This is a genomic window from Arthrobacter sp. zg-Y844, from assembly GCF_024385465.1.
In the GTDB taxonomy this organism is placed as follows: domain Bacteria; phylum Actinomycetota; class Actinomycetes; order Actinomycetales; family Micrococcaceae; genus Arthrobacter_B.
Genome location: NZ_JANFLS010000005.1, coordinates 113,879 through 170,237 on the forward strand (window position 1 = coordinate 113,879; position 56,359 = coordinate 170,237).

Sequence of the window (56,359 nt, forward strand, 5' to 3'; positions counted from 1 at the left end):
TTTGTGGGCAACGAGGGGATGATCCACTACAAGTACGCGCATGCTTCAAAACTACCATTGCGCCCTGCCTCTCTCCGCGTTCGCCCGTACGCGCGCGGATGGGAGACGATGGCAGGCATGGAGTCCCTTTCCCGAACACACGAAACCTGGATGGACCTCGCCCTGGCCGAAGCCCGCAAGGCGCTGGAGACAGGCGACGTGCCGATCGGCGCCGTCGTACTGGGCCCCGACGGCGAGGTGCTGGGTACCGGGCGCAACGAGCGTGAGGCAACCGGGGACCCGACAGGCCACGCCGAGGTGCTGGCCATCCGGAAGGCGGCTGCCGCCGTCGGGGAATGGCGGCTGGAAGGCTGCACCCTGGTGGTGACGCTCGAACCGTGTGCCATGTGTGCCGGGGCGATTGTCCTGGCGCGGGTGCCGAAGGTGGTGTTCGGCGCCTGGGATGAGAAGGCCGGGGCCTCCGGTTCTGTGTTCGACATCCTGCGGGAGCGTCGCCTGAATCACTGGGTGGAGGTGTTTCCCGGTGTGCGCGAGGAGGAATCGGCGCGCCTGCTGCGGGACTTCTTCGGCTCAAAGCGCAACTCCTAGCGTTCCGCCCGCTTCCGTTTGTACGTAGGCTTACTAATTCCGGAACGCGACAACTAAAGGAGTTTCCGTTATGGGATCAGAGCAGGATGGACGGGACACCGTCGTCAAGATTCTTGAAAAGGCTCGAATCGCCACGCTGACCACGGTGGACCTGCAGGGAAACCTGGTCAGCCGGCCGCTGCAGCTTCAGGAGGCGGACTCGGACGGCAACCTGTGGTTCTTTACTCCGGACCCCTCCCCCAAGGCCGACGAGGTCCGTGCGAACCCGCACGTGAACGTGGCCATCAGTGATTCCGAGGGCTTCCTGTCCATCAGCGGCACGGCCACGCTGACAAAGGATCAGGGCAAGATTTCCTCCCTGTGGAAGACCTCGGTGGAGGGCTGGTTCGAGCAGGGCCGCGAAGACCCGTCGGTGGCGCTGCTCAAGGTGGACTCGCATACCGCCGAATACTGGGCATCGGACGAGCCGAAGATCGCCAGCCTGTTCAAGATCGGCAAGGCAGCAGCAACCGGCGGCACTCCCGATATCGGTAAGAACGACGTCGTCGACCTCTAGTTCCAATTGGGCGCCCAGCCCCTGGCGGGACTGCTTTTGGGTGTTGGGCCTTCCACCCGGTAAGGTTGACGCGTTGGTGACGTGTCCGAGCGGCCGAAGGTGCAACACTCGAAATGTTGTTTGGTGTAAAAGCCAACGTGGGTTCAAATCCCACCGTCACCGCCAGCGAAAACCCCCGGGAAACCGGGGGTTTTCTGCATTCTACGAGTCTTCGTGGTGCGTGTTTCAGGTGTACAGGAATCGCACGGCGTGAAAGAAGACCGGTGCCGCAAAGCAGAGCGAGTCCAAGCGGTCCATGATGCCGCCGTGGCCGGGGATGGTGGAGCCGAAGTCCTTGATGCCGCGGTCGCGCTTGATGGCAGACATCACCAGCCCTCCGGCGAAACCCATCACACAGGAGATGAATGCCAGGAGAGCGGCCATCAACGGGGTGAACGGTGTGACCCACCATAGGGCCGCCCCCAGCGCGGTAGCCGAAAGCACTCCCCCGATGAACCCTTCCCAGGTCTTGTTGGGACTCACGCTCGGCGCGATCGGGTGCTTCCCGAGCGTCTTGCCCCACACATACTGCAGCACATCGGAGCCCTGCACCACGATCAGCAGGAACAGGAGCAGATGCGCGCCGGTAGCCCCACCAGTCCCAGGCGCCGAGCCTTCGGCCGCATCCCGGCCTGCCTCCATGGCCAGCGGAAGCTGCAGGAGCGCCGGGGCGTAACTGATGGCGTAGACGCATACCATCAACGCCCACTGAATGGCTGCGGTTCGCTGCAGGAACCCGGTGGTCTGCCCGGCGAGTGCATTGCGCGCCGGCAGGAAGAGGAAGGCGTACACCGGGATGAACACACTGAACATGCCGTACCAGTGCTCCCACAGGAACCAGTAGTGCGCCGCGGGGATGATGAACACCAGCCACACGAGCACTTTGTGATCTCCGCGGCCGGTTGGGGAGATGGTGATGAACTCGCGCAGTGCCAGAAGTGACAGCAGCAGAAACAGCACAATCGTCACCGTCTCGCCGGCTGCCAGGACACCGCCTATCAGTGCGACCATCAACCACCAGGCGTTGATGCGCTGCTTCAGGTTCACGATGGGGCTCGTGGTGCCCAACCGGCGGCCCAGGAGCCACGCGATCACGGTGGCTAAAACCAGAACAAGGACGACGCCGCCGAGGAGTTTCAACGACGTCGAGTCCAGCAAACCCAGTTCCCAGTCGTTCACGGGTTGTCCTTTCGGGCCTGGCTACGAGGCTCCGAGCCGCCGTCGTCCTGTTTAGGGGTATCTGTGGATTGCGGCCCTTGGTGCTTAGCCAGGCCTTCCACGAGAACCTGCCGGGCGCGGGTCAGGAACGTCTGCCTGTCCTCATTGGGATCCAGGTGGAGGGGCTCGCAGAAGATGACAGTCGAGAGGTGCGGCACCGGGATCACCGCACCTTTGGGGAGGATCCGTCCGAGGTTGGCGAGCGTCACGGGGACCACGGGCACCTCGGGGTGGAGACGGGCCAGTTTGTACAGTCCGCCGTGGAACTGGGCGATCGTATCGCCGTCGCCGCGGGTGCCTTCAGGGAAGATAATCAGCGAACCACCGGCGGCCAGCACCTCAGCCATGCCCTCCACCTGGCCCTTGGGGCTGACCCCCGAGTCCGACGTGCGCTGCCGGCGGCTGCTGGAGCCGTGGCGTTCGACCAAATAGGCGTTGAAGATCTGTTCGGCAAAAGCCTTACGCACCCCGGAGCCCCAGTAGTCCTTGGCTGCCACCGGGCGGGCGCGTTGCTGCAGCTCTGCCGGCAGTGCGGCCCAAATGGTGAGGAAGTCCAGGTGGCTTGAGTGGTTCGCGTAGTAGATGGCCTGCTCGGGCAGATCGAGCTCTCCGGCTGCAGCCACTACGCGCGCACCGGCGAAGGCACTGATAAGTTTCGCGAGGCTGCGCCGGGAGGCCCTGCCGACGTTCATGATGGCAATTCCTGGCTGCGGGCACGCAGCGCAGCGCTGACACGGCGCAATCGGCGAATACAGGTGAGCAGGGAGCCTAACGCGATGAGCGCCAGCGTGCCGAACAGTGCCCATCCTTCCGACCAGGGAAGCCATGGTTCGGCGATGCCCACCAGGACGCCGATCATCAGCAGCCACATGCGGTGCGGTTTGGCCAAGGGCCCGTCAAAGAAGTTTCCCGTGCCGAGGGCTGCTCCGAGGCAGCGGATGTAGGCGGTGAGTACGGCGAGTATCGCCGCAAGGAATCCCAGCGTCACCCCGAAATCAACTCGGTCGGCGATCACCAGCCCGGCGGTGGCGATGCCGGCTGCCCCCAGGAACAGCACATCGGAGATCCGATCAGGCAGTTCATTGTAGATATCACCCACCGGTGAGCTCATACCCTTTTCCACGGCCAGCATTCCGTCGAGCATGTTCAACAACAAACGCAGCGGTATACAGGCAGCAGCCGCGGCCAGAAGGACAGCACGAATTATGGCGTCGTCGGTATGTGCCGACCAGATCAACGCAGCGGCGCCCACTGCGGCGAATACCACTGAACCGACGGAGATCTGATTGGGGGTGAGTTTCGCCGCCGCAAGAATATCCGCAGATTTAGCCGCCCATCGGCTGCTGCGCTGCGGAATTTCCCGCCTGTCCGTTCCTTGGCTCATGTAAAGTGTCCGTTCATTTGGCCCTTTGTCGTAGCTCATACGCTAATGCGAGCCGAGCGGCGGAAATGGCAGCAACCCGCAATCAATCCCGTGGTTCCACTTCACCATTCATTAGAGTGTAAGCATGAGGCGCAAATCACCCTCCAGGAACGCCCTGCGGGACCACGCAATCGCCGGCGCCTGGGGCTTCGCAGAAGCAACGTTCTTCTTTGTGGTACCCGATGTGTGGACATCCTGGGTGGGGCTGCGCCGACCGAAACGCGCGCTCGGCACCACGGTCTCAGCCCTCGGCGGCGCAATGGCCGGAGGGGCAGCAACATACTGGTGGGGCCGCAAGATAGCCGCAACCACCTCGCGTAAGGCGTTGGTGAAAGTTCCGGCGGTCACGGATGCCATGATCAGCGAGGTGGAGCAGGAGATCGCCGAGTCCGGGGCCGCTTCCCTGCTGCGGGGCCCCACCCGCGGAGTCCCGTACAAGCTCTACGCGCGGGCAGCAGGGCTGCAGCGGACCTCGCTCGCGGCGTTTCTTGCCTGGAGCGTGCCCGGCCGAATGGTCCGGTTCATGGTGGTGACAGCGGCAGTATCCGGGATTGCCGCCCTGGGCCGCCGCAGGCTCCCCGGACTCTCTGAACGGAGCATCTCAACCGTCTTCTGGATCTGCTGGGGTGCGTTCTACGCGGTATTCATTCCGTTGAAGGCCCGTCGCGGGTCATCCGGCAATTTGCCGGGAATTGATATTCAGCGGTCCGGCGGGTGATTCATTTCTTTGTCCCCAGTCTATTTCTTCAAAGACTTCATTCGTCAAATGCAGACGAAGCCAGGGGAAGTTTTAGGAACCAGCACCAACTTCAAAGGTTAAGCGCCCGCCCGGTGTCAGCTCTGCTGCCACCGCTTCACTGTTGGACTCTGAATGCCGACCATCAGCCTCCGTTGGCCGCAGTCGGAATTTCGGCTGGTCATGCCCCGAGCTGACCGGCATCCCAGGCAGTGGCCGCTGGAGGGCCACCAACGGCTGGCAGGCCCGGAAGAACACCACCGAGCAGCACCGTCCGGAGACTTCCCCGTTCCTCACGAGCCCCTGCCCTGCCCGAACTTGCCTTCATCCGGATCCGCCGTTTACCCTAAATTTCGAGGCCCAGCAGTGCGCCCCGGAACTCCTATTTTTTTGGAATCCTGTGGACCACAAACTGCGCCTATCCGTTCGGCTCGATGCCGACCCTTCCTCCGCTGTCCATGAAGCAACGGACTGCCTCCCGTCCGCCGGAGCGGCGAAGCCATGACTCTTTTCCGCTCCCGGCACGCTTCTGCCTTGTCCCTGTTGGACCTGCCGGCAGATCCCTTGGATGTCCAGGCGCTGGCCGCGCTGCCCCAGGGGACTTTGGAAGGCCTGACAGACCGTGTCTACCGGCAACTGGATTCCGAGCAACCTTCTGCCTACGCGCTGGAGTGGTACAGCGCATTGACCCATGAATGGGCGAGGCGGATGAGGTCCGGCGCCCGCCTGGAGGCTCCGGCCCACCATGGCGGGGCGGGGGATCACGAGGAACCGTGAGGCTCCTTGCCGGGCGTCCCCTGCGCTGCGTCACCGAACAAGCCGCGAGGACTAGCACCGCCTCGGCTTGGGTATCCGGCCTGCAAATTGTGTCCCGGAGAGCCTTTGTAGGATGAAGCATGGACACCAACGAACCACAGCCCACTATTGCCCAGCTGCGTGCACGCCAGACCGACCTCGTGCTCGCCCTGGCGACTGAGTCCCGCACCGACCGCCTGCAGCAGTACAGCGACGAACTGGAGTTCCTCGTGAAGTACATCAAGGAGCGCGAAGAAGCCGAGGCCGCCGAAGCGGAAGCGCCCGCCGGTGCCTCGGCAGCCTCCCCCGCCGCTGACACCGCTCCCCGGGCCGACGGCGTCGAGCAGCGTGAAGACGGTGTGGTGATTGAACCGGGCTCCGATCTTGAGGCCGACGTCGACCGCGACAACCGCTAGCCGCTAGCCGCTAGCCGCTAGCCCTCCAGGAGGGCTACCCCTCCCAGAAGCGCCGGACGACGTCGGCCATCTCCTTCGCCTGCCGCCGGCCAGCCGCCACGGAGGGACGGCGGGTGGAATCCAGCAGCATGTTGGTACCGAAAGCCTGCAAAGCCAGCGCGTCGGCTTCGATCAACAACGGCTTTCCGTCTTTCCGGATCGTTTTCAGCGCCTGCGGCAGGGTGGGGCCGAAGGGACTCTGCGGCGCCTCGAGGCCGCAGGAAACCACGAGTACCTTTCCAAAGCCGGCGGCGACGTCGGCATTGGTACCCGACCGCATACCGCCGTCCATGTAGACCCGCCCGTTGATGTGCACGGGCGGCCACACCGTCGGGACAGTGCAGCTGGCGGTGACCGCCAGGCCAAGGTCCACGCCGGAATCGCCGTCGAACACCTTGAAGCTGCCGTCTTCAGCGTCCACCGCCGTGACGCCCAGTGCCTTCTCCGGCCAGGCCGGGAAGGGAACCAGTGAACGGATGCTGTTCACCCACGCTTCCTCGGTCAGCTGCGTGTCCGCTTTCAGTGCCAGCTGGCCCAGCCGTGCGCGGGCGGCCTTCTCTCCGCCGCCGCCGAAACCGGCCGCGCCCATGAGGTTCATGAACCGCTCGCCGTCGAATGCGTCCGGCTCCTGGTAATCCGGAGCACTGGCACCTTCCTCAGCCGTCTCCTGGGCGAGCGCCGCGGCCGGCACCTGCCCGAAGCGAAGCGCCGTTCCCACCACGGATCCGGCCGATGTACCGACAACGAGGTCCGCCTCGTTCAGGTCGATGCCTTGGTCCAGCAGTTCCGCCAGCAGGCCGATCTCCCAGGCGATCCCGGCAACTCCGCCGCCGCCCAACACCACCGCACGCGATTCCAACACGTTGTAACCTCCTGGCCTGCGCCGTCGAAGTGCCCTTCCATGTCCCCGCAGTGTAAGCCCGGCGCCCGCCCGGTTACCGGACCTCGGCGGTTCCGGGCTTGAATGGTTGCATGGCATTAAAAGTTCTGATGGTGGGCCGCAAGCACGAGGACTGGGTGGTTGACGGGATCCGCCGGTATGAAAAGCGGTTGAAGAAACCCTTCGACCTGACCTGGGTTCCCATTCCGCATTCGGCCCGCGAAGGCGACGCCGCCCGCAAGGAGGAGTCCGAGCGGCTGCTGGCGAAGGTCGGATCCGACTACGTGATCCTGCTGGACGAGCGGGGCAAGGCCATCACCTCGCCGGCGCTGGCCCAGACGTTGCAGAGGCCGCTGGATTCCTCGCGCAACGTCACCCTGATCATCGGCGGGGCCTACGGCGTGGACCAGAGCGTCCACGACCGCGCCGACTTTGTCTGGTCCCTCTCACCCCTGGTGTTCCCCCACCAACTGGTCCGGCTGATCCTCGCGGAGCAGGTGTACCGGGCCCAGGAGATCGCCGGCGGACGCCCCTACCACCACGAATAGGACAGGGGACGACGGCGCCTGCCGCCCTGGCTCCGCGTGCGCCGGTTCTGCGGCTGCACGGTAAAGTAGGAGCAGTTTTTCAGCAGTCCGGCAGGCTCCGAGCCGCGGCCGGCGGGACCGGAAGGGAAGCATGCCCCAGCGCACCGATCCTTTCCGGCTGCTCCGCGCCGGCGTCGCCACCGCAGTCATTTTCGCGCTGGCCACGGGTGCGCATCTGGCCGGCGGCGGGATGCTCCCCGAACCGGTCCTCCTCTTTGCCCTGGCGGCCTTCACCCTGGCCGGAGTCAGTATTACCGCCGGGCGACGGTTCCGGCCCGGCAGCCTCTTCCTGGTCCTCGGCGCCGCGCAGCTCGGGCTGCACGAAGCCTTTGGCCTCCTGACCTCCGGGGTCCAATGCCTGCCCGGCGCTTCCTCCCACCACGGGGTTGCCGTTGTCTGTCCGGAGGCGGCGCCGCTGCCCGGGACCCAGGACGCCCTCTCCGGTCTCCACGCGATCCAGCACGACGCCGGCCCCGCACTGTTCCTCGCGCACCTCGCCGCCGTGGCGCTGTCCGCGCTGGTGCTCGCGCGGGGCGAGGACGCCCTGCACGCCACGGCGGCCTGGCTGCGGCCGCTGTTCACGCCGCCGGCCCCGGTGACGTTCCGGCCCGTCCGGCCGCCGGCGATTTCCGGTCCCGCCGCCGGAACCCCGCGCGCCCGGTACTGCTCCGCGCGCCCGTTGCGCGGGCCGCCGTCGTACGCATTGGCCTAATTCCTTTTCCAGTATTTCCCGCCTCCAGTGCGGTTTTTTGGCAATGCGCCACCGAAAGGCTTTTCCATGCGTACCTCCTCCTCTGTCCTCCTTGCCGCCGGCGGCACCGCCGCTCTGATGGCGCTTGGCCTGGGCCCCGCGGCCGCCCATGTGCATGTCACCCCCGACACCACCGGCGCCAGCGAGTCCGCCCTGCTGACCTTCGACCTCTCGCACGGCTGCGAGGGCTCCCCGACCACGGCCCTGACCTTCACTCTCCCGGACGAACTGGCGGACGCCACCCCCACGGCCCACCCCGGCTGGGACATCAGGAAGGTCACCGAGGAGCTCGCGGAGCCGCGGACCCTGCCCAACGGCTCACAGGTCAGCTCGCGCACCAGCGAAATTATCTACACGGCCAGGGAACCGTTGGCCGACGGCATCCGGGACACGATTACCCTCGGCGTCGACCTGCCGGACGTCGAAGACACCACCCTGGCCTTCCCCGTGCTGCAAAGCTGTGAAAAGGGGGAAACGGACTGGTCCCAGGTTCCGGTCGACGGCCAGTCCAGCCACGACCTCGACTCCCCGGCGCCTACGGTCACCATCACCGAAGCGGACGACGACGATGATCACGCCGCCGGCGATGAGCACGGCAGCACCTCCGGCACACCGGAAAGCGCCGATGACCGGGATGACGACGCCGAGGCCGCCGAAGTTGCCGGCTACGTTGGCCTGGGTGCCGGGTTGCTGGGCCTTGCGGCAGGTGTCACCGCCCTGATCCGCACGCGCGGCCGCAGCCGGGCCTAGCCCGCGGACCTGAGCGGGCGCCGGGCAGCTTGCTTCCGGCGCCCGTAACGGTTTTGCGTCATTCCGTTCCGCCGGGCGGGGCGGATTGACGCGCCCCCGCCCGACGGGAAAGGTGAGAGCATGATCACCTTGGCACCTGCCTCCCCCGTCAAAAAGTCCTCCCCGTCCCGCAAGGCACTAGCCCTGGTGGCTTTGCTGACTCTCTCCGGTTCCGCGCTGGCCGGCTGCGGCGGCTCAGGGGACGACGGCGACGCGTCGGTGTCCCCGTCTGCGTCAGCCAGCGAGACCACGCCCGCTCCGTCCCCATCGACCGAATCTGCTTCTGCTCCGGCGTCCTCACCGGCCACCGGAGGCGGGGCAGCGGCCGTTGGCCCCGTTCCCTGCACTGCCGACATGCTTGCCGGCGTTGTGGAGAACGTTCCCGGCGGCGCCGGTGCGGACGGTATCTCCCGCGTCCTGGTGCTGACCAACATCTCCGCTGACGGTACCTGCACCGTGGCCGGCTATCCGGGTGTCTCCTACCTCGACGCCGCCGGACAGCAGGTGGGCGCACCGGCCGCCCGGAGCGAGGGCGCGGCCGCCGTTCCCGTCACGCTGGCACCCGGCCAGGCTGCGGCCGCCGAGCTGCGGGAAACCGTGGCGCAGAAGTACGGAAACTGCCAGGTGCAGGAGACTGCGTCCCTGCTGGTCTACCCGCCGGAGGACACCGCTTCCCTGACCGTCCCCTACCCCTCCACGGGTTGCACCAACGCGGATATCGAGCTGATGCAAGTGGGTATCCTGCAGGCACGTTGATTTTCGGCCCGCAGCCGAACCCCCGGTGGCAGCAGCCAAACTGTCACCGGGGTGGGGAAGAATAGTGCCATGACATCGGCATCTTCGGTGCTAGCCAAGTTCACCCCCGCCACCCGGGAATGGTTCGAGGGTGCCTTCACTGCGCCCACCCCGGCGCAGGTGGGAGCTTGGGATGCGATCTCGGAGCGGGCCAATGCGCTGGTGGTCGCCCCCACCGGGTCAGGCAAAACCCTGGCCGCGTTCCTCTGGGCGCTGGACAGCTTTATCGCCTCTGCCGCCGCTGCCGGCCCCGAAGGCCTGCCGCCCGCCGAACTGCCGCTTCCGGAACTGCCGGAAGCCGCTCCCAAACCCGCGGGACGGAAGCGCACCCGGGAACCCAAACGCAAAACCAAGGTCCTGTACATCTCCCCGTTGAAGGCCCTCGGCGTCGACGTGGAACGCAACCTCCGCTCGCCGTTGATCGGCATTACCCAGACGGCCAACCGGCTGGGGCTGCCGGCGCCGTCCATCACCGTGGGCGTCCGGTCCGGGGACACCCCGCAGAATGAGCGGCGCGCCCTGCTGACGCGGCCGCCGGACATCCTCATCACCACGCCCGAATCCCTGTTCCTGATGCTCACATCCTCCGCCCGGGAAACCCTGACCGAAGTGGAAACCGTGATCGTGGATGAGGTGCACGCCGTGGCAGGCACCAAACGCGGTGCCCACCTGGCCGTGACGCTGGCGCGGCTGGACGCCATGCTGGAAAAGCCCGTGCAGCGGATCGGGCTCTCCGCCACGGTGGAGCCGCACGAAACCGTGGCGCGTTTCCTTGGCGGCAACGCTCCGGTGCGGATCGTGGCGCCGCAGTCCCGGAAGAATTGGAACCTCACCGTCACCGTTCCGGTGGAGGACATGACGGATCTGGGCAACGCACCTACCACTGAGGACACCGTTGAGGGCGGTTACGCTCCGCAGGCGAGCATCTGGCCGCATGTGGAGGAGAAGATTGTCGACCTCATCGAGGCCAACCGCTCCACCATCGTGTTCGCCAACTCCCGGCGCCTCGCCGAGCGCATCACCGCCCGCCTGAACGAGATCCATGCCTTCCGGCTGGAGGCTGCGCAGGCGGCCACAGGAACGGACGGGATCCCGGCCCCGGCAGCACCTGCACGTCCGCCGGCCCAGATCATGGCACAGGCCGGGGTGTCCGTGCTGCGGCGCGAGGACCTCGCCGTCGAAGACGACACCCCCGTGCTCGCACGGGCGCACCACGGCTCGGTGTCCCGGGACCAGCGGGCCCTGATCGAAGACGACCTGAAATCCGGCCGGCTGCGCTGTGTGGTGGCCACCAGCTCGCTGGAGCTCGGCATCGACATGGGGGCCGTGGATCTGGTGGTGCAGGTCGAATCGCCGCCGTCGGTGGCCAGCGGCCTGCAGCGGGTGGGCCGGGCCGGGCACCAGGTGGGCGAAATCTCCCAGGGCGTGATGTTCCCCAAACACCGCGGCGACCTGCTGAACTCGGCCGTCACCGCCGAACGGATGCTCGCGGGCCAGATCGAACCTCTGACCATACCGGCCAACCCGCTGGACATCCTCGCCCAGCAGACCGTGGCCGCCGCCGCCCTGGGCTCCATCGACGTGGAGGAATGGTTCGACGTCGTCCGCCAGTCCGCACCCTTTGCCGGCCTGCCGCGCTCCGCGTTCGACGCCACCCTGGACCTGCTTTCCGGCCGCTACCCCTCGGACGAGTTCGCCGAGCTGCGGCCGCGGATTGTCTGGGACCGCACCGAAGGCACCATTACCGGCAGGCCCGGCGCGCAGCGCCTCGCCGTCACCTCCGGCGGCACCATCCCCGACCGCGGCCTCTTCGGTGTCTACCTGGTCGGCGATTCCGAAGGAAAGAACAGCCGCCGGGTCGGTGAACTTGACGAGGAAATGGTCTACGAATCCCGGGTCGGGGACATTTTCGCCCTGGGTGCCACGAGCTGGCGGATCGAAGACATCACCCATGACCGGGTGCTGGTCTCCCCCGCCTTCGGCCAGCCCGGCAAACTGCCGTTCTGGCGCGGGGATACCCTCGGCCGGCCGGTGGAGCTGGGCCGTGCCCTGGGCGCCTTCGTCCGCGAGATGGCCGCCGCTGATGACGCAGCGGCCCGGGAACGCCTGACCGCCGTCGGGCTGGATGACTGGGCCGCCGGCAACCTGATCAATTACCTGCACGAACAGCAGCAGGCCACCGATGTGGTGCCCAACGACCGGTCGCTGGTGGTGGAACGCTTCCATGACGAACTCGGCGATTGGCGGGTAGTCCTGCACAGCCCGTACGGCATGCCGGTCCATGCGCCCTGGGCACTCGCTGTCGGGGCGCGGCTGCACGCCCGGTACGGGCTGGATGGATCTGCCATGGCATCCGACGACGGCATTGTGCTGCGCGTGCCGCTGATGGAGGACGAACCGCCCGGCGCCGAGCTGTTCCTGTTCGACCCCGAGGAACTCGACTCCATTGTCACCGCCGAGGTGGGCGGCTCGGCGTTGTTCGCCTCACGGTTCCGGGAGTGCGCGGCGCGCGCGCTGCTGCTGCCGCGGCAGAACCCCTCCAAACGCACCCCGCTCTGGCAGCAGCGGCAGCGGTCGGCGCAGCTGCTGGATGTCGCCAAAAAGTACCCCACGTTCCCGATCCTGCTCGAAACGGTCCGCGAATGCCTGCAGGATGTCTATGATCTGCCGGCCCTGAAAGACATTGCGTCCGGCATAGAGCGGCGCGAGATCCGTTTGGTGGAAACCACCACCCCCTCGCCGTCGCCGTTCGCCCGCTCCATGCTCTTCGGCTACGTGGGTGCGTTCCTGTATGAAGGCGATTCGCCGCTGGCCGAACGCAAAGCCGCCGCCCTGTCCCTGGATCCCACGCTGCTCAATGAGCTGCTGGGCCGGGCCGAACTGCGCGAACTGCTGGACGCGCGGATCATCGCCCGGATCGAAAGCGAACTCCAGCGCCTGGCTCCGGACCGCCATGCCCGCGGCTTGGAAGGCGTGGCGGACCTGCTGCGGCTGCTCGGCCCGCTCTCCGTTCCGGAGGTCGCCGCCCGCCTGCAGCCGGTGGAGCTTCCCGCCGACGACACCGGGACGGCGGTGGAACCGGCTCCGGCCGCCGCCGCCCCGGAGGATGCCGAAGAGCTGCTGGAGCAGCTGGTCCGCGCCAACCGGGCCCTGAAAATCGGCATGGCCGGCAGCACCCGGTATGCAGCCATCGAAGACGCCGCCCGGCTGCGGGACGCCCTGGGTGTTCCGTTGCCGATGGGCGTGCCGCTGGCGTTTATCGAACCCGTTGCGGATCCGCTCGGTGACCTGGTGGGCCGGTATGCACGAACCCACGGGCCTTTCACCGCAGCCGAAGCCGCCGCCCGGCTGGGCCTCGGCGTCGCCGTCGTCACAGGCACCCTGCAGCGCCTGGCCGGCGAGGGACGCGTCGCGGAGGGCGAATTCCGCCCGGCCGAAACGCTGCTGCTGGACGCGGCCGACGGCGTCGACTCCACTCCCCCCGCCACCGTCACCGTTCCCGGCTCTCCCGCCGGAACCGAATGGTGCGACGTCGAGGTGCTGCGGCGGCTGCGCCGCAGTTCGCTGGCGGCCCTGCGTTCCGAGGTGGAGCCGGTGGACCCGGCCACCTACGGGCGGTTCCTGCCGGTCTGGCAGAACGTGGGTTCGTCACTGCGCGGGCTCGACGGCGTGGCCACCGTGATTGACCAGCTTTCCGGCGTGCCGATTCCGGCATCGGCCTGGGAACCGCTGATCCTGGGCTCCCGGGTGCGCGACTACGCCCCGGCCATGCTGGACGAGCTGACCGCCACGGGCGAAGTGGTGTGGTCCGGCAGCGGTTCCCTGCCGGGCAACGACGGCTGGATAGCCCTGCACCTGGCCGAAAACGCGCCGCTGACGCTCAACCCCTCCCCCGATTTCGAGCCGGGCGGCCTGCACCAGCGGCTGCTGGAACTGCTGGGCAACGGCGGCGCGTACTTCTTCCGCCAGCTCGGCGACGGCCTCGCCGCAGACGGCATGGCCGAAACGGATGCGAACATCATTTCCGCCCTCTGGGAACTCGTCTGGGCCGGGCGGATCAGCAATGACACCTTCACCCCGGTGCGGTCCCTGCTCTCCGGCGGGAAAACCGCCCATAAGCAACGGGCCGCCACCCCGCGTGCCCGCACCGCACGGATGGGACGGCTGGGCCGGGCACCCGGGGCGTCGCTGACGGGCAGCTCCATGCGGCTGGCGGCCGGCGGCGCGTCCGCTCCGGCACTCCGCAACGCTCCGCCCCTGGTCGCGGGGCGGTGGAGCATGCTCCCCGCAGTGGAAACCGACGCCACCCTGCATGCCCACGCCACGGCCGAGCTGATGCTGGACCGCTACGGTGTGGTCACCCGCGGCTCCGTGGCCAGCGAAGGCACCCCGGGCGGTTTCGCCCTGCTGTACCGGGTGCTGGCCCGGCTGGAGGAAATGGGCAGGTGCCGGCGCGGCTACTTCATCGAGCAGCTCGGCGCCGCCCAGTTTGCCGTGCCCGCCACCGTGGACCGGCTGCGTTCCTTCTCCGAAGACGCGCAGTTGAAGCAGCCCGAACCGTCCGCCGTCGCCCTGGCTGCCACCGATCCGGCGAACCCCTACGGCGCCGCCCTGCCCTGGCCCACGCTGGAGGGCGGACACCGGCCCGGCCGCAAGGCCGGGGCACTGGTGGTCCTGGTCGACGGCGAGCTTGCACTGTACGCCGAACGCGGCGGCAAGACACTCCTGACCTTCACCGAGGAGCCGGCCGCCTTGGAGCTTTCCGCTGCCGCCCTGGTGCGGATTATCCAACGGGGTGCGGCGGAGAAAATGGCCATCGAGAAGGTCAACGGGACGGATATCCTCGATACGGACGCTGCACGGGCACTGACCGCTGCCGGTTTCTACACCACGCCGAAAGGGCTGCGCTACCGTGTCTGACGTGCTGGCCCAGTGCGGAGTCGAACCGGGGAGGAACCGTGCCTGAGGGCGATACCATCTGGCGGGCGGCGAGGGACCTCAACGCCGTCCTGGCCGGCAAAGAGCTCACCCGGTGCGATATCCGCGTCCCGAAATTCGCCACCACCGATTTCACCGGCTCCGCCGTGCAGGACGTCGTGTCCCGCGGCAAGCATCTGCTGATCCGCGGCGGCGATCCCGTGGACGGCTGGATCCTCCACTCCCACCTGAAAATGGAGGGGCTTTGGCACGTTTACGCGCGCGGCGAGAAGTGGCGCCGGCCCGCGTTCAAGGCCCGCTGCATCCTCGAAACGGACACCCACCAGGTGGTCGGCTTCGACCTCGGGTTCCTTCGTGTCCTGCCCCGCTCGGACGAGGACGACGCCGTCGGCTACCTTGGCCCGGACCTGCTGGGGCCTGACTGGGACGCCGAAGAAGCGCTGCGCCGCCTCTCCGCCCAGCCGGACCGGCCCATCGGCCTTGCCCTGCTGGACCAGCGGAACCTCGCCGGGATCGGCAACATCTACCGGTGCGAGCTGTGCTTCCTGGCCGGCATCCACCCGCTGACCCCGGTCTCGGACGTCCCGGATCTGCCCCGCCTGGTGGACCTGTCCAAGCGCCTTTTGGAGGTCAATAAGGCCCGCTCCCGCCGGATCACCACCGGCGCCATGGGCCGGGACCAGCTCTGGGTCTATCGCCGGGAACGGCGGGGCTGCCTGCGCTGCGGCACCAAGGTGGCGCATGAGCTGCTCGGCGACAACGAGATGGAAATGCGGGACCTGTACTACTGCCCGCACTGCCAGCCGTTTCCGAGTTAGCCGGGGACGGGCTTCCTTACCTGAGCTGCCGGCCGGCCCGCCGGATTGAGTCACCGATGCGGTGCAGCCGTTCCGAGTCCAGCTTCCAGGCCTGCCAGTACAGCAGGACGTCCCGGTGCGCACGCTCATCGAGCAGCACCAACGTCCCGTCCTTGAGCCCGTTACCCAACTGCAGTTCCGGCAGCATGCCCCAGCCGAGTCCTGCACGGACCGCCGCCACGAAGGCCTCCGAGGACGGGATCGTGTGCCGGGGCGGTCGTCCGTCAACGCCGCGTGCCTGCAGGAACCGGCGCTGCAGATCGTCCTTGGCATTGAATTGAACCACCGGCATGGCTGCCCAATCGACACCGTCTTCGCGCGTGAAGCGCTGCTGCAGGTCCGGCGTCGACACCGGGAGGTAACGCATGGCGCCCAAGGCCTCGACCCTGCAGCCGTTGACCGGTGTCGGATCGGCAGTGACGGCGCCGATCACGTCCCCTTGGCGCAACAGCTGCGCACTGTGGTCCTGGTCTTCGACGTGCAGGTCCAGGGTGCTGTCCGTCCACTCGGCTGCTTCAGAGAGGACGGGGACGAACCATGTGGCGAGGGAGTCCGCGTTGACGGCCACCGGCGTCGGCGTCCGCGGTGACGTGCCACCTGAGAGCGCGGAACGGGTTTCCCCCTCCAGCAGCTGCACCTGCCGTGCCATGCGCAGCAGAACCATGCCCGCATCCGTCGGCGTGCAGGGTGTCCCCCGGCGAATGACGATCTGGCCCACGGAGCTTTCCAGTGCCTTGATGCGCTGGCTTACCGCGGACGGACTGATATGCAGCCGATCCGCCGCCGCTTCGAACGTGCCCTCGTCTACGACGGCGGACAGTGCGCGGAGATGCTCAAAGTTCATGAAGCAAACCTAATGCATCCTTCAAATCATTCGTTTGTCTGAACCACTGCAGCTGGTTACCGTCGAGGAATGCTAAGTATTTGGGCAACCGGAATGGTCACCGGTTTCGGACTGATTGTGGCCATCGGAGCGCAGAATGCCTTCGTCCTGCGGCAGGGGCTGCGGCGGGAACACATCGGCGCGGTAGTGGCCCTGTGCATCATCAGCGATGCCCTGTTGATCTTCGGCGGCACCGCCGGAATCGGGGCATTGGTGTCCCGTTTCCCGGCGGTCCTGGACATCCTGCGCTGGGCCGGCGCCGCCTATCTCGCCTGGTGGGGTATCCGCTCGCTGATCTCCGCCGCCAGGCCCTCGGCACTGGAAGCACAGGCACCGCGGGCCAAGGGCACCGTCATCCTGACCACCCTTGCCCTGACCTTCCTGAACCCGCACGTGTATCTGGACACCGTGGTGCTGCTGGGCAGCCTGGCGAACCAGTACGGTTCCGACACGCGCTGGATTTTCGCCGCCGGCGCCGCCGTCGGCAGCGTCATCTGGTTCACCGCGCTGGGTTACGGTGCCCGCAGCTTATCTGGGGTGCTGAACCGGCCGCGCACCTGGCAGATTGTGGACCTGCTGATCGGCGTCGTTATGCTGTTCCTCGCCGTCCGGCTGGTCTTGGACTGATCCGGACGACGGCGGTGGTCCGGCCGTGCGTGCTCGCCAGCTAGGCCCGCGGGACGTGCGTGGCCGTGACCCAGCGCAGCAGCGAGTACAGCAGCTGGGAAGCACCGGGCATAAAGCCGGATCCGTGGTGGTAGACCGGGTCCATGGTGGTCACCAGCAGGCGGGCAGGCTGGTTCACCTCATCCACATACAGCAGCGTGCCGGATTCGGCGCCGTCCTCTTCCATCACCACCAGCGAGCGGGCACCGGGGTGCGGATGCAACAGCCCGTGATGATGCCAGGACACCGACCAGGGGGTGAAGAACTCCCACATCGGATCCTCGGGCAGCCGAAGCCGGGTGCCGTTGTCCTCGCCGGTGCGCCACATCCAGAACACCGTGGGGCGGAAACTGTAGCCGACGCCCGGCAGCCACTGTTCAACCTTGTTCTCACCAAGCACGATCACGGTTTTCCCCGGGTCGGACAAAGCGGCCAGGATGGCCGGAACAAAGCGCCCAAGCTGGCCCTGATGCAGCCGGTCGCTGACAATCACCACGTCCAGGTCCGCGAGTACGGCCGGATCGGCGTCCGGAAGATAAACGGACTCCAGCCGGTACGGCGCCAGGGCCGGGTCGGCCAGGGTCCGCAGGGGCTGGAAGGTGCCGCAGTGCAGCAGCCCGATCCGCGGGGCGGCTGATCCCTCGGTGCGTGAAACGGCGGAGGGCCGGGGTCCGACGGCGGCAGGAGCGGGGGCGGACGCCGGCTCGGCCGCGGTGCGTTCCCCGGCTTCCAGCCACTGCACCAGGTTCGGGCCCAGCACGCGGGTGGAATACTGATCGTCGCTGAAGCTCTCCAGGTCATTGCCGCCGTGCACCAGCACTTCGCCGGAGCCGATCCTGTAGCTGTAGTCCAGCGGGAGCCGGTACTGGCCGATGCCGGTGACCACGGTCGCGTTCTCGGGCAGGTCCAGGTGATAGCCGCGGCCGTAGAAACCGGCGACGCCGATCTCCTCCAACCGCTCGTAGCTGTGGGTTCCGGGCACCCCGGTGCGGTAGTGCAGGTCCCGGTAGTCAATGCCTGTCCAGACCGGGTGTGGAGAGACCGGATGCGGCCGGACGTCCTGCGCGCCGCGGAATTCCAGCTTGCGCCAGACCGCCAGCCCGTCGATGAAAGGCTTAACCACCTGGCCGTTGACCAGTACCCGGCCGCCGGCACGGATGAAGCCGGTGAGCGCTTCGCGGTGCTTTCCCAGCAGGAGATGGTCCACGCCGCCGCCGATCACCAGCCCGTCGGCCGAGAGGATCCGGGCGCGGGCGGCGTCGTCGTCGAGGTCGTAGGCGTCGACATCCTCGAAGGCGCCGCGCCAGGTGGTGTCGGTCTGGCCGCGCATCGGCGTGCCGCCGATCAAGCGGATAATCACGGGTGTTCCTTTCCAAGGGGTGTTCGTATTTCCACCGGAGTCGGCCCTGGCGCCGGTGCCCCGACTGCGCCGGGCACCGGGCAGGCACGGCAGGACGGGCCGAAATCCGGAACGGCGATTACGCGTTCGCCGGATACCGTGCCCACGGTGGGGGTGCAGATCGGCAGGCCGTAGACCTCGGAGAGGGCGGGGCCGGTAAGCAGCTCCTCGGTAGGTCCCCAGCGGACGTCGTGGCTGCCGACAAACAGCAGTGCGTTGCGGGACACGTGGAGTGCGTGGTCAGGATGATGGGTGGTCATGATGACGCCCATCCCCTCCGCGGCCAGTCCGGTGAGCACGCTCAGCACGCGGGACTGGTTGTTCAGGTCCAGTGCCGACGCCGGTTCGTCCAGGACGAGCAGTTCGCAGCCCGAGGCCACGGCCCGGGCAATCAGCACCAGCTGCCGCTGCCCGCCGGAGAGGGTGGAATAGTCGCGTCCGGCCCAGCCTGCCACGCCTACCCGTTCCATGGCCGCATCGGCGGCGGCATGGTCCTCCGGGCGCGGAGTCTGATAGGCGCGCAGGTGCCGGGTGCAGCCCATCAGCACCATGTCGGCGACCGTGAAGGACGGACCCGCGCCGTGGTCCTGGGGCACGTATCCGATGCCCGGCGCACCGTGAACCGTGCCCTCACGCGGGGCAAGCAGCCCGGAGAGGCACTTGAGCAGCGTGGTTTTGCCGCGGGCGTTGGGCCCCAGGATGGACAGGACCTCCCCGCGTTCCAAGGAAAATTCCAGGTTCCGGAAGAGCCACGGACGCAGCCGGGAATAACGGAAACCGAGGCCGGTGGCCTGCAGCAGCGGCGCGGAGTCAGCCACCGGGCTGCCCGTTAGGGGATCCCCGGGAACCGGGCGGGGCAGGGAAACGAGGGTCATGAGAGCTCGGCTTTCTTCTGCGAACGGGCCAGCAGCAGCACGAAGACCGGGGCGCCGATAATGGCGGTGAGGATGCCGAGCGGAAGTTCGCTGCTGCTGATGGAACGGCTAAGGGTGTCGATGAGCATCAGGTAGGTACCACCCAAGAGCAACGACGCCGGCAGCAGGATCCGGTGGTCCGGTCCCACCCAGAGCCGGGCGAGGTGCGGAACCACGAGCCCCACCCAGCCGACGGCACCCGCCACGGCGACGGTGCCCGCAGTCATCAGGGCAACGGCACACAACAGCACCACCCGGGAGCGCTGCGGGTTCACGCCCAGCGCGGCGGCGTCGTCGTCCCCCAGGGACATCACATTCAGGCGCCAGCGCAGGGCCAGGACTATCACCGCGCCGATGGCCACCGGGACTAGTGCGGTGAGCACCTTGTCATAGCTGGCCGCGGCGATGGAACCGAGCAGCCAGTGCACGATCGAGGGCAGTTCGGAGTACGGGTCGGCCAGGTAGGTCATGAAGGAGACCAGCGCGTTGAAGAACGCCGCCACCACAATTCCGCCCAGGACGATCATCAGCATGGCGTTGTCCCGTCCGCCCAGCCGGCCCAGCAGCAGGACGCCGGCGAGTGCGGCCAGTCCGAACCCGAAGGCACCGCCGACCATCCAGCCGCCGGACAGGCCGAGGGTGAGCACCAGTACCCCGCCGAAGGACGCCCCGGCAGTGACGCCGATAATGTCCGGGCTGACCAGCGGATTGCGGAACAGCGCCTGCAGGCAGGCGCCGCCGAGCGAGAGCGCTCCGCCCACCAGGAAGGCCAGCAGCACGCGCGGCAGCCGTACATCCAGGACCACGGTGGCTTCCTGGTCGGTCCAGGTCCGGCGGAGCATCCCCTCGCCGCCGAAGAGTGCGGTGAGTTCGTTGAACAGGATGCGCAGGATTTCGTTCGGCGGCACCCAGTACCGGCCGGCGGCCATGGAAACCAGGGCCACCGCGCACAGGATCAGGACGCAGAGCGGCAGGATCAACCGGCGGCGGGCCGACGACGGCGGGGCACCGGCCGACGACGGCGATGTCGAGCCATCACGGGCAGATGCAGGTGCGCCGGAGCTATGCGGAGCCGCCATCTCAGCCGCGGAAGACGTCGTAGCCAACGCTGGCACCGTTCAGGTCCAGCCGCAGTGCGGCATCAATCTGGGCTTCGCTCACTTCGTACCCGTAGAGGTACGCAATCTTTTCCTTCATGGCCGCGCGCAGGGGGTTGCTGGTGCGGCCGGGATGGAACACCTCGGCTGCCCACTGCCACATCAGCGGGGACTCGGCGCAGGGAACCTCCCAGCGGTACCCACCCAGCGGGGCCTTGTAGACCCGGCGGTTTTTCACGGCGGACACGGAGGCGAGGGAGGGATCCGCGTAGACCTCGGCCGGGGTGCGGGTATCGAAGCCGCCCAGCGTGATGACCTCGGGATCCCACTCGATCAGCTGCTCGGCGCTGACCACGTTCTCGGCGGAAAGGTTCTCTGCCGCCATATTCTGCCCGCCGGCCAGCTCCATCCAGTAGTGCATGTAGGAGGACTTGTTGGAGGCCGAATAGCCGTCGCCGGACTGGCCCAGGTGGACCACCCGCACGGGCGTGGAAACCGTGGTGAGTTCATCCTCCAGCCGGGCGATTTCGGCGTGCATCCAGTCCACGATTTCGGTGCCGCGCTCAGGCTTGCCGAGGATGGTGGCGAACAGGGACACCCAGGTTTCCAGGTATTCCTGCGTTCCGTAGAGCAGGCAGACCGTTTTGAAGCCGGCGTTTTCCAGCGGCTCCACAAGTCCGTCGCCCTGGTCCGCCCACTGGAACACAACGTCGGGCTCCAGTTTGGTGATGGTCTCGATGTTGGGGGTGAAGCTCGACGGGGCGATGGTGGTGGTGGTTTTCGAATCGGGGAACATCTCGCCGAACAGGCCCTGCCGGTTGGCCTGCAGCGTGGATTCATTGATGCCCACGATCTTGGCGTACCCGCCGTCCACGGCAGCCAGCATGGAGGGAGAGGGAATGACGGTGGTGGCGATTTTCTGCACCGGCCCGTCGAAGGAAACCTCGACCCCGCGCATATCAGTCACGGTGAAACCGCCGGATCCTGCTGCATTCCCTGCCGCCGCCACAGTGTCGCGGGTGGAGCAGGCCCCTAGCGCCAAGGCCAGGAAACCGAGCCCGGCTCCGCCCAGGATATTTCGGCGCGAGGGTCCGGTTTTGGGACCGGACGGGGAGATTTCGGGTGCAGTCAAGGACGTTCCTATCGCAGGCGAGAGGTAAGGATTACCTAAGGGGACACCTAACATCTGACCACAGCCGAAGAGATTACATCACGTTTTTATGCCCTAATTGTAGTGTGAAATGCATCGCATTAATTCCTAGGCGTCCTACCTTCCAGCGAGGCTAGGATTGGTCGAATGGACACCCCGAAACAGCTCCCGGAGCAGGACGGCTACTGGTACGGCCCCGATCCGGAGCACCCAAAAGCCCGCGCCGTGCTGGATGCAGTGCGCAGCTACCGCGCCGCCGAGACCCTGGTCCGCCGTCGCACTCAGGATGCCATGGGGATGAACGAAAACGACCTTTTGGCCATGCGCTGCCTGATGCAGGCCCGGCAGGCCGGTGGAAGCCTCGGCCCCAAGGACCTGAGCCGGCTCCTTGGGATCTCTACCGCCTCCACCACTGCACTTATCGACCGGCTGGAACGCGGCGGATACGTCCGACGGCGTGCCCGGCCCAATGACCGCCGCGCCTGGGAGATTGTCCCCACCGACGCATCGGACGCCGATGTTCGCCAGACCGTGGGTGATATGCACCAGCGCATGATGCAGGCCGCGGCAGAGCTGTCGCCGGAGGAAGCCGGGATTGTCATTTCCTTTATGGACCGCCTGCGTTCTGCGCTGGAGGAACCGAAGCCGGATCCGGGGAAGCCGCAGCACTGATCCCGCCCGGGATTTGTCGTCGCACCGGGAATCCAGACCCGAAAGCTGGACTCAACTGCGCACCCATCCTATCGTTAGCCGGATTAGTAAATAGACAAGCTAGCTAATACTCCGGGGGCGGCATGGACAGGTATCCAGCATCAAGAACCGCAGCATCCCCTGTTTCCGACGCCTCGGGCTTTAGCGCCCACGTGCTCATCGGCGGCCGGTTCTGCCTGGACGAACCTATCGGGCGGGGCACTGCCGGCTACGTCTGGCGGGCTACCGATCTGGCGTCCCTGGAGAAGGTGGCGGTAAAGATCTTTTCCGCGCCGCTTGGGCACAGGCCGGAGGGGCATGAAGCCATCCGGGAAGCGGCCGCGCTGCGGGCCGTCGAGAATCCGCACGTGGTTCGGATGATTTCCACGGGCACCATCAGCCACCCCGGCACCGGCGTGCAGACGCCGTACCTGGTCCTGGAACTGGTGCAGGGCACCGACCTCCGGCAGAACCTCTCCGGCGGGCTGCCGCCCAGCGACGCTGCGCGGCTCGGCGTCGAGCTCGCCGCCGGACTTGGCGGCGTGCATGCTGCGGGGTACATCCACCGGGACGTGAAGCCCTCGAACATCCTGGTGGATCCGGCAACCGGCCACGCCAAAATCACTGATCTGGGCATCGCCGTCAGCAGCCAGGGGGTCGGGGATAAGGAACCGTCCTACGGGAGCCTGCCCTACATGAGTCCCGAGCAGGTGCGGCGCGCACCCCTGACCTCCGCCACGGATATTTACTCGCTGGGACTTGTCCTGCTCGAATGCCTGACGGGGGTCCGCACCTTCGACCTGCCGCAGGTCGAATCCATGGTGGCCCGGACGGTCCGCGGACCGGTGATCCCGCCCGCACTCCCCGCCGGATGGCGGTCGCTGCTGTCCGCCATGACCTCGCTCTCGCCGCGCGAACGCCCCAGCGCAGAGCAGTGCCGGGTGGAGCTGGCCTCCCTGCAGCAGCACGCACACGCCGCCGCGGCCTGAACCCGGGCAACCGCACGGACGCGGCCGGCAGCTAGGGCAGCTTGCCGGCCATCCGTTCGCGCATCTGGCCGCTGGCCTCATTCAGTCCGGTGATCCGCACCTCGGTTCCGCGCCGCCGGTACTTCTCCGTCACGGCGTCGAGCGCAGCCACGGTTGACGCGTCCCAGACGTGGGAGCCACTCAGGTCAATGACCACATTCGCCGGATCCAGGACGTACTCGAACTGGGAATACAAATCATTCGAGGAAGCGAAGAACAGCTCGCCGTTCACCGTATAGACGGCGGTGGCATCGGCGTCGTTCCCGGTGACCGTACGATCCACGGTGACGAAGTGCGCCACCCGGCGCGCGAACAGCACCATGGCCACCAGCACCCCGACGCCGACGCCGCTGGCCAGGTTGTGGGTCCAGACGGTCACGGCCACGGTGGCCAGCATGACCGCGGTTTCACTCTTGGGCATCATCTTCAGCGTGGACGGGCGGATGCTGTGCCAGTCGAAGCTGGTGACCGCCACGAAGATCATCACGGCCACCAGGGCTGCCATCGGAATCAGGGCCACAACGTCTCCGAGGACAACCACCAGGAGGAGCAGGAATACCCCGGCCAGGAACGTGGAAATCCGGGTTCGGGCACCGGAGCCCTTCACATTGATCATGGTCTGGCCGATCATCGCGCATCCGCCCATGCCGCCGAAGAATCCGGTGATGAGGTTGGCTGCACCCTGGCCCCAGGCTTCGCGGGTCTTGTTGGAGCGGGTGTCGGTGACGTCATCCACCAGCTTGGCCGTCATCAGCGATTCCAGCAGCCCCACAAATGCCACGGCCAGTGCGTAGGGGAAGACCACCTGCAGGGTGTCGAGGCTGAAGGGCACATCGGGCAGCAGCAGCGACGGCAGGCTGTCCGGCAGTTCGCCTTTGTCCCCGACGGTCGGGACGGAAAGGGACGCGAACACCGTGATGGCCGTGAGGACCACGATGGCCACCAACGACGCCGGCACCGCAACCGTGAGCCGGGGCAGGCCGAAGACGATCAACAGCCCAAGCGCCACGAGCGGATAGACAAGCCAGGGCACCCCCAGCAGTTCGGGCACCTGGGCAATGAAGATCAGGATGGCCAGTGCATTGACGAAGCCGACCATCACCTGGCGCGGAATGAAGCGCAGGAGTTTCGCCACGCCAAGCAGTGCCAGCAGCACCTGGAAAACCCCGGCCAGCAGCACGGCGGCAATCATGTACTCCACGCCGTGGGAGGCCACCAGCGGTGCAATCACCAGGGCCACAGCGCCGGTGGCGGCGGAAATCATGGCCGGACGGCCGCCGAGGAACGCGATGGAGACAGCCATCGTGAAGGCCGAAAACAGGCCGATCCTCGGGTCCACCCCGGCAATGACCGAGAAGGCCAGGGCCTCGGGGATGAGCGCAAGGGCCACCACCAGTCCGGCCAGGACCTCCGTCTTGAGCAGTTTCGGCGAACGTTGCGTACGCATGACCGACTGGCGCTCTTCCGGCGTCAGGGCCGGCGTCGTCGTTGGAGGCGGCGCTGTCCGCGTCGGCTCCTTCTGGTCAACAGGAGGAAGAACTGGTTCGGTGGCCACCGGGCTCCGTTTCGGATGGGGTTTCTGCGGCAGGATCTGCCTGGATTGCGAGGAGGGCGGGCCTGTTCTACCCAGAACAGCCAAGCCCAATTTAAGCCCGCACGCGCGATATCCTGAAACCGTGATGCAGTCCCCGCTTCCCGTGCGCAACGGAGTCAACGCCACCCGCCTGCGCCTTCCCGGTGAAGGACCGTGGGACACCGCCATGGACTACGTGCTTGAACGGTTCGGCCATGTGGATCCGGACGGAATCATAGAGCGGTTCGAACGCGGTGAAGTAGTGGGCCTGGGCGGCATTCCGCTGACCGCGGCCACTCCCCTGACCGAGCACACCTTCATCTGGTACTACCGCGAGCTTCCGCCCGAAGAGCGGATCCCGGTGGAGATCGGCATCCTGCACCAGGATGAGGACCTGCTTGTGGTGGACAAGCCGCATTTCCTGCCGACGACGCCGGGCGGCATGTACGTGGCCGAGTCGGCCCTGGTGCGGCTGCGGGTCCAATTGGGGATTCCGGACCTGATTCCCATGCACCGCCTGGACCGCATGACCGCCGGCGTGCTGCTGTTCTCCACCAACCCCGAGACCCGGGGCAAGTACCAGACCCTCTTCGAGAAGCGCCGGATCAGCAAGGAGTACGAAGCGGTGGCTCCGGTGCGGGAGGACCTCGACCTGCCGCGGATTGTCCGCAGCCGGATGATCAAATCCCGCACCTACCTGCTGGCCCAGGAGGTCGAGGGCGAACCCAATGCGGAGACCCGGATCGAGCTGATGGAGACCAGCGGCGGGCTGGGCCGGTACCGGCTGCTGCCGCATACGGGGAAGACCCATCAGCTGCGGGTGCACATGGCATCGCAGGGCATCGGCATCCTGAATGATTCGTTCTACCCGGAGCTGCTGCCCCAGGCGCCGGACGACTATTCCCGGCCGCTGCAGCTGCTGGCGCGGTCCGTGCAGTTCACCGATCCGCTGACCCGCCTGCCGGTGGAGTACCGCAGCCGGCTTTCCTTGGACGCTTTCCCCGGCGCCTAGGGCCGTCCTTTTACAGCAGGTCCTCCTACAACACCGTCCAGCGTCCGCGCATCCGCCGGAGCACACGCAGGTCCTGCCCGTTCGCTACTTCTTCCACTGCGGCACGCATGTTGATGGCGGCGCGGCGGGCCCGTGAGTTTTCCACGGACCATTCATCGTCCGGGACGGTGAAACGCAGCGTGATCCGCGGAACCCCGGAGACGATATCCAGCTGGTTTGCCTCCACGTGGTGGGCGGCCCCCAGGGCGGCGACGGCCGTTTCCATGACGGCCTCGGGCGGATTGCCCGGCTTCAGTCCGAGAATATTCAACTGGACGCGGAAAGAAGGCATGGATCCAGCCTAGTGCGGATGCCGGGGGTGCCTGCGACGCCGTCCATCACCGGACCAGCACCCCGTCCGTTACGGGCAGGAGCCGGGCACAGGCATGGGGCCCGGCGGGCAGTCCGTAGACCACTATCGCCGGACCCCATGAACGTTTGCGCGGTTGGCTAGGGCGTCGTCGGCTTAGACATCGTCCGGGTTGAAATCGGCAAGCGGGTCGCCGCCGCGGTGTGCGGGGTCATCGCTGGCGTCTTCGTCGCCTACCGTCGGATCGCCGAAGTCGACGTCATTGGCGGCCTCGCCGATGGTCGGTGCTTCCGGCGGAATCTGCGTGTCCCCGTTCAGGAAGCGCTCTTCGGCGGTCTCGTCGCGGAGGGTCTGATCGGAGAGCTCACCGGGTTCGTTCAGCGGTGCTTCCTCGCGGATCAGCGGGTCTTCCTGCCAGTTGTCCGGGTTGTCTTCTGCTGCTCCGGGGTACGTGAGGTCTTCAGCGTCCACCAGCTCATCCTGCTCCAGCAGCTCGTCTTCGGACACCACCGTCAGCTCGTCCGGAGTGGCCACAGCGGCGACGTCGTCGGCGAGAACCGGATCGTCGCCCAGCTCGGGATCGGGAATGCTCTGCTCGGTCATAAACCATGCCTTTCACGTCCGGTGAACCGGGCCGCTGTTCCTGCGGCCCATTTAGTAAGCCTACTGATCCTGAGGGCGGCATGCCACCCGACCGTTCCGCCGGGCAGCAAATGGTGCCCGGCCGTCAGCGCCAAGTGCAGGCCTCGAAACCGTGGAAATCAACACTCTGGCCTGGTTCTGTCCCGGCCAGCTAGCTCCCTCTGCGCCGGGCCGGGCAACCACCCGGGGTGGGAGGGGGAAACCCTGCGGTTTGGGGGAAACCCTGCGGTTTGTGGCAATCCCTGCGCCGCGCGAAGCGGGGAACCCGACAAACCCAAGGGATTCGGACAAATCGTAGGGAAACGCCCGGAAACGGCCTGCGGCAAAGGCACTTCGGCACGCAGGACTGGGGCCCCTGCTTCCCGGGCAAGCCTTTCGGCCAGCGGCCGCGCGATTTCCGCCTGGTTTGGGAATTTGCTGCCGGTTTGGGAAAACGCTCCGCTGCGCAGCGGCAGGGATTTCCCAATCCGGCAGGTTTTCCCATAACGGAGCAAAACCGGATCGCTTCGGAGCGACCTTACGGGCCAAACACCCGAGTTAACCGGTTCAGCGTTCGGCCCGGCTCCTTTCAGCCCTCCCGCGTCCACCGGGGCAGGGTTAGCCGCGACGGCTTCCCGCGGACGGCGACGCGCCATGTCGAAGCGCACTCGCCGGAAGGCGGCACGCCGGGGCTCCGAAGCGACCACCCCGCAGGCGGAAACCCTGCAGTTTGTGGCAATCCCTGCGCCGCGCAACGCGGGGAACCCGACAATCCGAAGGGATCTGCACAAACCGAAGCGTCTGGAGGAAGGCGGCACGCCGGGGCTCCGCTGCTGCCTGCACCAACCGGGGCTCCCGAGGGGCCTGCACCAACCGGGGCTCCGCTGCTGCCTGCACCAACCGGGGCTCCGGAGGGGCCTGGATAAGGCGGCTTTAATATTTCCCGCGAGCTCTGCGAGCGCGGAAATTTCGTTGCCGCCGTTCCAGGCCCCACAGGGGCCCGCCCGCAGGGCCCCCAGCAGACCCCACCCCGCAGGATCCAGCGAAGACCCCTAACGCAGGGCCGATACCCCGGTGATGTCCCGCCCGACAATCAGCGTGTTGATCTCATAGGTGCCTTCATACGTGTAGATGGCCTCGGCGTCGGCGAAGATCTTGGCCATCCGGTAGTCGGTGACAATCCCGTTGCCGCCGAGGATGCTGCGGCCCAGTGCCACGCTTTCCCGCATCCTGGCACTGGCGTAGGACTTCGCCAGGGCGGCCCGCGCCATATCCCCGGAGGCTGTGCCGGCGACGGGCGCTTCGTTACCGGGTACGGGGTAGCCACCGTGTTCGAGCTCGGTAACCCGGGCCAGCATTCCGGTGCTGGCCACCGCATTGCCGAGGATCTGCACCAGCTGCTGCTGGATTAGCTGGAAGGCTGCCAGCGGGCCGCCGAACTGCAGGCGTTCGACGGCGTACGCGCGGGCGACGTCGAACGCGGCCAGCTGGGCTCCCACCGCCTGCCAGCCGACCATGATCCGGGATCCCTGCAGCAACTGCTTGGTGTCGTCGAAGCTTTCCACGCCGGCGAGCAGGTCCGCGGCGGGCACCCGGACGTCAGTCAGCACAATGTCCGCGTTCTGCACCGTTCGCAGCGCGGTCTTGTTCTCGATCCGGGTTCGGGTTACTCCGGGCAGGTTCGCGTCGAGCAGGAAACCGCGGGTGTGTCCGGTTTCCGGTTCCCGCGCCCACAGGACCATGTAGTCGCAGAACGTGCCGTTGCCGATCCAGCGTTTGGCACCGTTCAGCACCCATGTGTCGCCGTCGCGCACGGCGGTGGTGGACATGCCGCCGGCAACATCGGAGCCGTGTTCCGGCTCGGTCAGCGCGAAGGCACCGGTAATCCGCAGCGCACGGGCGTCGTCGAGCAGCCGGGACTTCTGCTCCTCGGAGCCAAAGACATGCAGCGCTTCGACAAACAGGTCATGGTGGACCATGAAGAACGTGGCGAGCGAGGTGTCGGCGCGCGTCATTTCCGCGATCACCAGGCCTGCGAACAGCGGCGAGTAGCCCTGCTGGACAGGCGTGGAAAGTTCCAGCTGTGCCAGCTTCGGCAGGAGGTCGGAGGGGAAACGCGCCTCGTTCCACCAGTCCACGGCGTGCGGCAGCACTTCCTCGGCGAGGAAGCGCCGCAGTTCGGCAAGCTTGGCTTTCTCGGTGTCGCTGAGCAGGTCTTCGAAACCGTAGAAATCGGCGTCGGGCAGTTGGTGCAATGGTGCGGAGGAGCTCATGAAGGTCAGCGCGGTCCCATCCGGATGGCGCCGTCCAAGCGGATGGTCTCGCCGTTGAGCATCTGGTTTTCAATGATGTGGGCTGCCAGGGAGGCGTATTCCGTGGCCCGGCCCAGGCGCGAAGGGTGCGGCACCTGTGCGGCCAGGGAATCCTGGGCGGCCTGCGGCAGTCCCGCCATCATGGGTGTTTCGAAGATTCCCGGCGCGATGGTGACCACCCGAATCAGGTGCCGGGCCAGCTCACGCGCCAGCGGGAGCGTCATGGCGGCCACGCCGCCCTTGGAGGCGGAGTAGGCGGGCTGGCCGATCTGGCCGTCAAAGGCGGCAACGGAGGCGGTGTTGATGATGACGCCGCGTTCCTCGGTCCCCTTGGCGGTGACCGGATCGGTTTCGGCCATGGCAGCGGCGGCGAGCCGGGTGACATTGAAGGTGCCGATCAGGTTCACGCTGACCACGCGGGCAAAGCCCTCCAGCGCAAGGACACCGTCGCGGCCCAGCACCTTGCCCGGTGTTGCGATACCCGCGCAGTTCACGGCCACCCGGAGCGGTCCTGCAGCCATGGCTGCTTCGACGGCGGCCTGCATCTGTTCCGGGTTGGTGACGTCGCCGGGGACGAACCGGGCGTCGTCGCCGAGTTCCGCTGCATAGGCAAGGCCCTCGGACTGCGGCAGGTCCACCAACACCACGGTGGCGCCGGCGTCGTACAGCCTCCGCGCCGTGGCCCGTCCGAGTCCGGACGCTCCCCCTGTGACTATGGCCGATGCGCCTGCGATGTCCATGCGTTCCTCCTGGCAGATTTGCTCACCGGCAGTGTCGTCTATGTCACACCGGCAGTATCCGAGCCTACTGTGCGTTGGCCGGTGCCGCATCTTCGGCGGCTGGCATAGGGTTGGCGCATGCTCTACGAGGATTCCGACGACCGCGCCGAGACCGCCGCCCGCACCGTGAGCGCCGCGTTTGGCCGTTCGTTTGCCGGGTTGCCCGGGACCCATCTGGCTGCCACCAGCCGCCCGGCCTCGCGGCTGCAGCAGCTGCGCCAGCCCTGGCATTACTGGTGGCAGGCACACTACCTCGATGCCCTGATCGACGCCGGCCTGCGCGAACGCCGCACCGGCACGCCGTTCCGCGGACCGGAGCATCCCTCGGCTGCGGACCTGGCACCGGCGCTGGTGCGGACCATCGGACTGCGGAACCGGATGCACTACACCAACCGTTTCTATGACGACATGGCGTGGCTGGCCCTGGCCGTCGGCCGCCTGAACTCGTTGTCGGGAGCGCGGGACCGGCAGCGCCCCTACCGGAAAATCCTCTCCACCCTGAACACAGCACTGGAGTCCGCCCACACCCCGGAACTGGGCGGCGGCATCTACTGGAACAAGGACCGCAACTTCAAGAACACCCCGGCCACCGCTCCGGCTGCCCTGCATTTTGTCCGCACCGGATCACGGGACCGGGCGCAGGAGCTGGTGGATTGGCTCAACGCCACCGTGCTGGATCCGGAAACCGGACTGTATCTGGACGGGGTCAAGGTGGTCCGGGGCCGTCCACAGCTGGAGAGCACCGTGTTCACATACAACCAGGGGCCTGTCCTGGGTGCCCTGCTCGAGCTCGGCGGCAGTGCCAACCTCACCCGCGCTGCGGAACTGGTGCGCGCCGTCGACACCCACCTGACCGACGACGGCGGCACCTCGCGCGTGCTGCGCACCCACGGCACCGGCGACGGCGGTCTTTTCACCGGCATCCTGGCGCGCTACCTGGCCCAGGCCGCCGTGTCCCCCGCCCTGCCGGAACCGTCCCGCCGGACGGCGGCCGCGCTGGTGGAAGCCACGGCGACGGCACTGTGGGAGGGCCGGAGCAAACGGGCGGACTGGATCCTCTTCTCCGCCAAGCCGCTGGTACCGGCCGCCGTATCCTACCCGGGCGGCTCCGCCGTCGGGCTTTCCACCCAGCTTCAGGCCTGGATGGTCCTCGAAGCGTCGGCGCGGGTGCAGCGGGCCGGGGCGGACCTCACCTGAGGCACAGCATCAGCCCGTCTTGAGCGGGTGCTGCGACGCCGCCGCTGCCGGGTCCAAATCCGCCAGCGTGATCAGGTGCTGCGGGTGCTGCGGGAGCGGAAACGTGCGCAGGACATTGAGGTCGCTGTCCACATGCAGCATTTCGCCGGAGTCCAGCAGCCGCCAATTCGGGTTGGCATCCATCTTTTCGGTTGCCACCAGCACTTCCGGCCGCTTCTCCTCGCGTATCTGGTCACTGTGGACGCTGATCCGGCTGCTCCGCTTCTCCCCCACCGGACCGCCCGGCCCCTGCTGCAGGACGTACAGCGGATGGGTGTCCGGGTAGCGCACGGCCCACAGCTCGGTGGCGGTGGTGAGGATGATGTTCACCGCGTACAGCCGCAGGTTCTGCGCAATCCAGGTCAGCGTTGATGCAATCGCAGCCGAAACGTCTCCGCCGTTCACCCTCGCTGCGCCGGTGATAAGGGCGAAGACCCGCTCGCTGTCCGTCTCCCCCTTGACCAGGTGGTACATCTCCAACTGGCGCAGCCGGTCATCGAGCTTGTCCAGGTCCTCCACCACCCCGTTGTGGGCCAGGAGACGGTTGTCCTGCTCAAAGGGGTGCGTGTTGACGTCCGTGTCCCCGCCGGTGCTGGCGTAACGCACGTGCGCCAGGAAGGTGGTGCTTTCCAGTTCCCGGGCCTCCTGGGCGTACTGCACATCCTGATACGCAGCGATGGGCGCTTTATCGACCACCGGGCTGCCGTCGGGGGCGAACGTTCCGATCCCGAAGCCGTCCGCTTCCTTACGGCTCTGCTGGGCCAGGCTGTCCGGGGCCGTGAGCAGCCAGAACGTTGCCCGGACCGGATCCTTCCCGGCATGCATACCAAAGAGTCGGCACATGTGGACCTCCTGGGGGCGGTTCTGGTGGACGGACGGGGCCCCGGGCGAACCGAGGAAGCCAAGCCGCGGCGGCTAGGCGTTAGGCGCCTGCCCCACCGCTGACGGAGGTGACGGCTTCCGTTTCTGCGGATAGGGCGCGCGGTGTTCGCTGAGCATCTGCACATAGTCCGCGATCCAGCGCTCGCGGGTTGCCTGCGTCTTGAGGCCTTTGAGCCGGATGTACATGGCGAAGCGGTTCTGCGATGTCAGTACGTCGAACATTTCCTGGGCTGCGGGAACGGCGGCGATGGCCGCCCGAAGGTCCTCCGGGATTTCCGCCGTTGCCGATCCGGCGTAGGCGGCATCCCAGCGGCCGTCCACCTTCGCGCTGAGAACGGCGTCCCGTCCGGCCGGATGCATTCTGCCTTCCGCTTCCAGCCGGTTGATGTAGCCAACGTTCCGCAGCGACCAGTTACTGCGCGGACCGCGCGGCTGAAACCGCTGCAGGTAGCTTTGCTCGTCGCGCCGGTCAGCCTGCGCATCGATCCAGCCGAAACAGAGTGCTTCCTGAAGGGCCTCGCGATACGTCAACCGGGTGACGCTTCCGCCCTTCTTCCCCAGCACCAGGCGGACGCCGACGGATAACCCGTAATTGTGCTCCAGCCACTCCCGCCAGGCCCCGGCATCCGGCAGGAGAAGCTCCGGGAGGTCCCGTGTCATAGCCCAAGTCTAGGGATGCATCTGCCGGGCTGAAAGGGTCCGGACCGGTTCAGCCGATGGCCGAAGCGTAGCGTGCCGTGTGACGGGCACGGCACCTTTGGGGTAGAACACTGCTATGAACGTTCGTACTCCTGACCCGTATCCAGGCTGGCTCTCCGAGGAAGATCTCTACGAGGCCCGGCAGCGCCTGCCCATGGTTTACGTCGAGGCGGTGCCCGTGCGGTGCGACCCGCTGGGCTACGTCACCGAGGTTGGGCTGCTGCTGCAGGCGACGCCGGAAGGCCAGATGGTACGTTCCTTCGTTTCGGGCCGGGTGCTGTACCGCGAAACCATCCGCGGGGCCCTGCTGCGCAACCTGGAGAAGGATCTGGGGCCGATGGCGCTGCCGCAGCTGCCGCCCACCCTGGTGCCGTTCGCCGTCGCCGAGTATTTCCCCTCTCCTTCGCAGAGCGGGCTGACGGATGAACGCCAGCACGCCGTGGCGCTTGCCTATCTGATTCCCGTGACCGGTGAGTGCAATCCCCGCCAGGACGCACTGGAACTGTCCTGGCTGACTCCGGACGAAGCACTCAGCCCCGCGATCTACGCCGAATTCTCCGGCGGCCGCGGAGACCTGCTGCGCCAGGCACTGGCCTCGGCCGGCTGGGGCCGCTGAAAAAGTCGCAGCTGACAAGCTTTATATACTGGAGGTTCTGGGGAGCCGAGGTCCAACCACGAAGGAATCGCCATGTCTGAGAGCCTGCCGGAAACGTACGCGTTCCGGGTCAACGCGGAACTGCTTGCCCCCGGACAGATCCTTGTCCCGGGTGAGGGTGCTGCAGAACCACTGGCTCCGGTAGCCGGAACCAGTGTGGAGGCCGATGATTTCGGTGTTCCCGCGCTGGTGCTCGCTAAATTGGACGACGGAACTTCGCTCCGGCTGGCCTACGGATCCGCCGTCCGGGTACAGGCTCCGGCTCCCGAAGGTGCGCCGTCGGACGCTGTTCGACAGGTGCCTTCGGAGGAAGACAACGCGGCCGAAATCATTGCCGACGCCGCGGCCGCCCACCCGGAAAACTCCGCCGTACAGGAGATTGCAGCGCGCCTGGACCGTGGTTTGAACGTAAAATCCGGCAGCCACCTGCAGGATGTCCGAGATTTGGCCCACATTCTCTATATCGATCTCGGTGATGCTGAAAACGCCCTGAGGGTCTGCAACGTCATCACCGGGCTCCCCTTTGACGGGAACTTTGGCCGTTGGAACTGGATCCAGGGCGCTTTGGCCCTGGCGGCGCACATCACCCATGAGGCCGGCGACGCCGAGAGCGCGGCGGCGTACAGCCATGCCGTGCGTGCTGCGGACACGTCCGAGACCGACCCGATGAAGGCCAAGCTGGCTGCCGAGCTGCTGCAGCGCCAGCTGAACGAACCCAACCTGTACGACCGCGAAATCCACCGGGCTGCCGAGGCCGGAAAAGATGCCAGCGAACGGGAATGGCGGGTCCTGCGCCTGAACGCCCTGCTCTACCTGCGCTCCCACGGCGGTTCGCAGACGCTGTCCGACGCGGAGCTGGACCGGCGCATCCGCACCGAGCTGATTGCCGTGCGCGGCTAGGCGGACTTCCGCTTCTTTTGCTGCAGCTGCTTTTGCCGGACATGGACGGCCACCACCACGGCCATGCCGACGACGGCGCCGATCAGCGTTTCAATGCCGCGGTCCCGCAGCAGCTCCATCGGGTTGCTGGGGTGGGCCAGCTCCGTGCTGACCAGCGCCAGCGGCGTGACCACCGCCTGGGCCAGTGCGTATTGCCGGGCGATGAACATCTCCGCCCCGAACTGGCAAGCGGCAATGACCAGGACCATCTGCCAGGGCTCCAGGCCCGGAAGCAGGATCAGTGCCGTCAGCAATAGGCCGCCGAACGTGCCCAGGATGCGCTGCAGGCCGCGGTGGACCCGGTGGCGCACTGTCGCGCCGATCAGCGGAACGGTCGCCGCGACCATGGCCCAGTAGTTGTGGCCGATGCCCAGCAGGGTGGCGATGGATCCTGCCACCACTGCGGCCACCGCATACTGCAGCCCGTCAATGTAGATGAGGCGGCGCTGGGCCGGCGTGAAGCGCAGGCGTTCCGGTGGTTTCCATTCCCTGCGGTACTTCTGCACGAGCATCCCGGACAGGCCCAGCAGGATGGAAAAGGCCACCGTGAGGACTGCGGTGAGCATCCCCTGCCAGAGCGGAGGATGGTTCGGGACGGAGGATATGGCGGCGAAGGCGAAGATATGGAACAGGGAGCCGACCGGGCGCAGCCGCCAAAAGCCCGTGGCAATGGTGCCGAAACCGGCTACTGCCGTGGTGCCGATGACGGTTCCCCAGTCATCCAGGTCCAGGCGGGCGCACAGCGCTGCCGCCAGGATGACGGCCAGCATAAGTGTCCCGGCGCGGCCCTGGTGGCCCAGTCGCTGGCGGTGCGGTTCGTTCCGGCCGTAGATCCCGGTGAAGGCACCGAACGTGGCGAAAATGGCCAGGTCGATCCGCCCCAGGAAAAGCAGCAGGAGAAGCGGAACGCCCACTCCGATGGCGCAGCGGATGGCCGCGTGGTGGTCGTTGTGTGCCGGAGCGATCCTGAACATTTCCTGCAGGTGCGTCAACGCGGGTGGCCTCTGCCTTTCGTGCCGTAGGCATCGGGGGTGCGGGGATATTCCGGCGGCGGGGTGCATGGCCGGTTGAATTCCGCCAATCCAACCTATCCCCGGGAAAGCACCAGCAGATATAAATGTGGTGCATCTCCCAGCGGCCAGGCCCGGCGGAAGGCCGGCGCGGAGTAGGGCAAAATGGAGGGGTGTCTTCCTCAGCCTTTTCCTTCACCCTCGGTAAGCGCCTGCGCGAAACCGCCCCTGCAGCGGCCGAACAGCGAGTCGAGGCGAACGGCGGCGGCTTTCAGGGCCGCACCGGCACCATCTCCACGCCGCACGGCGAGATCGCCACTCCGGCGTTCATCGCGGTAGGTACCAAGGCCACGGTCAAGGCTGTGCTCCCCGAGTCGGTCGCGGAGCTCGGCGCCCAGGCCGTATTGGCGAATGCCTATCACCTGTATCTGCAGCCCGGCCCGGACATCCTGGATGAAGCCGGCGGTCTGGGAAAATTCATGAACTGGTCCGGCCCCACCTTCACCGACTCGGGCGGATTCCAGGTGATGAGCCTGGGTGCGGGCTTCAAGAAGGTCATCAACATGAATGCCGACGGCACAACGCACGCCACCGGGTCGGACGACGACGTCGCGCCCGGCAAGGAACGCCTGGCACATATCGACGACGACGGCGTCTGGTTCAAGTCCCATCTGAACGGCGACAAGCATCGCTTCAGCCCGGAAATCTCGATGCAGGTGCAGCACAAAATCGGTGCCGACATCATGTTCGCCTTTGATGAGCTGACCACGCTCATGAATTCCCGCGGGTATCAGGAAATGTCGCTGGAACGCACCCGGCTTTGGGCCCTGCGGTGCCTTGCCGAGCACCAGCGGCTGACCGAGGAACGCGCCGACAAGCCCTACCAGGCCCTGTTCGGGGTGCTGCAGGGCGCGCAGTACGAAGACCTGCGGCGTAAGGCAGCCCGGGATCTCGGTGCCATGGACTTTGACGGCTTCGGACTGGGCGGGGCGTTTGAAAAGGAAAACCTCGGCACCATTGTCCGGTGGTGCACGGAGGAGCTTCCGGAGAATAAGCCGCGCCACCTGTTGGGGATTTCCGAGCCGGATGACATTTTCACCGCGATCGAAAACGGCGCCGACACCTTCGACTGCGTTTCTCCCACCCGGGTGGCCAGGAATTCGGCGTTCTACACGCCGTACGGCCGCAAGAACCTCTCCAATGCCAAGTTCAAGCGGGACTTCGGGCCGTTGGTGGAGGGCTGCGACTGCTATACCTGCACCCATTACACCCGCGCCTACATCCAGCACCTGTTCAAGTCCAACGAGATGGTCAGCCACACGCTGATTTCCATCCACAATGAACGCTTCACCGTGAAGCTCGTTGACGATGCCCGGCTGTCCATCGACGACGGCACGTTCTTCGACTTCAAGGCGGAGGTCCTGGGCAAGTACTACAGCGGTAAGTAGCTGGTCTACCTACCGCTGTAATCCTTGCGTGCAACGTGCCGAGTTCCAGGGGTTCTGCAGAAAGCCAAGCCGGCTAGGAATTGTCCGGCTTCGCCTGGGTCGATTCATCCACTTCCAAGGCGGGCTGGGCATCCCGTTCCTCGTCTCCGGGGCTCGAATCCTTCTCCTGGGCGTCTTCGATCATTGCCTTGGTGACTTCGTCATTGAATTCCTCCGCGGTTCCGGCAAGATTTTCATCTACTGCCTTGGCACCGGGGTTCGGGACTGGTTCCTGATTGCTCATGTTTGTCTCCTGCCGTACGGGGGAAGTGAAGCTCTGGCGTTCCCCCACCTTTGCACACCTGGGCAGGGATTTCGCCCGGTGACCTGATTGGCGTTTCCCCGCACGGCAGGGCCCGTTGCCGCTAGGCTCGGAGCGGAGGCCTGGCGGTCTTACAACGGCTATTCGAAGGGGTCAGCATGGCGGAAAAGCAGGGGAATCCTGTAGTGCGGCGCGGGCACGGCACTGTTGGATGGACCATCCAGATCCTCGTTACGCTCTCCCTGCTGCTGGCGCTGGTAGTGGTGGCGGCATGGAAGCCACCCTCCCAAGCGATCATCACCGTCGCCATTTCCCTCGTCCTCGGGCCGCTTCTGATGTTCATGGGGACGCGGCGGAGCAGCGGACGCCGCGACGAATCGCGGCAGTGACGGGGAGCGCCGAACCCGGCCCCCGCCCCTACGCCGCGACAGGCTCCAGCTCAGCCGGCACGTAGCTGGGTTCGCGCTTCTTGATGACCCGGATGACCAGGGCCGTGACCGGCACAAAAAGGTACTCAATGAGCGTCTTGTAGAGGAAGCCGAACAGGACGTAGTTGAAGAACCCGCCGGCGTCGGTAATCCCGATGACCGGAGCCGCAATGGCACAGAAAATCAGGGTGTCCGCAAACTCCCCCACACCGGTGGACAGCATCAACCGTCCGGCCAGTGCCTTCTCGCGGAACCGCTCCTTCATCCGCACCAGCACCATCGAGTTCAGCAGCTGGCCGGCCAGGAACCCCAGCAGGCTCGCCAGGACAATCTGCCAGACCGGACCGAGAGCTACTTCCAGTGCAGCCTGCTTCTCCAGCCCGTAGGCGTCATTGAACCCCGGCAGCGCAATGATTACGGCAAAACTGACGACGGCGAGAAGTGCCATCGCAAAGCCGGTGAAGATGGCGCGGCGGGCGGCTTTGAAACCGTAGACCTCGCTCACCACGTCGCCGAGAATGTACGCGAGCGGGAAGAGGAAGAAACCGCCGTCGGTGACAATGTCCCAGCCGCCGGGAAGGGAAAACTGTACGCCCTTGGAAGCGCCGATATTCGAAATGACGATGACCACGCACATCAGGGTGAGGATCAGGTCGTACTGGGAGCTCCCGCGGGAGGCGTAGGCTGCAGCGTTTTTCACAGCTGCCCGTGGCTGTGCGTTCATGGCATTTCCGTTCGGTTAGTGGTTCGCCTGGCTTTCGCCGGCTGTATTAGCACTGTGCCCGCTGCCCCGGGCAGCCCCGCAGGGCCGCATCCATTCTGCCACGCCCGGTCCGCTCCTGCCGCGCACCCGATTTTGAACACGTTCAAAAAAGTGGTCTACTAAACGCTGAAAATACTGCAAAGGGAGCATCATTGGCCGTCACCGCCAAGAGCGAACAGACGCGCCGGCTCCTCATCGACACCGCGCTGCGCCTCTTCGCCTCACAGGGCTACGAAAAGACCACCATGCGCGCTGTCGCACAGGAGGCAAACGTTTCGGTAGGCAACGCCTACTACTATTTCCGTTCCAAGGATGACCTCCTCCACGAGCTTTACCGGTCCCTCCAGGATGAACACCGCTCCCTTGCGCTGCCGCAGATCCGCGAGGGCCACAACCTGGGCGAAAACCTGGCGGTCATTCTGTCCACCGGCCTGACAACCATGGAGCCGTACCACGCCTTCGGCGTGCATTTCCTGCGTGACGCCATGTCACCGAACCGTCGGGAGGACGACGCCGTCGGGCGGGGGAAATCCATCGCGATGTTCCGGCAGGCGGTGTCGACCGCCCGGCCGCAGCCGCCCGTGGCTATCCGCGACGACCTGCCCGAACTGCTCTGGCTGATGCATATGGGGATCACCTTCTTCTGGGTGTATGACCGCTCCCCCGGACAGCGCAGGTCCCACCGGCTGGCCGCGAATCTGGCCCCGCTGGTGGCCAAACTCGTGATCCTGTCCCGGCTCCCGGTGGTCCGGAACATCATGGAGGACGTAGTCCGCCTGCTCCGAGGCGTCCGCCGGGACGGTTAGCCCGCAGCGACGCCGGGACAACGACGGCGGCGCGCCGTAACAGCGCGTCTTACAAGGGTGGCCGGTTCCGCCGTTTTGGGTGGAAGATGGAGCCATGTCTGCAAACACATCCTCTTCTGCGGCCTCAGCTCCGGCCGTCACGCTCACCATCGCAGGTTCCGAAGCCACCGGCGGCGCCGGCGCCCAGGCCGACCTGAAGACCTTCCAGGAACTCGGCGTCTACGGCATCACCGCCCTGACCTGCATCGTGTCCTTCGATCCCAACAACTCCTGGAACCACCGGTTCGTCCCGGTGGACCCGCAGGTCATCTCCGACCAGCTCGAAGCCATCATGACCGCCTATGACCTCGACACGGTCAAGATCGGCATGCTCGGCACCCCGGCAACCATCGACGTCGTTGCCAAGGCGCTGCAGGCCCAGGACTGGAAGAACCTCGTGCTGGACCCGGTGCTCATCTGCAAGGGCCAGGAGCCCGGCGCGGCACTGGATACCGACAAGGCGCTCAAGGCCCAGATCCTCCCGCTGGCCACCTTCGTCACCCCCAACCACTTCGAGTCCATGTCCCTGTCCGGCATGGATTCCATTGAGACCGTGGAAGACCTGCAGGAAGCAGCCCGCCGCATCCATGAAGCCAGCGGAGCCGTAGTGCTGGCCAAGGGCGGAGTCCGGCTGGAAGGCGACGACGCCGTCGACGTCTTCTACGACGGCGAAACCATGGAGGTCCTGCGGGCACCCAAGGTAGGCGAGGTAGCTGTCAGCGGTGCCGGTTGCACCCTCGCTGCGGCTATCACTGCTGAACTGGGCAAGGGGGCCACGCCTCTGGAAGCGGCAAAGACGGCGAAGGCGTTCGTCACGGAAGGTATCCGCAACCGCGTTTCCTCCAACGCACCGTTTGATGCGCTGTGGCAGGGCAACGCCGGCCAGGGCCCGGCGCTCTAACTGCGTCAACCCGCACAAAAACAAGCCAGAAGAATCACGGAAGGAGCCGTCCCCGCAACGGGGCGGCTCCTTCCGGCGTTAATTCGACCCGCGGGCGCTGGAATTTACAGCCTGAATTGCTAAAAAACAAGGGTCAAAGAAGTAATTCACTATTAATAAGGCCAACCTTTGCACTGGGCGTTTGCTCCTCTATTGTGACCCTACGGCTGCTTGGTTTGGGGGCCGTTACGTGCACGCTGACACTCCTTACGGGGGTTGGAGGCACAACGGAAAACCTGCCGCAGCGTGTCAGCAGCCGTGCAATTGTCTCTTGGACATGCCCGGTAGCGCTCGGTGGAATGTTCAAGGAGCGCAATGAGATTGTCCATCCATCACAAACCCGGCGCGGTTGTCACTGCCGCATTCGCCGGGATCGCACTCACAGCGGGCCTCGGCCTGAGCCTGCCGGCGCAGGCCACTGAGACACCTGCCGGCGGCAATGAACTCACCGAGGGCATCTCCCTCGAGCGGTTCGCCGAACAAAAAGTGTCCCCCAGCCTGCGGGACGCCACCGGCCAGGTTTCGGTTTACGTGCAGTTCACGGGCGAAGGCGCCTTTGAACAGACCCAGCCCGAGGAGGTCAAGGACGGAAAAGCGGAGCCGGTGGTGAACAAGCCCCTGGTCGAAGAGATCCGCAGCGACATCACTTCGCAGGCAGAATCAGTGGCACAGGAAGCTGCCGCGAGCACCCTCTACACAACCACCAACACGCTCCCCGGCACCGCGATCGTCGGCGACGCCGAGGCCATCCGCGAGCTGGCCGGCCGCTCGGACGTTGCCCGCATCACCAAGATCGTTCCGAAGCACGTCGACAACAAGGGCGCGGATATTGACACCCGGGCCCTGAACACGTGGGTGGAGCGCAAGCAGACCGGAGAAGGCATCACCATCGCCGTCCTGGATACCGGCCTCGACTACACCCACAGCGATTTCGGCGGCCCCGGCACCATCGAGGCCTACCAGGCAGCGCAGGCTTCGGCCACCATTCCCTCGGCCCAGAGCGGCCTTCTTGATTCCAATAAGTTCATTGGCGGCTACGACCTCGTTGGCGATGACTACGATGCCGATCCCGACTCCCCCACTTACCAGCCGGTCCCCCGGCCGGACCTGAATCCGCTCGACTGCGGCGGGCACGGCACCCACGTGGCCGGCACTGCCGCCGGGTACGGGACCAACAACGACGGCTCCACCTTCCGCGGCGACTACTCCACCCTCACGGCGGAGCAGGTCAATTCCATGCGGATCGGCCCCGGTTCCGCACCGGATGCCCAGCTCGTGAGCATCCGTGTCTTCGGCTGCGCAGGCTCTTCCGAGGTGGTCGGCCAGGCGCTGGACTACGTGCTGGACCCCAACGGCGACGGCGACTTTTCGGACCGTGCCCAGGTAGTGAACATGTCCCTCGGCTCCGATTACAGCCCGGTTGACGATCCCGAAAACGACATCGTCAACAAGCTCACCGAACAGGGCATCCTTTCCGTTGTCGCTTCGGGCAACGCCGGAGATGTCTATGACATCGGCGGTTCCCCCGGGAACGCAAAGTCGGCCCTGACCGTGGCCAGCACCATCGGTTCCCGGGTCACTCTCGACCGCGCCGACGTCCTCGCTCCAGCCGAACTGACCGGATCCGTCGCCGGGCAGTACTCCTCCAACTTCAATTACTCGGACCCGGCAGTTACCGAAGCACAGCTCACCGGCAATGTGGTGATGGCTCCGGCAGACAACCGCTTTGGCTGCAACGCCTTCCCTGCCGGTTCCCTGACCGGTAAATGGGTCTGGATCCAGTGGGAAGAAGACGCTTCTTTCCCCTGCGGCTCGGGGGTCCGGTTCAATAATGCCCAGGCCGCCGGAGCCACCGGCGTGGTGCTCGATTCCCCGCGTGCGGTCTTTGAATCGGGTATCGGCGGAAACGCCACCATCCCCGGCATCCAGCTCAACGCCGAATCCTCGGACCGACTGCGGCCGTCCGCAGAAGCGGGGACCTTGACCCTGCGCCTGTCGCCGGCCTACATGGCCACCGCCAGCGCCCCCTCGGGCGCCGGTGACACCGTCAGCCCGTTCACCTCCCGCGGAGTGCACGGTTCCAACGGCATCGTGAAGCCCGACGTCGCGGCGCCGGGTTCGGCTATTGGATCAGCAGCCGTCGGCTCCGGCACCGGTGCAGCTGTCAGCAGCGGCACGTCCATGGCCACCCCGCATGTGGCCGGTATTGCGGCCCTGCTCTACGCGGCTACGGATTTGAACCCGTACGAGGTCAAGACCGCCATCATGAACACCGCCACGCATGACCTGCTCACTGCGTCCGGTGCCGTTCAAGGGCCCAACCGGGTCGGTTCCGGCCGGGTAGATGCCCTTGACGCCCTGAATAACAAGGTCCTGGCCTACGCCACGGAGGACCCGGCCCTGACCAGCGTCAACTTCGGCGTCCTGGAGCTCGGCAAGGAAGCACTGGTGCTGACCCGGCAGGTCACGGTGGAGAACAAATCCGACCGCCCTGTGTCCTACAACGTCAGCTACCTGCAGGCGTCCACCATGCCCGGCGTCGTCATCAGCACCACACCTTCGGTGAACGTGCCGGGCAACGGCAAGGCAACCGTGGACGTGACCTTGAGCATCTCCGATCCGGCTGCACTGGCCAAAACCATTGATCCGGCTGCCGAGACCGACCAGTTGAGCATTACCAGGCAGTTCCTGGCGGACGTTTCCGGCCGGGTGCAGTTTGCCGGCAACGGCACGCCCACCCTGCGCGTACCCGTCTACTCGGCCCCGAAGCCGACGTCGGATATGAGTGCCGGCAAGGAAATCGCCTTCGCCGACTCCGAGGCATTGAAGAGCACCGTGACCCTGCAGGGCCGCGAACTCAACCAAGGCACGGGTGCCTCGCGCTACCTGTCCCTGGTTTCGCCTTTGGTCCTCGGCGCGCAGAGCCCGCGGCTGGAATCCGTGAAAATGGATTCCATGTACGCCATGGACCTGCAGGCCGTGGGCGCATCTTCCACGATTCCGACGCTGAAGGCTGCCGGCGGCAATCTTCAGACGTCCGTCGTGAACTTCGGCGTCAGCACCTGGGCCAACTGGCCCATGCTGGGCGGTGCGTTCGAGATTGACGTGGAGATCGACACCAATGGTGACTCGGTCCCGGACTTCGTCACCTTCACCTCCCGCGCGGCCGACGTGGACCTGGTTCTGGCTGCGACTTACCGTTTGACCCCCGGCGCCGCTCCGGTAATGGTGGACCAGACCGGTGCCAACGGTGTCCAGGGCGGCACTGATACCAACACCTTCGATACCAATGCGGTTACCCTGCCGGTTTCAGCAGCGGCCCTGGGCCTGGATGTAAACGCGGCATCGGCACCGTTGCGGTACCGGGTCACCACCTGGAACCCGTACAGCGTGGATGAACAGGGCGAGAGCGTTCCTGTCGACACCACCGAGTACATCCCGTTCGACGCGGCCAACCCGGCATTGACCTTCGCGGGCGCCACGCCCGCCAGCCTGTTTGCGGACGTCAACGGCGGCAAGATGGATGTCACCCGCAGTGCGGGCAACACCGACGCCAAGGCGCTGTTCCTGCACCTGCACAACGCCACCGGAGACTTGAGCGGCACCAACGGTGACGGCGGCAAGGCGGAAGTGGTCCCGATCAAGGTTCCGGCCAAGGTGGTTCCGACACCGACGCCGACACCTACCTCTACGGCCACGCCTAAGCCGACGGTGACACCGAAACCCACGGCCACGCCTAAGCCGACGGCGACGCCCAAACCCACGGCTACACCTAAGCCGACGGCGACACCCAAACCCACGGCTACACCCAAGCCCACTGTGAAGCCGACGCCGGTCAATCCGGTCAGCGCGGTCAGCAAGTGCTCGGGTTCGGGTGCCGAGATTGCGGTGACGGTCAAGAACACCGGGACCAAGCAGGCCAACGTGACGGTGAAGTCCAACTACGGCACCGCTACGGTGAACAAGCTGGATCCGGGCAAGAGCAAGTCGGTGGTCGTCAAGACCCGCCAGTCCTCCATCAAGGCAGGCGACGTCACCGTAACCCTCACCTCCACGGGTAAGGGCAAGGTCGAAAAGGCCACCTACAAGGCTCACTTTGAAGCCCAGAAGTGCAAGGGCGGCAACGGCCACGGCGGCGGTCATGGCGGCGGCCACGGCGGCGGCCACGGCGGCGGTCGCGGCTAGGACATCATGCTGACCTAGCCAACCAATAAGGCAGCGGGCCCCGGAGAAATCCGGGGCCCGCTGTTTTTCTGGGTCGGAAGCCCTGCCGCGCAGCTACTTCAGCAGCCGGGACATCCTCCGGTCCGCCAGCAGCTTGCCGCCGGTCTGGCAGGTAGGGCAGTACTGCAGGGAGGAATCCGCGAAGGCCACCTCCCGGACGGTGTCCCCGCACACCGGGCAGGGCTCACCGGTCCGCGCATGCACCCGCATGGCCTGCCGCTTGGAGTCCTTCAATTCCGCGGCGGGACGCCCGGACGCATTCTCGATTGCAGATTCCAGGACGGCACCCATGGCTTCGAACAACCGTTGGACCTCGGCCGGTCCCAGCTTCGCGCCGATGGCAAACGGAGACAGATGCGCTGCATGCAGGATCTCGTCGCTGTAGGCATTGCCGATCCCCGCGATGGCTGATTGGTCCCGAAGCAGCCCCTTGATCTGGCCGTGATGGGTGCCGACCAGCTCCCCGAAAGCCGCCGGGTCGACGTCGAGCGCTTCCGGCCCCAGCCGGGCAATCCCGGGGACGTCGGCGAGGTCCCGGACAACGTACACCGCCAGCGACTTCCGGGTGCCCGCTTCCGTGAGGTCAAAGCCCGGTTGCGCCGAGCCGTCCTCCGTTGCGAACCGCACCCGCAGCGCCATCGCTCCCCGGCCCGGCCGCAGCCGGCCCGGCTTCAACGCATCGGACCAGCGCAGCCAGCCCGCCTTGGCCAGATGCATCACCAAATGCACTCCCCCGGCGGTGACCACCAGGAACTTCCCCCGGCGTTCGACGTCGGTCACCGGACCGGCATAGAGCTCCTCCAGCGGCACCGCCGCGGTTTTCAGCACGGGGAAAGACAGCACTTCGACGTCGGCGATCACCAGTGCGGGGGCATCGGGCGGGAGCAGCTTTGACCGCAGGTAATCAACCAGTCCCTGTACTTCAGGCATCTCGGGCATGCCAACACCCTAACGGTGGTCCGGTGGCGGCGTCACTGCTCCGAATGCGCCTGCAGGAACGAATACACCTCGGTCTCGTCGACGCCGGGGAACGCACCGGGCGGCAAGGCAGCCAGCAGGTGCGAATGCGCCCGTGCGCTGGGCCAGGCAAAGCCGGACCACTCGGACGCCAGCTCCCCCGGCGGGGTGCGGCAGCAGTCCGGATCGGGACAGCGCGATTTGGACCGTTCCGTGGTGTCCCGGCCCCGGAACCACTTCACGTGCTGGTACGGCACCCCGATGCTGAGCGAAAACTTGCCGGCCGAACCCCGTTCCGTACGTGCCGTGCACCAGTAGGTGCCGGCCGGAGTGTCGGTGTACTGGTTGAATGCACTGAACTGGTCCGGCACGGAAAAGACCTCCCGAGAGGTCCAGTACCGGCAGATCGGCTGGCCCTCAATGGCGCCGGTGTGGTCCGCAGGGAACGTCACGCCGTCGTTCTCGTATGCCTTATAGACAATGCCGCTCTCATGCACCTTCTGGAAATGGGTGGGAATACCCAAATGCTCGGTGGCGAGATTGGTGAACCGGTGCGCAGCAGTTTCATAGGACACCGCGAAGGCGTCCCGGATGTCCTCCACGGCAATCTCCTTGGCGGCCTTGGCCCGCTGCAGGAACTCGACCGTCGCCTTTTCCGGCAGCAGCAGCGCGGCGGCGAAGTAGTTCGTGGCCACCCGCTGGCCCAGGAACTCCCCGTAACTGCTGGGCGTCTGGTGCTGAAGCACGTAGTGTCCCAGCGCCTGCAGCAGTACGGACCGGGGATCGTGGTCCGATCGCTGGGACTGGGTCAGGTAGATGCGCCGGTTCTTCAGGTCGGTGACCGAACGCGTGGAGTGCGGCAGGTCGTTGACATGGTGGAGGCTGAAACCCAGGTGCGCCGCAATATCGGCGATCACATGCTGGGACAGCGGACCGGACGTGTGCCCCACCGAATCCAGCACCTTCTGCGCCTCGGCCTCGTATTCGGGGAAGTAGTTGTTCCGCTCGCGCATCATGGCCCGCAGTTCGCCGTTGGCCCGGCGGGCCTCCTCCGGGGTGGCCACCTGCTCGTTGAGCCGGCGCTCGAGCTCGGCCTGCAGCCCCACCAGGGATTCGAGGACGTCGATGGGCAGCCGTGAACCGATCCGCACCTTCGGCAGGCCCAGGGAAGCATAGAGCGGGCCGCGCTGCGCCCGCTCTAGTTCGATTTCCAGCGCGGCACGCCGGCTCGGCGGCTCCGCGCCCAGCAGGGAATCGATGCTGACGTCCAGCGCAGCGGCCAGCGCCTGCATCATGCCGAGCTTGGGCTCGCGCTTGCCGTTCTCGATGAGGGACAACTGGGACGCCACGGTTCCGACGGCGGCGCCCAGGTCATCGAGCGTCATGCCCTTGGCCTTGCGCAGGTGCCGGACGCGGCGGCCGAGGCTGATGACGTCCAGCGTGCGCTCGGCGTCGGGCCCCAATCCGCCCTTCGGGGAGTCAGGAGCGGGTCTATTCCATGTAGTAGGCGTCACATTTTCAGATTACGCGAAGAATCGCGTTTCTTTCCATAGAAAACCCCTAGAAGAGGGCTTGTTGTTGGCACAGGCTTAGTTCACAGCAGGAAATTCCGGTTTGAAGCGGACCGGTTTGAATGAATGATTTCAAGGAGATACAAGCATGAGCCAGGACCAGCCCACCGCCCCCACAGCAGAACAGCTCACTTCCGACTGGGAGACCAACCCCCGCTGGGACGGCATCGAGCGCGACTACACCGCCGACGACGTCGTCAAGCTGCGCGGCCGCGTCCAGGAAGAGCACACGCTGGCCCGCCGCGGTTCCGAAAAGCTCTGGGACCAGCTGCGCAACGCCGGCGATGAGGGCTACACCAACGCCCTTGGCGCCCTCACCGGCAACCAGGCCGTCCAGCAGGTCAAGGCCGGGCTCAAGGCCATTTACCTCTCCGGCTGGCAGGTAGCCGCCGATGCGAACAACTCCGGCCACACCTACCCGGACCAGTCCCTCTACCCGGCCAACTCGGTTCCCACCGTGGTCCGCCGCATCAACAACGCCCTGCTGCGCGCCGACCAGATCGAATTCGCCGAAGGCATCCAGAGCGTCGACGACTACCTGGTGCCGATCGTGGCTGACGCCGAGGCCGGCTTCGGCGGCCCGCTGAACGCCTACGAACTGATGAAGGCCATGATCACCTCCGGCGCATCGGGCGTGCACTGGGAAGACCAGCTTGCCTCGGAGAAGAAGTGCGGCCACCTCGGCGGCAAGGTCCTCATCCCCACCGGCCAGCACATCCGCACCCTGAACGCCGCCCGCCTCGCGGCCGACGTCGCCGGCACGCCCACCGTGGTCATTGCCCGCACCGACGCCGAAGCAGCCACGCTGATCACCTCCGACGTCGATGAGCGGGACCAGGAGTTCATCACCGGCGAGCGCACCGCCGAAGGCTTCTACAAGGTCCGCAACGGCATTGAGCCCTGCATCGCCCGGGCCAAGGCCTACGCACCGTACTCGGACCTGATCTGGATGGAAACCGGCACGCCGGACCTGGAGATGGCCCGCAAGTTCGCCGAGTCCGTGCGGTCCGAATTCCCCGACCAGATGCTGGCGTACAACTGCTCGCCGTCCTTCAACTGGAAGAAGCACCTGGACGACGAGACCATCGCCAAGTTCCAGCGCGAACTCGGCGCCATGGGCTTCAAGTTCCAGTTCATCACCCTGGCCGGCTTCCACGCCCTGAACTACTCCATGTTCGACCTGGCGCACGGCTACGCCCGCTCCGGCATGAGCGCCTACGTGGAACTGCAGGAAAAGGAGTTCGGCTCCGAATCCCGCGGCTACACCGCCACGAAGCACCAGCGTGAGGTTGGCACCGGCTACTTCGACGCCATCGCCACGGCACTGAACCCCGAAGGCAGCACCCTGGCCCTGGCCGGCTCCACGGAGTCCAGCCAGTTCCACTAAACCCGGTCCTGCGGGGGCGTCGACTGCATCCGCAGCGGCGCCCCCGCGGCAACACCGCCACAGTTTTGAAAGACCACAAGGAGAACGCCATGAATGACCCGATCACCCTGAACGGCATTTCCCTCACCGCTCCCGCAGTGCGGCGGCAGGAGGAAATCCTCACCCCGCAGGCGTTGGACTTCGTCAAGGCGCTGCACCGGGCCACGGCCACCCGCCGGCAGGAACTCCTTCAGCAGCGCCAGGCCCGCCGGACGCAGATTTCCAACGGTGCGGACCCGACGTTCCTGCCCGAAACCCGGAACATCCGCGAGGACGACTCCTGGCAGGTAGCCCCCACGGCTCCGGGGCTGGAAGACCGGCGTGTGGAGATCACCGGCCCGGTGGACCGGAAGATGACCATCAACGCCCTGAACTCCGGTGCGAAGGTATGGCTGGCCGACATGGAGGACTCCTCCACGCCGTCGTGGTCCAACGTCATCAACGGCCAGTTGAACCTGCGCGACGCCCTGGACCGGCGCATCGACTTCACCTCTCCGGAGGGCAAGGAATACCGGGTACAGGGCGCCTCGCTCACCGACCTGCCCACCATCGTGGTCCGCCCCCGCGGCTGGCACCTGCCGGAAAAGCACATGCTGGTGGACAACACCCCGATCGCCGGCGGTCTCGTGGACTTCGGGCTGTACTTCTTCCACAACGCCCAGCGCCTGATCTCCCAGGGCCGCGGCCCCTACTTCTACCTGCCGAAGATTGAAAACCACCTCGAGGCACGGCTCTGGAATGACATCTTTGTCCTGGCCCAGGACCTGCTCGGCATCCCGCAGGGAACCATCCGCGCCACGGTCCTGATCGAGACCATCACCGCCGCGTTCGAGATGGAGGAAATCCTCTACGAACTGCGGGACCACGCTGCAGGCCTGAATGCCGGCCGCTGGGACTACATCTTCTCGGTGATCAAGAACTTCCGGACGCGCGGACCCCGGTTCGTGTTGCCGGACCGGAACATGGTCACCATGACCGCGCCGTTCATGCGTTCCTACACCGAGCAGCTTGTCCGCGCCTGCCACCGCCGCGGCGCCCACGCTATCGGCGGCATGGCTGCCTTCATCCCGAACCGCAAGGACGCCGCAGCCAACGACGTCGCCATGGAGAAGGTGCGCGCCGACAAGACCCGCGAGGCCGGCGACGGTTTCGACGGATCCTGGGTGGCGCACCCGGACCTGGTGCCCGTGGCCATGGAGGTGTTCGACGGGGTGCTCGGCGACCGTCCCAACCAGCTGGAGAAGACCCGTGAAGACGTGGTGCCCAACGACAAGGCGCTGCTGGACATCGCTTCCACGCCCGGCGTCATCACCGAGGCCGGCATCCGCAGCAACATCGAGGTGGGCATCCGCTACATCGAGTCCTGGCTGCGGGGCAACGGTGCGGCCGCCATCAACAACCTGATGGAAGACGCCGCCACCGCGGAAATCTCCCGCTCGCAGATCTGGCAGTGGATCCACTGCTCCGCCGTGACCGACGAGGGCGACGTTGTGACCCACCAGTGGGTGGAGGAACTGCTCGACGAGGAGTTCACGAACCTGCAGCGCTTCGAGGGCGACCGCTTCGACGATGCCCGCGAGCTTTTTGAGGAAGTTGCCTGCGGGGAACATTTCCCCACCTTCCTCACCGTGCCGGCCTACGCCCGCTTCCTGCATGAATCGCAGGAACTGGCCGCGGCCTAACCCCTGGGGGGTGACGCGGATACCGCTTCAGTATCCGCACCGGCAAGGGCCGGGAGTACTTCCGCTGGTGTTCGAACACTGCGGGAATTGCTCCCGGCCCTTTCTGCGTTGCACCCGATATGAAGATTGATATCTGGTCCGACATTGCCTGCCCGTGGTGCTACATCGGCAAGCGCCGCTTCGAGGCCGCCCTCGCCCGTTTCCCGCACCGGGACGAGGTGGAAGTCCACTGGCACAGTTTCCAGCTCGATCCGTCCCTGCCCGACCACTTTGACGGCACCGAGGTCCAGTACCTCAGCGAACGCAAGGGCATCGACCCCGAACAGCTCGCCGGAATGCTGGACCAGGTGTCGGTCCAGGCGGCGGGCGAAGGCCTGTCCTACGACTTCGATTCCCTCGTAGTGGCGAACAGCTTCTCCGCGCACCGGCTGATCCATCTGGCCAAGGCGGAAGGCGGCCCGAAGGCTGCCGATGCCGCCAAGGAAGCACTGCTATCGGCCCATTTCGTGAAGGGAAAGGACATCGGCGCGGCAGATGACCTGCTGGAAATCGGCACCGGCATCGGGCTGCCCGCGGACCGGGTGAAGGCCGTGCTGGCCAGTGACGAATACGCCGACGCCGTTCGCGCCGACATTGCCCAGGCCCGCTCCCTGGGGATCAGCGGCGTCCCGTTCTTCGTGCTCGATGACAAGTACGGCATTTCCGGTGCGCAGCCTGCCGACTTGTTTGCCTCCGCCCTGGAACAGGCCTGGCAGGAATCGCACCCGCTGGTTCACCTGACACCGAAGTCGGCGGACGGACCTGCCTGCGGACCTGACGGCTGCTAGGCCCTGAAGACGGCTGCCGGGACCGTGGGTTCGAACAGCCACGGTCCCAGCAGCCCGCCGGCCGAGACACCGGCAGCGGCATATGCCTTGTCGGCGAGGTCCAAAAAGTCAGAAGTACCGGCACAACCGTGCCGGTACTTCTGCGTCCACTCCTGCAGCAGCTCGAAGAAGATCCCGTCGCCGGCGCTGCGCCGCAGGACATGCAGGGTCAACGCTCCGCGCCGGTAAACCCGTTCATCGAACATGGCCGCCGGCCCGGGATCGGCCAGCTGCAGGTCCTGCCGCTGGTGCCGCAGCCACTCCAGGTCGGCCGCGGCCCGCTGGTCGCTGCCGGCGCCGTCGGCCGCCTCCGACCACAGCCACTCCGCGTAGGTTGCGAAACCCTCGTGCAGCCAGATATCCCGCCAGCTGCCCGCCGTGACCGAATTGCCGAACCACTGATGCGCAAGTTCGTGAGCCACCAAAGACGCCGACCCCGAATCCAGGTGGTTGCATCCGAAGATCGACACCGACTGCGCCTCCAAAGGGATCTCCAACTCGTCGTCGGTCACCACCACCGTGTACCGGCCGAAGGGATAGGGCCCGAACCGGGAGGTAAACAGGGTCATCATGGCGTCCTGCCGGGACAGCGCGGCACTCGCGCGGTCGGTCAGGGACGGGGGCGCAACGACGGACTGCGGTACGTCGCCGGGCAGTTCCAGGTACTCGTACCGGCCAATCTGGACCGTCGCCAAATAGCTGGACATGGGGTCGGGTTGTTCGAAGACCCAGGTCTCCCGGCCGCGGCGGTCTTCGCGGGAGACCAGCTCTCCGTTGCACGTCACCCGGTAGCCGGACTCCACCGTCACGCTGATCCGATACCGCGCTTTGTCCGCCGGCAGGTCGTTACAGGGAAACCAGGACGGAGCTCCGGTCGGCTGTCCGGCAACGAGGGCGCCGTCGGTCAATTCCTCCCAGCCGATGTCTCCCCACAGGCCGTTGCCCGCACGCGGCTTGCCCCGGTAGCGGATGCCCAGCCGAAACGTGTCACCGGCCTTCAGCTCCCGACTGGGCGTGATCGCCAGTTTGCCGCGTCGCTGCCGGAAGGAACGGACGTCCACCGGAGTTCCGGCGCACCAAAGCAGGACTTCTTCCACCCGCATCGGCCGGTCCAGGTCCAGGATGAGCTGTTCAATGTCGACCAGGGCCGAGCCGGCGAGGCGCGCCTGCCCCTTGAGCCGGTTGGGGCCGACGTCGTAATCCAGTGTCAGGTCATACTCGGTGATGCTCAGGTCCGTGGAGCCTGACGCGGGGGTATAGGGATCGGGCGCGTGGTGCTGGTGTTGGTGGTGGGATCCGGTCGGCCACATGGCGGACATCCTGACACGGCGCAGCGTTTTCGCCACGGGTAGCTCCGGGAACCGGCCTTAGTTTTCAGCGTCCCGGGCGTATTGGCGCCAGCGCTGCCGGTCCGCTTCGGGCAGGTCCTCCCAATCGGGTGCCGGGGGCATCCACAACCCGGGGAGCAGCGCCGCCCGTTCCTCGTACAGCAACCTGCCCTCGTCGGCTGCGTCGGGGTCCGTCCAGGCCGTCCCGTCGCCGGCAGGTGTTTCGCTCACGCTTAAACTCTAAGCGACACCGCAAAAACGCATCAGGGATTATGTGAAGAAACATCCTCCCGCGGTTTCCCTTCGCGCCCGCTCTCCAGCGGGCGGTCCCGTGTTCGGTCCAGCAGCCGGGGGTCTTCCGCCGGTGGGGACCACCCCGTATGGGTCCGTGGTCTTGCCGCAGCCTGGCGGTCCGACGCCGCCGTCTTGGCGAGTGTGCCGGCGCCGGGCGGCGAGCCCCGCGGCGTCCGCCGACGCCCGGCCCTTTTGAGCGCCAGCCGGATCAGCAGCCCCAGCGCCGCCAGTACGCCGAGGGTCGTCAGCGTGCCGGTCAGCGTCTCCAGCCTGTGCTCGACTGCCGCTGCCTTCTCTTCGGCCCGTGCGGCAGCGGCGGCAGCTTCGGAGGCGGCACTGGACGCCGTGAAAACGTCTTCCACGGTCCCCATAACGATGCGGTCGCCCGGGACGGCCCTGCGCAGCAACCGTGTGACCGTGGCCAGGTCCGTGGAAATGCATCCCCACGTTGGTGCGTACCCGGCATGGAAGAAGATCGCGAAGGAGGCACCCTGCCGGGTCGGCATATCCGGCGGGCGGTTCCAATTGATCACGGCTGCCTGTTCATAGAGGCCCTGCTCCATGTACCGCCAAAGGTTTTCGTCTGCTCCTCCACCTTCCCCTTCGAAGTACTGGTTATAGGTCTCTCCGTGCTGTCCGCCCCACCGGGAGGATGGTTTCAGCTCGTGATATTCCAGTTCAGTGCCCGGGTTGCTGCGGCCGAGCGCCTCGGTGAAGCTGAAGGACCCGGTCGGTGAATACAAGGTGTTCTCCCACATGCTGCCCGGGGGTGCAAAGCCGTTGCGGCCGCTGAAGCCCCAGGACTGCCATTCCTGCACATAGCCCCCGTCCTCGAAGACGCAGCCGGTGAGGCGGGTTTCCGCAGCTCCGTACTTTTCAGCCGTCGCGAAAGTGACGCGCTTGGCTTTCTGGACGGAGTAGCGGACCTCCCCCGCGTTGAGCCTCGCACACGGGTCGTGCTCCTGCTCCGCGCCGGCGGCCGGCAGCGGAGGCAGCAAAAGGGCGGCAAGCAGCACCGAAGCTGCCGCAAGCCCGAAACGGCGTGCACGACTCAACAGCATCAACTGCGCTGACGGGACCGGTGACGGGCCCGGCCTTCCGGCTCCGGCGGAGCCGGCGGATAGGGCGGGGCGGGTGGGTACGCCACCTCGCGCGGTGCCGACGAGGACGGGGCAGCCGGCTCAGCCGGCGTTCCCGCAGCCGCTGGGGCAGCCGTTGTCGGCGACGTCCGGCTCTTCCGCTGGCCTCCGGCGCGCTCCAGGTATCTGTTCCGCGCCCACTTCGAGGCTTCGGCAACTCCCTTCTCCAGCGGCCCCTGGGCGGCGTACCGCAGCCAGATGGCGGCGAAAGCCGAAAGGATGGCCAGCTGGAGAATCATTGCCGGCACTGGCTGGTCCGCCAGCAGCCCGGTAGCCAGGAGTATCAGGTGCAGGGAGTACAGGGTCAGGGTCATCTTTCCCAACAGGGCCAAGGGCTGCAGGAGCCGCCCGCTTGCCCGCCCCAGCAGCAGCAGGACCGCCAGGAACGCCGCCGAGGTGCCGATGGTGTTGGCCAGCACCAACGGCGTACTGGAGTAGGGGGCCAAGGAGGCGAGCCACCACCACGAATCTGTCGGCATCACCGGGTCCGGCCCCCAGATCAGTATCTCTTCAACGGTGTCCTCGGGGGCCGAGGACCATACCGACGTCGTGTCCACCAGATGTTGCCGTCCGCCGAAGGGGCCGAGGATGAGGGCGGAAAGGACTGCTGTTGCAAGGGCAAGGCCGATGCCGGCCGCCAGCAGCCGAATCTGCACCACCCGTTCGGCCAGGTCCAGCCGCCCGATGGCCAATCCGACGCAGACGTACGCCATCCAAGGCAGTGCGGGATACGTGCCCGAGAGAAGGACCTGGCCAAGGACACCGCCGGGGGCTTCGACGAGCGTGGTGAAGGTGGGTTCCACTCCAAGCATGTCCGGCAGCACATCCCTGGTGGCGTGCATCAGGATGGGGCCGGCGGCAGCGATACCTGCAGCAAGAACCAGCAGGGTCCGCACGCGCAGCCCGAGCAGTGGAAGGGCGAGCAGGAACATCACTCCGTAATAGACGAGGATCACCTGGGCGTTGATGGCGAGGTAGCCGAGAAACAGCCCGATGACGGTGATGAGGGCAGCGCGCACCGCAAGTCCGTATCGGACGGCAGCCATCTCCCGTCCCCGCGGCGGGTGCTTGCCGCCTGACATAAAGGCCAGCGATATCCCGGCTAGCAGTGCAAAAAGTGCGGCTCCTCGGCCGGCGAACAGAAGCCAGGTGAGCGTGGGTGCGAACTCCTCGTTCCAGGCGGGCAGGATGTGGATTGCCATCATGGCAATCAGCGCCGCTCCCCGGGCAGCATCGACACCGGTGACCCGCCGTTTGCCCACCCCTGCCAGAGCCGACCCGCTCATGCTTCCCCCTTTGTTCAATGCGCCCGTGCCAGAGTTTCGGGGAGTGCGGGGGCGGGCGCAAGCGTAGTCGGCAATCCCGCGGCGGCGAGGTCCGCCACAAGCAGTTCGGTCTCCTCTTCGCTCAGGTCCGTCAGCGGCCCCCTGACGGGGCCGGCGGGCAGCCCCAGTTTCCGAAGCGCTGCCTTGGCCGATGCCGCGCCGGGGCACCGGAACATACCGGTGTAGATCGGCAGCAGGTCACGGTGAATCCGCAGCGCGTCATCCACCCGGCCCTGCCGGTACGCGACTGTCAGGGCACGCAGCCGGTCAGCGGCGACGTGTCCGACCACCGAAACGACGCCGACGGCACCAACGGACATCAGGGGCAGATTCAATGCGTCATCACCCGAGTAATAGACCAGCTCGCTGTGCTTCATGACCCAGGATGAGGATACGAGATCCCCCTTGGCGTCCTTCACCGCAACGATGTTCGGATGGCGGCCGGCCGCCACCAAGGTTTCGGGGGCGATTGCGACGCCGGTGCGGGCAGGGATGTCGTAGAGCATCACCGGCAGGTCGGTGCTGTCGGCAATGGCTTCGAAGTGGCGCAGCAGGCCTTTTTGCGTGGGGCGTGAATAGTACGGGGCAACCACCAGCAGCCCGTCTGCCTTCTGTTCGGCCGCGGCCCGAGCCAGCTCGATGCTGTGCCGTGTGTCGGTGGAGCCCACTCCGGCGATAACCCGCCGCTCGGTGCCCGCGGTGACCCGCTTGGCGGAATGGATCATCGACGCTTTTTCCCAGTCCGAGGTTGCGAAGGACTCCCCGGTGGTGCCGTTGACCACCACGCCGTCATTCCAGCCGGTCCGCAGCAGCCATCGGGCCAGCTCCTCGGCGCCGGTCTGGTCCAGTTGGCCGCGTTCGTCCATGGGCGTGACCATTGCGGTCAGCACGGTGCCGAACCGCCGGGAGACCGTTGTCCCTGCGTTGTCCGTAGATGTACTCATAATCCTGCTCCTACAGTTTTGTACTCGATCGATTTACGGTGGCGGGCACGGCGTTCCGTGGGGCGGCTCTGGCCCCAATGTGCCAACGGGTTCCCGCACCAGGCGCTGTTCGTGGGGACGCTTTCCCCGCGCATCACCAACGAGCAGCCACCAACGGTGCCGCCCACTTCGATGGCGCTGCCCGGCAGCACGATGCTGTTTGGTCCCAGCGTGGAACCGTCACCCAGCGTTACTTCGTCCAGGCGCATGATCCGGTCATGGAAAAGATGGGTCTGCAGTACTGTGCCGCGGTTGATGCTCGCTCCGTCGCCCACCTGTATCAGGTCGAATTCCGGTAGCCACCAGGTTTCGCACCAAACGCTGCGGCCGATCCGCGCCCCCATCCAGCGCAGCCAGGCGTTGAGCATCGGGGTGCCCAGACTCATCCGCACCAATCCGGGAACGGCGAGGGATTCCGAAAACACGTCCGCCAGCTCGTTCCGCCAGACAAAGGAACTCCACAGCGGGTACTCCGAAGTTTCGAAACGGCCCACCAGCAGCCACTTCGCCATGACGGCGATGAGCGCTGCGGCGATCC

General features: G+C 66.3%; 54 protein-coding genes and 1 tRNA gene (2 of these 55 cut by a window edge). 27 read left to right on the plus strand and 28 right to left on the minus strand.

Annotation, left to right across the window (positions count from 1 at the left end):
* On the minus strand, window positions 1–42 hold the start of the coding sequence (gene upp, locus NNX35_RS15315; RefSeq protein WP_255767415.1) for a uracil phosphoribosyltransferase. 591 nt of this gene lie to the left of the window's left edge; 42 of the gene's 633 nt are visible here — the first part of the coding sequence; the start codon lies at window positions 40–42; its stop codon lies off the left edge, out of view.
* Window positions 43–117: 75 nt separating this feature from the next.
* On the opposite strand from upp, the gene tadA reads away from it, so the two are divergent.
* From tadA to NNX35_RS15330, 3 genes are all read left to right on the plus strand, one after another.
* Window positions 118–588 (plus strand): tRNA adenosine(34) deaminase TadA, encoded by a 471-nt coding sequence (gene tadA / locus NNX35_RS15320; protein WP_227923982.1) that lies wholly within the window; start codon window positions 118–120, stop codon window positions 586–588.
* A gap of 70 nt (window positions 589–658) precedes the next feature.
* Window positions 659–1,144 (plus strand): pyridoxamine 5'-phosphate oxidase family protein, encoded by a 486-nt coding sequence (locus NNX35_RS15325; RefSeq protein WP_255767413.1) that lies wholly within the window; start codon window positions 659–661, stop codon window positions 1,142–1,144.
* Window positions 1,145–1,219: 75 nt separating this feature from the next.
* Window positions 1,220–1,309 (plus strand) — tRNA-Ser (locus tag NNX35_RS15330).
* 60 nt (window positions 1,310–1,369) lie between these two features.
* On the opposite strand, the gene NNX35_RS15335 is transcribed toward NNX35_RS15330, so the two are convergent.
* From NNX35_RS15335 to NNX35_RS15345, 3 genes are read right to left on the minus strand one after another with little or no spacing between them, the layout of a single operon-like run.
* Complete coding sequence (locus NNX35_RS15335) at window positions 1,370–2,362, minus strand: phosphatidate cytidylyltransferase (RefSeq protein WP_255868227.1); 993 nt, start codon at window positions 2,360–2,362, stop codon at window positions 1,370–1,372.
* Window positions 2,359–3,093, minus strand: coding sequence for a 1-acyl-sn-glycerol-3-phosphate acyltransferase (locus NNX35_RS15340; RefSeq protein ID WP_255868228.1), 735 nt, complete (start codon window positions 3,091–3,093; stop codon window positions 2,359–2,361). The genes NNX35_RS15335 and NNX35_RS15340 overlap by 4 nt, the downstream gene beginning before the upstream one ends.
* Entirely contained in the window at window positions 3,090–3,824 is a 735-nt protein-coding gene (locus NNX35_RS15345) for a CDP-alcohol phosphatidyltransferase family protein (protein WP_255868229.1), read from the minus strand. Before NNX35_RS15345 ends, NNX35_RS15340 begins: the two co-directional genes overlap by 4 nt.
* A gap of 85 nt (window positions 3,825–3,909) precedes the next feature.
* On the opposite strand from NNX35_RS15345, the gene NNX35_RS15350 reads away from it, so the two are divergent.
* The 3 genes from NNX35_RS15350 to NNX35_RS15360 all read left to right on the plus strand — a co-directional run bounded on the left by NNX35_RS15350 (window position 3,910) and on the right by NNX35_RS15360 (window position 5,771).
* A complete protein-coding gene (locus NNX35_RS15350; protein WP_255868230.1) occupies window positions 3,910–4,542 on the plus strand; it encodes a hypothetical protein in 633 nt (210 codons plus the stop codon).
* Window positions 4,543–5,061: 519 nt separating this feature from the next.
* Complete coding sequence (locus NNX35_RS15355) at window positions 5,062–5,337, plus strand: hypothetical protein (RefSeq protein WP_255868231.1); 276 nt, start codon at window positions 5,062–5,064, stop codon at window positions 5,335–5,337.
* 119 nt (window positions 5,338–5,456) lie between these two features.
* Window positions 5,457–5,771: a hypothetical protein gene (locus NNX35_RS15360; RefSeq protein ID WP_255863678.1), complete on the plus strand. Its 315-nt coding sequence runs from the start codon at window positions 5,457–5,459 to the stop codon at window positions 5,769–5,771.
* A 34-nt stretch (window positions 5,772–5,805) separates the two neighbouring features.
* On the opposite strand, the gene NNX35_RS15365 is transcribed toward NNX35_RS15360, so the two are convergent.
* On the minus strand, window positions 5,806–6,672 hold the full coding sequence (locus tag NNX35_RS15365; protein WP_255868232.1) for a patatin-like phospholipase family protein: 867 nt from the start codon (window positions 6,670–6,672) through the stop codon (window positions 5,806–5,808).
* A 110-nt stretch (window positions 6,673–6,782) separates the two neighbouring features.
* On the opposite strand from NNX35_RS15365, the gene NNX35_RS15370 reads away from it, so the two are divergent.
* The 6 genes from NNX35_RS15370 to NNX35_RS15395 all read left to right on the plus strand — a co-directional run bounded on the left by NNX35_RS15370 (window position 6,783) and on the right by NNX35_RS15395 (window position 15,368).
* A complete protein-coding gene (locus NNX35_RS15370) occupies window positions 6,783–7,238 on the plus strand; it encodes a 23S rRNA (pseudouridine(1915)-N(3))-methyltransferase RlmH (protein WP_227934178.1) in 456 nt (151 codons plus the stop codon).
* Between the two features lie 130 nt (window positions 7,239–7,368).
* On the plus strand, window positions 7,369–7,989 hold the full coding sequence (locus NNX35_RS15375; protein ID WP_255868234.1) for a hypothetical protein: 621 nt from the start codon (window positions 7,369–7,371) through the stop codon (window positions 7,987–7,989).
* 66 nt (window positions 7,990–8,055) lie between these two features.
* Window positions 8,056–8,778: a YcnI family protein gene (locus NNX35_RS15380; protein WP_255868236.1), complete on the plus strand. Its 723-nt coding sequence runs from the start codon at window positions 8,056–8,058 to the stop codon at window positions 8,776–8,778.
* Window positions 8,779–8,898: 120 nt separating this feature from the next.
* The gene (locus NNX35_RS15385; protein ID WP_255868237.1) at window positions 8,899–9,573 is read left to right on the plus strand and encodes a DUF4232 domain-containing protein; all 675 of its coding nucleotides are present in this window, start codon (window positions 8,899–8,901) and stop codon (window positions 9,571–9,573) included.
* Between the two features lie 69 nt (window positions 9,574–9,642).
* Window positions 9,643–14,532: an ATP-dependent helicase gene (locus tag NNX35_RS15390; RefSeq protein WP_255868238.1), complete on the plus strand. Its 4,890-nt coding sequence runs from the start codon at window positions 9,643–9,645 to the stop codon at window positions 14,530–14,532.
* A gap of 38 nt (window positions 14,533–14,570) precedes the next feature.
* Window positions 14,571–15,368, plus strand: a complete 798-nt coding sequence (locus tag NNX35_RS15395; RefSeq protein WP_255868239.1) for a DNA-formamidopyrimidine glycosylase family protein — start codon at window positions 14,571–14,573, stop codon at window positions 15,366–15,368.
* A 16-nt stretch (window positions 15,369–15,384) separates the two neighbouring features.
* Here the strand turns inward: NNX35_RS15395 and NNX35_RS15400 are convergent, their stop codons facing one another.
* A complete protein-coding gene (locus NNX35_RS15400; protein WP_255868240.1) occupies window positions 15,385–16,251 on the minus strand; it encodes a LysR family transcriptional regulator ArgP in 867 nt (288 codons plus the stop codon).
* Between the two features lie 93 nt (window positions 16,252–16,344).
* Between NNX35_RS15400 and NNX35_RS15405 the strand changes: the two genes are divergently transcribed.
* A complete protein-coding gene (locus tag NNX35_RS15405; protein ID WP_370647104.1) occupies window positions 16,345–16,917 on the plus strand; it encodes a LysE/ArgO family amino acid transporter in 573 nt (190 codons plus the stop codon).
* A gap of 40 nt (window positions 16,918–16,957) precedes the next feature.
* Here the strand turns inward: NNX35_RS15405 and NNX35_RS15410 are convergent, their stop codons facing one another.
* The 4 genes from NNX35_RS15410 to NNX35_RS15425 are packed head-to-tail and all read right to left on the minus strand — an operon-like array spanning window position 16,958 to window position 21,498.
* Window positions 16,958–18,316, minus strand: coding sequence for a hypothetical protein (locus NNX35_RS15410; protein WP_255868242.1), 1,359 nt, complete (start codon window positions 18,314–18,316; stop codon window positions 16,958–16,960).
* Entirely contained in the window at window positions 18,313–19,230 is a 918-nt protein-coding gene (locus NNX35_RS15415) for an ABC transporter ATP-binding protein (RefSeq protein WP_255767394.1), read from the minus strand. Before NNX35_RS15415 ends, NNX35_RS15410 begins: the two co-directional genes overlap by 4 nt.
* Window positions 19,227–20,375: an iron ABC transporter permease gene (locus NNX35_RS15420; RefSeq protein ID WP_255868243.1), complete on the minus strand. Its 1,149-nt coding sequence runs from the start codon at window positions 20,373–20,375 to the stop codon at window positions 19,227–19,229. Before NNX35_RS15420 ends, NNX35_RS15415 begins: the two co-directional genes overlap by 4 nt.
* Window positions 20,350–21,498, minus strand: coding sequence for an ABC transporter substrate-binding protein (locus NNX35_RS15425; protein ID WP_255868244.1), 1,149 nt, complete (start codon window positions 21,496–21,498; stop codon window positions 20,350–20,352). Before NNX35_RS15425 ends, NNX35_RS15420 begins: the two co-directional genes overlap by 26 nt.
* A gap of 165 nt (window positions 21,499–21,663) precedes the next feature.
* Here NNX35_RS15425 and NNX35_RS15430 point away from each other — a divergent pair, with 165 nt between their 5' ends.
* Complete coding sequence (locus NNX35_RS15430) at window positions 21,664–22,188, plus strand: MarR family winged helix-turn-helix transcriptional regulator (RefSeq protein WP_255868245.1); 525 nt, start codon at window positions 21,664–21,666, stop codon at window positions 22,186–22,188.
* 122 nt (window positions 22,189–22,310) lie between these two features.
* On the plus strand, window positions 22,311–23,195 hold the full coding sequence (locus NNX35_RS15435) for a serine/threonine-protein kinase (protein ID WP_255868247.1): 885 nt from the start codon (window positions 22,311–22,313) through the stop codon (window positions 23,193–23,195).
* Window positions 23,196–23,226: 31 nt separating this feature from the next.
* Here NNX35_RS15435 and NNX35_RS15440 read toward each other — a convergent pair whose 3' ends face one another.
* Complete coding sequence (locus NNX35_RS15440; protein ID WP_255868248.1) at window positions 23,227–24,681, minus strand: SulP family inorganic anion transporter; 1,455 nt, start codon at window positions 24,679–24,681, stop codon at window positions 23,227–23,229.
* 232 nt (window positions 24,682–24,913) lie between these two features.
* Between NNX35_RS15440 and NNX35_RS15445 the strand changes: the two genes are divergently transcribed.
* Complete coding sequence (locus NNX35_RS15445) at window positions 24,914–25,819, plus strand: RluA family pseudouridine synthase (RefSeq protein WP_255868328.1); 906 nt, start codon at window positions 24,914–24,916, stop codon at window positions 25,817–25,819.
* Window positions 25,820–25,844: 25 nt separating this feature from the next.
* Here NNX35_RS15445 and NNX35_RS15450 read toward each other — a convergent pair whose 3' ends face one another.
* From NNX35_RS15450 to NNX35_RS15465, 4 genes are all read right to left on the minus strand, one after another.
* Window positions 25,845–26,150 (minus strand): hypothetical protein, encoded by a 306-nt coding sequence (locus tag NNX35_RS15450; RefSeq protein WP_227924039.1) that lies wholly within the window; start codon window positions 26,148–26,150, stop codon window positions 25,845–25,847.
* Window positions 26,151–26,324: 174 nt separating this feature from the next.
* Window positions 26,325–26,771 (minus strand): hypothetical protein, encoded by a 447-nt coding sequence (locus NNX35_RS15455; RefSeq protein WP_255767387.1) that lies wholly within the window; start codon window positions 26,769–26,771, stop codon window positions 26,325–26,327.
* 1,070 nt (window positions 26,772–27,841) lie between these two features.
* The gene (locus NNX35_RS15460; RefSeq protein ID WP_255868249.1) at window positions 27,842–29,062 is read right to left on the minus strand and encodes an acyl-CoA dehydrogenase family protein; all 1,221 of its coding nucleotides are present in this window, start codon (window positions 29,060–29,062) and stop codon (window positions 27,842–27,844) included.
* A gap of 5 nt (window positions 29,063–29,067) precedes the next feature.
* Window positions 29,068–29,841, minus strand: coding sequence for an SDR family NAD(P)-dependent oxidoreductase (locus NNX35_RS15465; protein WP_255868250.1), 774 nt, complete (start codon window positions 29,839–29,841; stop codon window positions 29,068–29,070).
* Between the two features lie 117 nt (window positions 29,842–29,958).
* Between NNX35_RS15465 and NNX35_RS15470 the strand changes: the two genes are divergently transcribed.
* The gene (locus tag NNX35_RS15470; RefSeq protein WP_255863661.1) at window positions 29,959–31,077 is read left to right on the plus strand and encodes a glycoside hydrolase family 76 protein; all 1,119 of its coding nucleotides are present in this window, start codon (window positions 29,959–29,961) and stop codon (window positions 31,075–31,077) included.
* A 9-nt stretch (window positions 31,078–31,086) separates the two neighbouring features.
* Here NNX35_RS15470 and NNX35_RS15475 read toward each other — a convergent pair whose 3' ends face one another.
* Both NNX35_RS15475 and NNX35_RS15480 read right to left on the minus strand, forming a co-directional pair.
* A complete protein-coding gene (locus NNX35_RS15475) occupies window positions 31,087–31,959 on the minus strand; it encodes a class II glutamine amidotransferase (protein ID WP_255767383.1) in 873 nt (290 codons plus the stop codon).
* 72 nt (window positions 31,960–32,031) lie between these two features.
* Complete coding sequence (locus tag NNX35_RS15480) at window positions 32,032–32,658, minus strand: YdeI family protein (RefSeq protein ID WP_255767382.1); 627 nt, start codon at window positions 32,656–32,658, stop codon at window positions 32,032–32,034.
* Between the two features lie 115 nt (window positions 32,659–32,773).
* On the opposite strand from NNX35_RS15480, the gene NNX35_RS15485 reads away from it, so the two are divergent.
* A complete protein-coding gene (locus NNX35_RS15485; RefSeq protein ID WP_227924051.1) occupies window positions 32,774–33,313 on the plus strand; it encodes an NUDIX hydrolase family protein in 540 nt (179 codons plus the stop codon).
* Window positions 33,314–33,385: 72 nt separating this feature from the next.
* Window positions 33,386–34,252, plus strand: coding sequence for a DUF6707 family protein (locus NNX35_RS15490; RefSeq protein ID WP_255767381.1), 867 nt, complete (start codon window positions 33,386–33,388; stop codon window positions 34,250–34,252).
* Here the strand turns inward: NNX35_RS15490 and NNX35_RS15495 are convergent.
* Window positions 34,249–35,265 carry an FUSC family protein gene (locus tag NNX35_RS15495; RefSeq protein WP_255868251.1) on the minus strand — a complete coding sequence of 339 codons (1,017 nt, stop codon included), beginning with the start codon at window positions 35,263–35,265 and terminating at the stop codon, window positions 34,249–34,251. The genes NNX35_RS15490 and NNX35_RS15495 overlap by 4 nt on opposite strands.
* Before the next feature lie 209 nt (window positions 35,266–35,474).
* On the opposite strand from NNX35_RS15495, the gene tgt reads away from it, so the two are divergent.
* Window positions 35,475–36,749 carry a tRNA guanosine(34) transglycosylase Tgt gene (tgt, locus tag NNX35_RS15500; RefSeq protein WP_255868252.1) on the plus strand — a complete coding sequence of 425 codons (1,275 nt, stop codon included), beginning with the start codon at window positions 35,475–35,477 and terminating at the stop codon, window positions 36,747–36,749.
* 73 nt (window positions 36,750–36,822) lie between these two features.
* Here the strand turns inward: tgt and NNX35_RS15505 are convergent, their stop codons facing one another.
* Complete coding sequence (locus NNX35_RS15505; protein ID WP_255868253.1) at window positions 36,823–37,032, minus strand: hypothetical protein; 210 nt, start codon at window positions 37,030–37,032, stop codon at window positions 36,823–36,825.
* Window positions 37,033–37,208: 176 nt separating this feature from the next.
* Here NNX35_RS15505 and NNX35_RS15510 point away from each other — a divergent pair, with 176 nt between their 5' ends.
* Window positions 37,209–37,439, plus strand: a complete 231-nt coding sequence (locus tag NNX35_RS15510) for a hypothetical protein (RefSeq protein WP_255868254.1) — start codon at window positions 37,209–37,211, stop codon at window positions 37,437–37,439.
* Window positions 37,440–37,467: 28 nt separating this feature from the next.
* Here the strand turns inward: NNX35_RS15510 and NNX35_RS15515 are convergent, their stop codons facing one another.
* A complete protein-coding gene (locus NNX35_RS15515) occupies window positions 37,468–38,202 on the minus strand; it encodes a queuosine precursor transporter (protein ID WP_255868255.1) in 735 nt (244 codons plus the stop codon).
* 191 nt (window positions 38,203–38,393) lie between these two features.
* Here NNX35_RS15515 and NNX35_RS15520 point away from each other — a divergent pair, with 191 nt between their 5' ends.
* The 3 genes from NNX35_RS15520 (at window position 38,394) to NNX35_RS15530 (ending at window position 44,211) form a co-directional block, all read left to right on the plus strand.
* Window positions 38,394–39,047, plus strand: coding sequence for a TetR/AcrR family transcriptional regulator (locus tag NNX35_RS15520; RefSeq protein WP_255868256.1), 654 nt, complete (start codon window positions 38,394–38,396; stop codon window positions 39,045–39,047).
* A gap of 94 nt (window positions 39,048–39,141) precedes the next feature.
* Window positions 39,142–39,987 (plus strand): bifunctional hydroxymethylpyrimidine kinase/phosphomethylpyrimidine kinase, encoded by an 846-nt coding sequence (gene thiD / locus NNX35_RS15525; RefSeq protein ID WP_255868257.1) that lies wholly within the window; start codon window positions 39,142–39,144, stop codon window positions 39,985–39,987.
* A 354-nt stretch (window positions 39,988–40,341) separates the two neighbouring features.
* On the plus strand, window positions 40,342–44,211 hold the full coding sequence (locus tag NNX35_RS15530) for a S8 family serine peptidase (protein ID WP_255868258.1): 3,870 nt from the start codon (window positions 40,342–40,344) through the stop codon (window positions 44,209–44,211).
* Between the two features lie 93 nt (window positions 44,212–44,304).
* Here NNX35_RS15530 and NNX35_RS15535 read toward each other — a convergent pair whose 3' ends face one another.
* Entirely contained in the window at window positions 44,305–45,189 is an 885-nt protein-coding gene (locus NNX35_RS15535; RefSeq protein ID WP_255767373.1) for an Fpg/Nei family DNA glycosylase, read from the minus strand.
* A 32-nt stretch (window positions 45,190–45,221) separates the two neighbouring features.
* Window positions 45,222–46,721 carry a helix-turn-helix domain-containing protein gene (locus NNX35_RS15540; RefSeq protein WP_308219755.1) on the minus strand — a complete coding sequence of 500 codons (1,500 nt, stop codon included), beginning with the start codon at window positions 46,719–46,721 and terminating at the stop codon, window positions 45,222–45,224.
* Between the two features lie 145 nt (window positions 46,722–46,866).
* On the opposite strand from NNX35_RS15540, the gene aceA reads away from it, so the two are divergent.
* From aceA to NNX35_RS15555, 3 genes are all read left to right on the plus strand, one after another.
* Window positions 46,867–48,165, plus strand: a complete 1,299-nt coding sequence (gene aceA / locus NNX35_RS15545; RefSeq protein ID WP_255868260.1) for an isocitrate lyase — start codon at window positions 46,867–46,869, stop codon at window positions 48,163–48,165.
* Between the two features lie 89 nt (window positions 48,166–48,254).
* Complete coding sequence (gene aceB / locus NNX35_RS15550; RefSeq protein ID WP_255863652.1) at window positions 48,255–49,886, plus strand: malate synthase A; 1,632 nt, start codon at window positions 48,255–48,257, stop codon at window positions 49,884–49,886.
* Window positions 49,887–50,005: 119 nt separating this feature from the next.
* A complete protein-coding gene (locus NNX35_RS15555) occupies window positions 50,006–50,713 on the plus strand; it encodes a DsbA family protein (RefSeq protein ID WP_255767369.1) in 708 nt (235 codons plus the stop codon).
* On the opposite strand, the gene NNX35_RS15560 is transcribed toward NNX35_RS15555, so the two are convergent.
* The 6 genes in view from NNX35_RS15560 to NNX35_RS15585 are tightly spaced (at most 57 nt apart) and all read right to left on the minus strand, a layout consistent with a single transcriptional unit that may run on beyond the window.
* The gene (locus NNX35_RS15560) at window positions 50,710–52,062 is read right to left on the minus strand and encodes a M1 family metallopeptidase (protein WP_255868261.1); all 1,353 of its coding nucleotides are present in this window, start codon (window positions 52,060–52,062) and stop codon (window positions 50,710–50,712) included. The genes NNX35_RS15555 and NNX35_RS15560 overlap by 4 nt on opposite strands.
* Before the next feature lie 57 nt (window positions 52,063–52,119).
* Window positions 52,120–52,311, minus strand: coding sequence for a hypothetical protein (locus tag NNX35_RS15565; protein WP_255767367.1), 192 nt, complete (start codon window positions 52,309–52,311; stop codon window positions 52,120–52,122).
* 32 nt (window positions 52,312–52,343) lie between these two features.
* Window positions 52,344–53,429, minus strand: a complete 1,086-nt coding sequence (locus NNX35_RS15570; RefSeq protein ID WP_255868262.1) for a hypothetical protein — start codon at window positions 53,427–53,429, stop codon at window positions 52,344–52,346.
* A gap of 5 nt (window positions 53,430–53,434) precedes the next feature.
* Entirely contained in the window at window positions 53,435–54,799 is a 1,365-nt protein-coding gene (locus NNX35_RS15575; protein ID WP_255868263.1) for a heparan-alpha-glucosaminide N-acetyltransferase domain-containing protein, read from the minus strand.
* 14 nt (window positions 54,800–54,813) lie between these two features.
* Complete coding sequence (gene dapA, locus NNX35_RS15580; RefSeq protein ID WP_255767363.1) at window positions 54,814–55,782, minus strand: 4-hydroxy-tetrahydrodipicolinate synthase; 969 nt, start codon at window positions 55,780–55,782, stop codon at window positions 54,814–54,816.
* Window positions 55,779–56,359: the final stretch of a Pls/PosA family non-ribosomal peptide synthetase gene (locus NNX35_RS15585; RefSeq protein WP_255868264.1), read on the minus strand. 3,334 nt of this gene lie beyond the right edge of the window; the window shows 581 of its 3,915 coding nt (coding positions 3,335–3,915); the start codon falls outside the window, past its right edge; its stop codon occupies window positions 55,779–55,781. Before NNX35_RS15585 ends, dapA begins: the two co-directional genes overlap by 4 nt.

Coding starts and splice junctions, on each gene's coding strand:
- aceA (WP_255868260.1), top strand. CDS start 46,867: ATGAGCCAGGACCAGCCCACCGCCCCCACAGCAGAACAGCTCACTTCC.
- NNX35_RS15575 (WP_255868263.1), bottom strand. CDS start 54,799: ATGAGCGGGTCGGCTCTGGCAGGGGTGGGCAAACGGCGGGTCACCGGT.
- NNX35_RS15490 (WP_255767381.1), top strand. CDS start 33,386: ATGTCTGAGAGCCTGCCGGAAACGTACGCGTTCCGGGTCAACGCGGAA.
- NNX35_RS15465 (WP_255868250.1), bottom strand. CDS start 29,841: ATGGACATCGCAGGCGCATCGGCCATAGTCACAGGGGGAGCGTCCGGA.
- NNX35_RS15390 (WP_255868238.1), top strand. CDS start 9,643: ATGACATCGGCATCTTCGGTGCTAGCCAAGTTCACCCCCGCCACCCGG.
- NNX35_RS15325 (WP_255767413.1), top strand. CDS start 659: ATGGGATCAGAGCAGGATGGACGGGACACCGTCGTCAAGATTCTTGAA.
- NNX35_RS15350 (WP_255868230.1), top strand. CDS start 3,910: ATGAGGCGCAAATCACCCTCCAGGAACGCCCTGCGGGACCACGCAATC.
- NNX35_RS15445 (WP_255868328.1), top strand. CDS start 24,914: ATGCAGTCCCCGCTTCCCGTGCGCAACGGAGTCAACGCCACCCGCCTG.
- NNX35_RS15495 (WP_255868251.1), bottom strand. CDS start 35,265: ATGTTCAGGATCGCTCCGGCACACAACGACCACCACGCGGCCATCCGC.
- NNX35_RS15530 (WP_255868258.1), top strand. CDS start 40,342: ATGAGATTGTCCATCCATCACAAACCCGGCGCGGTTGTCACTGCCGCA.
- NNX35_RS15470 (WP_255863661.1), top strand. CDS start 29,959: ATGCTCTACGAGGATTCCGACGACCGCGCCGAGACCGCCGCCCGCACC.
- NNX35_RS15400 (WP_255868240.1), bottom strand. CDS start 16,251: ATGAACTTTGAGCATCTCCGCGCACTGTCCGCCGTCGTAGACGAGGGC.
- NNX35_RS15345 (WP_255868229.1), bottom strand. CDS start 3,824: ATGAGCTACGACAAAGGGCCAAATGAACGGACACTTTACATGAGCCAA.
- NNX35_RS15340 (WP_255868228.1), bottom strand. CDS start 3,093: ATGAACGTCGGCAGGGCCTCCCGGCGCAGCCTCGCGAAACTTATCAGT.
- NNX35_RS15505 (WP_255868253.1), bottom strand. CDS start 37,032: ATGAGCAATCAGGAACCAGTCCCGAACCCCGGTGCCAAGGCAGTAGAT.
- NNX35_RS15385 (WP_255868237.1), top strand. CDS start 8,899: ATGATCACCTTGGCACCTGCCTCCCCCGTCAAAAAGTCCTCCCCGTCC.
- NNX35_RS15560 (WP_255868261.1), bottom strand. CDS start 52,062: ATGTGGCCGACCGGATCCCACCACCAACACCAGCACCACGCGCCCGAT.
- NNX35_RS15555 (WP_255767369.1), top strand. CDS start 50,006: ATGAAGATTGATATCTGGTCCGACATTGCCTGCCCGTGGTGCTACATC.
- NNX35_RS15370 (WP_227934178.1), top strand. CDS start 6,783: ATGGCATTAAAAGTTCTGATGGTGGGCCGCAAGCACGAGGACTGGGTG.
- tadA (WP_227923982.1), top strand. CDS start 118: ATGGAGTCCCTTTCCCGAACACACGAAACCTGGATGGACCTCGCCCTG.
- NNX35_RS15380 (WP_255868236.1), top strand. CDS start 8,056: ATGCGTACCTCCTCCTCTGTCCTCCTTGCCGCCGGCGGCACCGCCGCT.
- thiD (WP_255868257.1), top strand. CDS start 39,142: ATGTCTGCAAACACATCCTCTTCTGCGGCCTCAGCTCCGGCCGTCACG.
- NNX35_RS15415 (WP_255767394.1), bottom strand. CDS start 19,230: ATGACCCTCGTTTCCCTGCCCCGCCCGGTTCCCGGGGATCCCCTAACG.
- NNX35_RS15440 (WP_255868248.1), bottom strand. CDS start 24,681: ATGCGTACGCAACGTTCGCCGAAACTGCTCAAGACGGAGGTCCTGGCC.
- NNX35_RS15375 (WP_255868234.1), top strand. CDS start 7,369: ATGCCCCAGCGCACCGATCCTTTCCGGCTGCTCCGCGCCGGCGTCGCC.
- NNX35_RS15355 (WP_255868231.1), top strand. CDS start 5,062: ATGACTCTTTTCCGCTCCCGGCACGCTTCTGCCTTGTCCCTGTTGGAC.
- NNX35_RS15460 (WP_255868249.1), bottom strand. CDS start 29,062: ATGAGCTCCTCCGCACCATTGCACCAACTGCCCGACGCCGATTTCTAC.
- NNX35_RS15480 (WP_255767382.1), bottom strand. CDS start 32,658: ATGACACGGGACCTCCCGGAGCTTCTCCTGCCGGATGCCGGGGCCTGG.
- NNX35_RS15360 (WP_255863678.1), top strand. CDS start 5,457: ATGGACACCAACGAACCACAGCCCACTATTGCCCAGCTGCGTGCACGC.
- NNX35_RS15515 (WP_255868255.1), bottom strand. CDS start 38,202: ATGAACGCACAGCCACGGGCAGCTGTGAAAAACGCTGCAGCCTACGCC.
- NNX35_RS15535 (WP_255767373.1), bottom strand. CDS start 45,189: ATGCCCGAGATGCCTGAAGTACAGGGACTGGTTGATTACCTGCGGTCA.
- NNX35_RS15430 (WP_255868245.1), top strand. CDS start 21,664: ATGGACACCCCGAAACAGCTCCCGGAGCAGGACGGCTACTGGTACGGC.
- NNX35_RS15510 (WP_255868254.1), top strand. CDS start 37,209: ATGGCGGAAAAGCAGGGGAATCCTGTAGTGCGGCGCGGGCACGGCACT.
- NNX35_RS15435 (WP_255868247.1), top strand. CDS start 22,311: ATGGACAGGTATCCAGCATCAAGAACCGCAGCATCCCCTGTTTCCGAC.
- dapA (WP_255767363.1), bottom strand. CDS start 55,782: ATGAGTACATCTACGGACAACGCAGGGACAACGGTCTCCCGGCGGTTC.
- NNX35_RS15405 (WP_370647104.1), top strand. CDS start 16,345: ATGGTCACCGGTTTCGGACTGATTGTGGCCATCGGAGCGCAGAATGCC.
- NNX35_RS15475 (WP_255767383.1), bottom strand. CDS start 31,959: ATGTGCCGACTCTTTGGTATGCATGCCGGGAAGGATCCGGTCCGGGCA.
- aceB (WP_255863652.1), top strand. CDS start 48,255: ATGAATGACCCGATCACCCTGAACGGCATTTCCCTCACCGCTCCCGCA.
- NNX35_RS15485 (WP_227924051.1), top strand. CDS start 32,774: ATGAACGTTCGTACTCCTGACCCGTATCCAGGCTGGCTCTCCGAGGAA.
- NNX35_RS15455 (WP_255767387.1), bottom strand. CDS start 26,771: ATGACCGAGCAGAGCATTCCCGATCCCGAGCTGGGCGACGATCCGGTT.
- NNX35_RS15450 (WP_227924039.1), bottom strand. CDS start 26,150: ATGCCTTCTTTCCGCGTCCAGTTGAATATTCTCGGACTGAAGCCGGGC.